The sequence below is a fragment of the Scytonema millei VB511283 genome (genome assembly GCF_000817735.3).
Lineage (GTDB): Bacteria > Cyanobacteriota > Cyanobacteriia > Cyanobacteriales > Chroococcidiopsidaceae > Chroococcidiopsis > Chroococcidiopsis millei_B.
Map to the genome: position 1 here is coordinate 57,672 of NZ_JTJC03000010.1, position 50,948 is coordinate 108,619.

General features: G+C 44.4%; 57 protein-coding genes (1 of these 57 only partly in view). 39 read left to right on the forward strand and 18 right to left on the reverse strand.

Translation table 11 applies throughout. The features are described 5' to 3' along the window. The 4 genes from uvsE to QH73_RS24105 form a co-directional block, all read left to right on the forward strand. A protein-coding gene (uvsE, locus tag QH73_RS24090; protein ID WP_039713060.1) for a UV DNA damage repair endonuclease UvsE crosses the window boundary here: on the forward strand, window positions 1–401 show its 3' end. The gene continues 529 nt to the left of window position 1, outside the view; the window shows 401 of its 930 coding nt (coding positions 530–930); the start codon falls outside the window, past its left edge; the stop codon is at window positions 399–401. Between the two features lie 74 nt (window positions 402–475). Then, on the forward strand, window positions 476–1,894 hold the full coding sequence (locus QH73_RS24095; protein ID WP_052289705.1) for a hypothetical protein: 1,419 nt from the start codon (window positions 476–478) through the stop codon (window positions 1,892–1,894). Window positions 1,895–2,083: 189 nt separating this feature from the next. Beyond that, window positions 2,084–2,740, forward strand: coding sequence for a DUF1295 domain-containing protein (locus QH73_RS24100; protein WP_039714404.1), 657 nt, complete (start codon window positions 2,084–2,086; stop codon window positions 2,738–2,740). A 198-nt stretch (window positions 2,741–2,938) separates the two neighbouring features. After that, the gene (locus QH73_RS24105; RefSeq protein ID WP_039713059.1) at window positions 2,939–3,715 is read left to right on the forward strand and encodes a ZIP family metal transporter; all 777 of its coding nucleotides are present in this window, start codon (window positions 2,939–2,941) and stop codon (window positions 3,713–3,715) included. A 75-nt stretch (window positions 3,716–3,790) separates the two neighbouring features. On the opposite strand, the gene QH73_RS24110 is transcribed toward QH73_RS24105, so the two are convergent. Then, a complete protein-coding gene (locus QH73_RS24110) occupies window positions 3,791–4,090 on the reverse strand; it encodes a hypothetical protein (protein WP_039713058.1) in 300 nt (99 codons plus the stop codon). Window positions 4,091–4,467: 377 nt separating this feature from the next. Here QH73_RS24110 and QH73_RS24115 point away from each other — a divergent pair, with 377 nt between their 5' ends. From QH73_RS24115 to QH73_RS24130, 4 genes are all read left to right on the forward strand, one after another. Further along, window positions 4,468–5,496 carry a CsgG/HfaB family protein gene (locus QH73_RS24115; protein WP_039713057.1) on the forward strand — a complete coding sequence of 343 codons (1,029 nt, stop codon included), beginning with the start codon at window positions 4,468–4,470 and terminating at the stop codon, window positions 5,494–5,496. Window positions 5,497–5,705: 209 nt separating this feature from the next. Next, window positions 5,706–6,113, forward strand: a complete 408-nt coding sequence (locus tag QH73_RS24120; protein ID WP_039713056.1) for an Npun_F0494 family protein — start codon at window positions 5,706–5,708, stop codon at window positions 6,111–6,113. A gap of 121 nt (window positions 6,114–6,234) precedes the next feature. Then, window positions 6,235–7,719, forward strand: coding sequence for a cobyric acid synthase CobQ (cobQ, locus tag QH73_RS24125; protein WP_039713055.1), 1,485 nt, complete (start codon window positions 6,235–6,237; stop codon window positions 7,717–7,719). Between the two features lie 12 nt (window positions 7,720–7,731). Then, entirely contained in the window at window positions 7,732–7,971 is a 240-nt protein-coding gene (locus QH73_RS24130; protein WP_039713054.1) for a 2Fe-2S iron-sulfur cluster-binding protein, read from the forward strand. A 104-nt stretch (window positions 7,972–8,075) separates the two neighbouring features. Here the strand turns inward: QH73_RS24130 and QH73_RS24135 are convergent, their stop codons facing one another. From QH73_RS24135 to QH73_RS24145, 3 genes are all read right to left on the reverse strand, one after another. Continuing rightward, on the reverse strand, window positions 8,076–9,254 hold the full coding sequence (locus tag QH73_RS24135) for an MFS transporter (protein ID WP_039713053.1): 1,179 nt from the start codon (window positions 9,252–9,254) through the stop codon (window positions 8,076–8,078). A gap of 3 nt (window positions 9,255–9,257) precedes the next feature. Then, on the reverse strand, window positions 9,258–9,776 hold the full coding sequence (locus QH73_RS24140; protein ID WP_039713052.1) for a DUF192 domain-containing protein: 519 nt from the start codon (window positions 9,774–9,776) through the stop codon (window positions 9,258–9,260). Window positions 9,777–9,942: 166 nt separating this feature from the next. Next, the gene (locus QH73_RS24145; RefSeq protein WP_052289704.1) at window positions 9,943–10,458 is read right to left on the reverse strand and encodes a DUF192 domain-containing protein; all 516 of its coding nucleotides are present in this window, start codon (window positions 10,456–10,458) and stop codon (window positions 9,943–9,945) included. A 294-nt stretch (window positions 10,459–10,752) separates the two neighbouring features. Between QH73_RS24145 and QH73_RS24150 the strand changes: the two genes are divergently transcribed. After that, entirely contained in the window at window positions 10,753–11,277 is a 525-nt protein-coding gene (locus QH73_RS24150) for a hypothetical protein (RefSeq protein ID WP_039713050.1), read from the forward strand. Window positions 11,278–11,311: 34 nt separating this feature from the next. On the opposite strand, the gene QH73_RS24155 is transcribed toward QH73_RS24150, so the two are convergent. The 5 genes from QH73_RS24155 to QH73_RS24175 form a co-directional block, all read right to left on the reverse strand. Continuing rightward, window positions 11,312–12,154, reverse strand: coding sequence for a pentapeptide repeat-containing protein (locus QH73_RS24155; RefSeq protein WP_052289703.1), 843 nt, complete (start codon window positions 12,152–12,154; stop codon window positions 11,312–11,314). Beyond that, the gene (locus tag QH73_RS24160; protein WP_039713049.1) at window positions 12,135–12,566 is read right to left on the reverse strand and encodes a hypothetical protein; all 432 of its coding nucleotides are present in this window, start codon (window positions 12,564–12,566) and stop codon (window positions 12,135–12,137) included. The genes QH73_RS24155 and QH73_RS24160 overlap by 20 nt, the downstream gene beginning before the upstream one ends. A gap of 47 nt (window positions 12,567–12,613) precedes the next feature. Further along, entirely contained in the window at window positions 12,614–13,666 is a 1,053-nt protein-coding gene (locus QH73_RS24165; protein WP_039713048.1) for a pentapeptide repeat-containing protein, read from the reverse strand. Between the two features lie 121 nt (window positions 13,667–13,787). After that, window positions 13,788–14,969 carry an NACHT domain-containing protein gene (locus tag QH73_RS24170; protein ID WP_052289702.1) on the reverse strand — a complete coding sequence of 394 codons (1,182 nt, stop codon included), beginning with the start codon at window positions 14,967–14,969 and terminating at the stop codon, window positions 13,788–13,790. An 82-nt stretch (window positions 14,970–15,051) separates the two neighbouring features. Then, entirely contained in the window at window positions 15,052–15,837 is a 786-nt protein-coding gene (locus QH73_RS24175) for an RNA polymerase sigma factor SigF (protein ID WP_039713047.1), read from the reverse strand. Between QH73_RS24175 and QH73_RS24180 the strand changes: the two genes are divergently transcribed. The 10 genes from QH73_RS24180 to QH73_RS24225 all read left to right on the forward strand — a co-directional run bounded on the left by QH73_RS24180 (window position 15,823) and on the right by QH73_RS24225 (window position 23,286). Continuing rightward, entirely contained in the window at window positions 15,823–15,960 is a 138-nt protein-coding gene (locus QH73_RS24180) for a hypothetical protein (protein WP_165587773.1), read from the forward strand. The two genes, QH73_RS24175 and QH73_RS24180, sit on opposite strands and share 15 nt — an antisense overlap. A gap of 208 nt (window positions 15,961–16,168) precedes the next feature. Next, window positions 16,169–16,897: a Bax inhibitor-1/YccA family protein gene (locus QH73_RS24185; RefSeq protein WP_039713046.1), complete on the forward strand. Its 729-nt coding sequence runs from the start codon at window positions 16,169–16,171 to the stop codon at window positions 16,895–16,897. Window positions 16,898–17,071: 174 nt separating this feature from the next. Next, a protein-coding gene (gene prfB, locus QH73_RS24190) for a peptide chain release factor 2 (RefSeq protein ID WP_132867515.1) occupies window positions 17,072–18,185 on the forward strand; the annotation gives its coding sequence in 2 pieces (ribosomal slippage) (window positions 17,072–17,143 and window positions 17,145–18,185; 1,113 coding nt in all). 382 nt (window positions 18,186–18,567) lie between these two features. Next, on the forward strand, window positions 18,568–19,497 hold the full coding sequence (locus tag QH73_RS24195; RefSeq protein ID WP_132867516.1) for a hypothetical protein: 930 nt from the start codon (window positions 18,568–18,570) through the stop codon (window positions 19,495–19,497). A 292-nt stretch (window positions 19,498–19,789) separates the two neighbouring features. Further along, complete coding sequence (locus tag QH73_RS24200; protein WP_132867519.1) at window positions 19,790–19,957, forward strand: DUF3285 domain-containing protein; 168 nt, start codon at window positions 19,790–19,792, stop codon at window positions 19,955–19,957. After that, window positions 19,957–20,490, forward strand: a complete 534-nt coding sequence (gene ybeY / locus QH73_RS24205; RefSeq protein ID WP_039713043.1) for an rRNA maturation RNase YbeY — start codon at window positions 19,957–19,959, stop codon at window positions 20,488–20,490. Before QH73_RS24200 ends, ybeY begins: the two co-directional genes overlap by 1 nt. A gap of 184 nt (window positions 20,491–20,674) precedes the next feature. Next, on the forward strand, window positions 20,675–21,130 hold the full coding sequence (locus tag QH73_RS24210) for a diacylglycerol kinase family protein (protein ID WP_039713042.1): 456 nt from the start codon (window positions 20,675–20,677) through the stop codon (window positions 21,128–21,130). Window positions 21,131–21,336: 206 nt separating this feature from the next. Further along, window positions 21,337–21,933 (forward strand): anthranilate synthase component II, encoded by a 597-nt coding sequence (locus tag QH73_RS24215; protein WP_039713041.1) that lies wholly within the window; start codon window positions 21,337–21,339, stop codon window positions 21,931–21,933. 19 nt (window positions 21,934–21,952) lie between these two features. After that, window positions 21,953–22,729, forward strand: a complete 777-nt coding sequence (locus QH73_RS24220; RefSeq protein ID WP_039714400.1) for an MBL fold metallo-hydrolase — start codon at window positions 21,953–21,955, stop codon at window positions 22,727–22,729. 92 nt (window positions 22,730–22,821) lie between these two features. Further along, window positions 22,822–23,286: a hypothetical protein gene (locus QH73_RS24225; RefSeq protein ID WP_039713040.1), complete on the forward strand. Its 465-nt coding sequence runs from the start codon at window positions 22,822–22,824 to the stop codon at window positions 23,284–23,286. Window positions 23,287–23,291: 5 nt separating this feature from the next. Here the strand turns inward: QH73_RS24225 and QH73_RS24230 are convergent, their stop codons facing one another. Both QH73_RS24230 and QH73_RS24235 read right to left on the reverse strand, forming a co-directional pair. After that, window positions 23,292–24,698 (reverse strand): URC4/urg3 family protein, encoded by a 1,407-nt coding sequence (locus QH73_RS24230; RefSeq protein WP_039713039.1) that lies wholly within the window; start codon window positions 24,696–24,698, stop codon window positions 23,292–23,294. A gap of 85 nt (window positions 24,699–24,783) precedes the next feature. Next, window positions 24,784–26,040: a GTP cyclohydrolase II gene (locus QH73_RS24235; protein ID WP_039713038.1), complete on the reverse strand. Its 1,257-nt coding sequence runs from the start codon at window positions 26,038–26,040 to the stop codon at window positions 24,784–24,786. 548 nt (window positions 26,041–26,588) lie between these two features. Here QH73_RS24235 and QH73_RS24240 point away from each other — a divergent pair. The 4 genes from QH73_RS24240 to QH73_RS24255 all read left to right on the forward strand — a co-directional run bounded on the left by QH73_RS24240 (window position 26,589) and on the right by QH73_RS24255 (window position 30,463). Next, entirely contained in the window at window positions 26,589–26,918 is a 330-nt protein-coding gene (locus QH73_RS24240; RefSeq protein ID WP_132867517.1) for an RRXRR domain-containing protein, read from the forward strand. Between the two features lie 266 nt (window positions 26,919–27,184). Continuing rightward, window positions 27,185–28,519, forward strand: coding sequence for an FAD-binding oxidoreductase (locus tag QH73_RS24245; protein ID WP_039713037.1), 1,335 nt, complete (start codon window positions 27,185–27,187; stop codon window positions 28,517–28,519). Between the two features lie 11 nt (window positions 28,520–28,530). After that, window positions 28,531–30,021: a hydroxysqualene dehydroxylase gene (locus QH73_RS24250; RefSeq protein WP_039713036.1), complete on the forward strand. Its 1,491-nt coding sequence runs from the start codon at window positions 28,531–28,533 to the stop codon at window positions 30,019–30,021. Between the two features lies 1 nt (window position 30,022). Then, window positions 30,023–30,463: a hypothetical protein gene (locus tag QH73_RS24255; protein WP_039713035.1), complete on the forward strand. Its 441-nt coding sequence runs from the start codon at window positions 30,023–30,025 to the stop codon at window positions 30,461–30,463. A 28-nt stretch (window positions 30,464–30,491) separates the two neighbouring features. Here the strand turns inward: QH73_RS24255 and QH73_RS24260 are convergent, their stop codons facing one another. The 4 genes from QH73_RS24260 to QH73_RS24275 all read right to left on the reverse strand — a co-directional run bounded on the left by QH73_RS24260 (window position 30,492) and on the right by QH73_RS24275 (window position 31,820). After that, complete coding sequence (locus QH73_RS24260; RefSeq protein WP_039713034.1) at window positions 30,492–30,857, reverse strand: hypothetical protein; 366 nt, start codon at window positions 30,855–30,857, stop codon at window positions 30,492–30,494. Between the two features lie 23 nt (window positions 30,858–30,880). Further along, window positions 30,881–31,102, reverse strand: coding sequence for a YlcI/YnfO family protein (locus QH73_RS24265; RefSeq protein ID WP_039714399.1), 222 nt, complete (start codon window positions 31,100–31,102; stop codon window positions 30,881–30,883). A gap of 104 nt (window positions 31,103–31,206) precedes the next feature. Beyond that, window positions 31,207–31,620 carry a VOC family protein gene (locus QH73_RS24270; RefSeq protein WP_236147159.1) on the reverse strand — a complete coding sequence of 138 codons (414 nt, stop codon included), beginning with the start codon at window positions 31,618–31,620 and terminating at the stop codon, window positions 31,207–31,209. Between the two features lie 32 nt (window positions 31,621–31,652). Continuing rightward, window positions 31,653–31,820: a hypothetical protein gene (locus tag QH73_RS24275; RefSeq protein ID WP_165587772.1), complete on the reverse strand. Its 168-nt coding sequence runs from the start codon at window positions 31,818–31,820 to the stop codon at window positions 31,653–31,655. On the opposite strand from QH73_RS24275, the gene QH73_RS24280 reads away from it, so the two are divergent. From QH73_RS24280 to QH73_RS24305, 6 genes are all read left to right on the forward strand, one after another. Beyond that, window positions 31,779–32,999, forward strand: coding sequence for an aminotransferase class V-fold PLP-dependent enzyme (locus QH73_RS24280; RefSeq protein WP_039713033.1), 1,221 nt, complete (start codon window positions 31,779–31,781; stop codon window positions 32,997–32,999). The two genes, QH73_RS24275 and QH73_RS24280, sit on opposite strands and share 42 nt — an antisense overlap. Window positions 33,000–33,128: 129 nt before the next feature. Next, window positions 33,129–34,217 carry a glycosyl transferase gene (locus QH73_RS24285; protein WP_039713032.1) on the forward strand — a complete coding sequence of 363 codons (1,089 nt, stop codon included), beginning with the start codon at window positions 33,129–33,131 and terminating at the stop codon, window positions 34,215–34,217. 66 nt (window positions 34,218–34,283) lie between these two features. Then, complete coding sequence (locus tag QH73_RS24290; RefSeq protein WP_039713031.1) at window positions 34,284–34,688, forward strand: secondary thiamine-phosphate synthase enzyme YjbQ; 405 nt, start codon at window positions 34,284–34,286, stop codon at window positions 34,686–34,688. Window positions 34,689–34,768: 80 nt separating this feature from the next. Beyond that, window positions 34,769–35,575: a Nif3-like dinuclear metal center hexameric protein gene (locus QH73_RS24295; RefSeq protein ID WP_039713030.1), complete on the forward strand. Its 807-nt coding sequence runs from the start codon at window positions 34,769–34,771 to the stop codon at window positions 35,573–35,575. A 528-nt stretch (window positions 35,576–36,103) separates the two neighbouring features. Beyond that, entirely contained in the window at window positions 36,104–37,309 is a 1,206-nt protein-coding gene (locus tag QH73_RS24300; protein WP_052289700.1) for a glycosyltransferase, read from the forward strand. A gap of 664 nt (window positions 37,310–37,973) precedes the next feature. After that, a complete protein-coding gene (locus QH73_RS24305; RefSeq protein ID WP_015157477.1) occupies window positions 37,974–38,285 on the forward strand; it encodes a DUF6679 family protein in 312 nt (103 codons plus the stop codon). 51 nt (window positions 38,286–38,336) lie between these two features. Here the strand turns inward: QH73_RS24305 and QH73_RS24310 are convergent, their stop codons facing one another. After that, the gene (locus QH73_RS24310) at window positions 38,337–40,022 is read right to left on the reverse strand and encodes an MBL fold metallo-hydrolase (RefSeq protein ID WP_039713029.1); all 1,686 of its coding nucleotides are present in this window, start codon (window positions 40,020–40,022) and stop codon (window positions 38,337–38,339) included. Window positions 40,023–40,273: 251 nt separating this feature from the next. Next, complete coding sequence (locus tag QH73_RS29005) at window positions 40,274–40,396, reverse strand: DUF8629 family protein (RefSeq protein WP_015157479.1); 123 nt, start codon at window positions 40,394–40,396, stop codon at window positions 40,274–40,276. 146 nt (window positions 40,397–40,542) lie between these two features. On the opposite strand from QH73_RS29005, the gene QH73_RS24315 reads away from it, so the two are divergent. The 6 genes from QH73_RS24315 (at window position 40,543) to psbM (ending at window position 44,753) form a co-directional block, all read left to right on the forward strand. Further along, window positions 40,543–41,127, forward strand: a complete 585-nt coding sequence (locus tag QH73_RS24315) for a DNA-3-methyladenine glycosylase (RefSeq protein ID WP_039713028.1) — start codon at window positions 40,543–40,545, stop codon at window positions 41,125–41,127. Window positions 41,128–41,244: 117 nt separating this feature from the next. Continuing rightward, a complete protein-coding gene (gene mscL / locus QH73_RS24320; protein WP_039713027.1) occupies window positions 41,245–41,679 on the forward strand; it encodes a large conductance mechanosensitive channel protein MscL in 435 nt (144 codons plus the stop codon). Between the two features lie 191 nt (window positions 41,680–41,870). Then, window positions 41,871–42,794, forward strand: coding sequence for a class I SAM-dependent methyltransferase (locus QH73_RS24325; protein ID WP_039713026.1), 924 nt, complete (start codon window positions 41,871–41,873; stop codon window positions 42,792–42,794). Between the two features lie 6 nt (window positions 42,795–42,800). Continuing rightward, complete coding sequence (locus QH73_RS24330) at window positions 42,801–43,928, forward strand: PrsW family glutamic-type intramembrane protease (RefSeq protein WP_052289699.1); 1,128 nt, start codon at window positions 42,801–42,803, stop codon at window positions 43,926–43,928. Window positions 43,929–44,058: 130 nt separating this feature from the next. Then, entirely contained in the window at window positions 44,059–44,358 is a 300-nt protein-coding gene (locus tag QH73_RS24335) for a 2Fe-2S iron-sulfur cluster-binding protein (RefSeq protein WP_039714396.1), read from the forward strand. Window positions 44,359–44,639: 281 nt separating this feature from the next. Next, on the forward strand, window positions 44,640–44,753 hold the full coding sequence (psbM, locus tag QH73_RS24340) for a photosystem II reaction center protein PsbM (protein WP_015157485.1): 114 nt from the start codon (window positions 44,640–44,642) through the stop codon (window positions 44,751–44,753). Window positions 44,754–44,892: 139 nt separating this feature from the next. On the opposite strand, the gene QH73_RS24345 is transcribed toward psbM, so the two are convergent. Further along, a complete protein-coding gene (locus QH73_RS24345; RefSeq protein ID WP_039713025.1) occupies window positions 44,893–45,744 on the reverse strand; it encodes a universal stress protein in 852 nt (283 codons plus the stop codon). Window positions 45,745–46,446: 702 nt separating this feature from the next. Between QH73_RS24345 and QH73_RS24350 the strand changes: the two genes are divergently transcribed. The 4 genes from QH73_RS24350 (at window position 46,447) to QH73_RS24365 (ending at window position 50,727) form a co-directional block, all read left to right on the forward strand. After that, window positions 46,447–48,267, forward strand: a complete 1,821-nt coding sequence (locus QH73_RS24350) for an iron uptake porin (RefSeq protein WP_039713024.1) — start codon at window positions 46,447–46,449, stop codon at window positions 48,265–48,267. A gap of 251 nt (window positions 48,268–48,518) precedes the next feature. Next, window positions 48,519–48,956 carry an RrF2 family transcriptional regulator gene (locus tag QH73_RS24355; RefSeq protein ID WP_015157488.1) on the forward strand — a complete coding sequence of 146 codons (438 nt, stop codon included), beginning with the start codon at window positions 48,519–48,521 and terminating at the stop codon, window positions 48,954–48,956. Window positions 48,957–49,035: 79 nt separating this feature from the next. Next, window positions 49,036–49,998, forward strand: coding sequence for a cysteine synthase A (gene cysK / locus QH73_RS24360; RefSeq protein ID WP_039713023.1), 963 nt, complete (start codon window positions 49,036–49,038; stop codon window positions 49,996–49,998). Between the two features lie 15 nt (window positions 49,999–50,013). After that, complete coding sequence (locus tag QH73_RS24365; RefSeq protein WP_039713022.1) at window positions 50,014–50,727, forward strand: J domain-containing protein; 714 nt, start codon at window positions 50,014–50,016, stop codon at window positions 50,725–50,727. Window positions 50,728–50,948 lie beyond the last annotated feature (221 nt).

The following is a 50,948-nucleotide window of genomic DNA, read 5'->3' on the forward strand; positions in this document are numbered from 1 at the left end:
CGCAATTGGTGCAAGTTGTCAATCGTCTTCCAGAAGCAATTAAAAGCCGCCTCACTTTTGAAAATGACGAATATGCCTACAGTGCTGAGGAAATCTTAGCCGTTTGTCAGCAGGCAAAAGTCCCAATGGTCTTTGACGCTCACCATCACATTTGTCACGAGAAACTAGAAAGCTACGATCATCCCTCCGTAGCCGAGATGTTTTATGCTGCTAGATCGACGTGGGAAAATCCAGATTGGCAACTCGTCCACATTTCTAACGGTGAAGCAGCTTTCGGTGACAGACAGCATAGCGAATTTATTACCGTTATGCCTAGTATCTACCGAGAAGCGCCCTGGATTGAAATTGAAGCTAAGGCAAAAGAAGAAGCGATCGCGGCTTTGACCAACAACAATTGGTGATAATATTTGCTGTTATCGCTGCTTAACTGCGAAACCTGCATTCTTGATGCGAGCAGAATTTGGTTGAAATCAATATGTCATCTCTGCAAAAAACTCAAATAGCATTTCGTCCAGTACGGCGCTTTCTCTGGCTAGAACGATTGATTGCTCTTGTGGTTTTACTGAATTTCTTCCTTGTCTTGTTTGATTTATCATATATTCCCTGGCGAGACTTTTATTTTGAGAAAGTTCCTCAAATTGTTCAGCACTACGATCCCATTAAAGGTATCGAACCTCATCGAGAAACAACCCGATATCTGGCTCAATTTCAACAAATCAAACAACAAATCGAGCAGACGGGTATTCAGTCCCCAGAAGTCGAAAATTTATTAGCTCAAATGCGGCAACTTAGCGATGAGTTAATCGAAGATAACCCTTTTGCGATCGCCCAGAAAACCGGACATTTAGAAAAGATCAAAAATCAAGTCCGCGATCGCGTCCATATTAACTCAGCTCATCAAGCTTTTGATACTTTTTGGAGTCAGGCTTATCTCAATCGCGCAGGCTGGGAGCGAGAATTAGATTTCTTCACGACAAATCTTCAACCGCTCATAGAAACTAACTACTATCGTGGCATTAATACCCGAGGTAGATTCATCGATCGCTTTTGGCTCATTGACATACCTTTCATCGCTTTTTTTGGCTTAGAAATTCTGATTCGCACTTTCTTTATCAGCCGTCAAAGACCAGATTTAAATTGGCTAGAGGCACTGCTAAGGCGTTGGTACGATTTATTTCTCCTCTTACCATTTTGGCGCTGGCTGAGGGTAATTCCAGTAACAATACGGCTTTATCAAGCACAATTATTAAATCTCGAACCTGTTCGCAAGCAAATTAAATATGATTTTGTCACTAATTTCGCTGAAGAAATGACAGAAATTGTTGGCGTGCGGTTAATCGATCAAATGCAAGACTCAATCGAACGGGGTGATGCAGCTGAGTGGTTATTAAGGACGGGACGTTACCAACCCTATATCAATATTAATAACACTAATGAAGTGCAAGAAATTGCTAATCGCTTACTGCGCATGACAATTTATCAAGTCATTCCCAAAGTCCAAACTGATATTGAATCATTACTCCACTACAGTATCGAAAATGCCATTAAGAAAACTCAAATGTACCAGCAAATACAGCATTTACCAGGTATGGAAACTCTACCTCGTCAAGTTTCATCAAAATTAGCTAACGATATTTCTCAATCTACCTACACAACTTTAACCAATTTACTTGAAGATCCCGTAGTTATAGAAAAATCAAGTCACTTAATTCAAAATTTTAGTATTGCCCTGGAAACAGAAGTTAAAAAACAGCATAACTTGCAAGCACTCAAGTCATTATTTGTAGACTTACTAGAAGAAGTCAAAATTAATTACGTCAAAGATATTGCCCAAGGTGGAGTTGAAAGAAGTTGGGAAGAAGCAAATCAATTGCGCCGTATCATCCGTCAGTAGAAGTAAATTTTTAGCAATATGTCACGCAAAGACAAGGACACTTGCGTGCGAGTGTATCCCCCGTTGAGCAAAGTGTCCGCGCAAAGGCGCAAAGGGTGCTTAGCGTCTCTGCGTCTTTGCGCGAAACAAATCTTAAGAATCGAATTCCCAGCTACAATTAAGAAATGTTAAGAAAAATTTGTGAGTATGATGCAAAATACAGCTGATGCTGGAACGAGTGCAATAACTCAACTGACAGCAATTAATGCAGCTAAGGTGCTGACGGTTATTTGCCTAACAATTTGTGCAATCGTTTTTGGCATATCCGACTTACGCCAAGTTATCTATCTTTGTTTACACGTTAGCTATTGTCTATGGTGGCTGCTAGAACAGTGGTTCTTTCCTAACCGACGACAGATATTTAACGAACCCATAGGAGTAGGAGGTTTTAGCTTCACTTTGATATTTGTCGGAGTATTCTATACCTTACCTGGATATTTGGCATTTACCAACCCAACACCTATTTCTGCACTTGCAATAGCGATCGCCATACCACTTTACATCTTCGGGACTCTAATTAATACCACTGCTGACGTACAAAAACTAACTGCTAAGCAATACGGGGTAGGTTTAGTGCAGGATGGAGTTTGGAGATTTTCCCGCAATATTAACTACTTCGGTGATTTGATACGCTATCTCAGTTTTAGCGTCGTTGCGGGTTCTTTATGGGCTTATCTCGTACCAGGAACTATTACCCTCCTCTATCTCCAGCGGATTTCTCAGAAAGAACAAACTATGTCTGACAAGTATGGCGAGTATGCAGCGTATCAAGAGTCTAGCAGCCGCTTGATTCCTTTTCTTTGGTGAGTCAGGGCAGCATACCATATCCATTCTGAGAAGGCGTACAATCGTGCGCCCTCAAGCCATGCCAAAATTAATAATTCGTACTCATAACGAGTATGATATACTTGACATTCAGGTAATATCTTTTTACACATGTAAACCCAAGCAACATGTATTTAAATTGCTATTTCACCATTACTATCACTACTGCGATCGCTATTTATGAACGTCGTTCTGGTTGGATTTCTTGCTAGTCTACTCGCTGGACTGGCAACTTTTGTTGGAGCTTTACCAATTTTACTACCAATTAATTTGACCCAGAGAATCCAGGGAATTATGTTGGGGTTTGGTGGGGGAGTCATGTTAGCAGCTACAGCTTTTTCTCTCATCGTTCCAGGCACGGAAGCAGCAGAAAACATTGGTTATTCCAGGGCGATCGCTGCTTTAATTATGGTTATAGGTATTTTGTTGGGCGGATTGTTTTTACAAATTGCCCACCATGCTTTACCGCACGAACATTTTTTCAAAGGGCGAGAAAATTGTCGAGGTAAAAGTATGAAACAAATTTGGTTATTTATCGCCGCAATTACAATTCATAACTTTCCTGAAGGATTAGCTGTGGGAGTCAGTTTTGGAAGTGGAAATATCGAACAAGGGCTACCTGTTGCTGTAGGTATTGGCTTACAAAATATGCCAGAAGGTTTAGTAGTAGCCCTCTCATTAATCTCAGAAAGATATTCTACTAGCTATGCTTTAGGAGTTTCTCTACTTACGGGTTTAGTAGAGCCTTTGGGCGGTTTAGTTGGTGCTGGCGTAGCAAGTATAGCTCAGTTTGTTTTACCCTGGGCAATGGCATTTGCAGCCGGAGCAATGCTATTCGTAATCAGCGACGATATTATCCCCGAATCGCACCGTAAAGGATTAGAAACAGAGGGAACTATTGGTGTCATGTTAGGTTTTGTGGTAATGATGTTTTTAGATATTGCATTAGGTGGATAGTCAGTTGACAGTTATCAGTTATCAGTTGTCAAGAAAGTGGTTTTGAATTTTGACTTTTAACTTTTGACTTTTGACTTAATCTTTCGATTCTAATTGTTTGATTTTCCGCTCTAATTCAAATTCGCGATCGCTCACAATTGTTTCTAAATTGGCGATGCGTTGCTCAAGCTGTTTTGGATCGCTATTTGTTAACGATTTATATTTATTGTCATCGCGCCAGACAAAGTACGTACCTGTAGCAGCTCCGGCGATCGCGGCTAGCGGTAAAATAGGACCACTCCTAGTTACGCTTGAAAGTGGAATGCAAATTGCTAGCATTCCTGTGGCAAAAGCCCAAATTTTTGAAGTTGCAGCAACGCGGATATCTTTACTCATTGCCTGCTTCCTATACGGAGATTACTGACAAACTATTTAATTTTACTGTAGCAACGATTTTCAGTATCTTTTCGTCAGCTTTGCAAAAATTTTACCAGTTCGTCCGAACTACGTAGCACGTGCCTGCATCGATCTGCTTACGCACGATCGTGATTATTATATAAATCTCTTCAGTCAAAATAGAATTTCGCTTGTTTTTGCATGTTATTCATAATTTTAAGCCCTTAAACTTTAAGTAGATATACTACGGTAACAAAAGCGATCTCCTGGATATAATCGCGATTATCCATCTATGAGATATCTGCAAAATAGTAGATTCGACAGTTAACCAGAATATTTTTGCTTTTTGCCACAGTTTTATTGCTAATCAAAAAAATATGCGAACTCATGTGAAATTAGCGACTCGTTCGCTGAATTTGTTATGTGTTTTTGGTTTATTGAGTACGACTAATTTAACTTTGCTGACACCTAAAGTTCATGCTCAAATTCCCGAAAAAACTGAAACTAACCAAATAGCTAACCAAACACAAACAACGCAACGTCAGCGAGTTGCCGTACTAGACTTTGATTTTGCCGATACTGGCAGTGTTAATTTTGCTAATATCTTTGGTGGTGCTAGCCCAGCCCAAGGAGTGAGTAACTTAATTACAAATGCATTAGTGAAAGATGGTTCTTATAGTGTCATCGAACGGAGTAAAATTGACGCTATTTTACAGGAACAAAACTTAGGTGCTTCGGGACGGATAAATCCAGAAACCGCTGCTCAAATTGGTAGAGTTTTGGGAGTTGATGCTGTCATAATTGGTGCGGTGACTCAATTTAATATTGAAGCAAATAATTCTGGTAACGGCTTTTGCGTTTTTGGAGTTTGTTCGGCTAAACAAAAAAGTCGGGCGATCGTGCAAATTGATGCTAGACTCGTCAGCACGACTACCGCAGAAATTCTCGCAGCAACTCAAGGTAAAGGAGAAGTTGATAAAAAAAGTAAAGCTTTAAATGTGGGTGGTATTTATCACGAGTCAAAAAATGCCGATCCTGAAACTTTATTGAGTGCAGCCGCAGAACTCGCTGTCAATGAAATTACCCGAGAAATCGTTGCTTCTGCCTCCAAAGTGACTACAGCAGCTTCGTTTACACCGAATGTTAATGCTGTAGTTGCTGATGTCACCAATAATTTAGTCACAATTAACAAAGGACAGGAAGCAGGCTTAAAAACAGGAATGAAAATCTCGGTCGAGCGAGTAGCTAAAGAAATTAAAGACCCTGAAACTGGCAAAACTCTCCGTGCTTTAACGTCTCCGATTGGTACGATTGAATTAACAGAAGTCGGTCAAGGTTTTGCCACTGGTAAAGTTACAAATGGTACGGGTTTTAAACGAGGAGATATGGCAAAAGCCGGACAATAGAGAGGAATTAGGGATCAAATGTAGGGTGGGCAATGCCCACCTTTTTTATCGTCTATGGCTCGTGACCAATGACTCGCGATCGATGACAAATAACCAATGACAAATGACAAACGATCGCTAACAAACGACCAATACCTGTAATAATTAAGATATTTAGAAGTTTCAAAAATCGCTTTCAGTCAGAGTGACTGTAAGGTAAAAATACCAAAATGACTAATGCGAATACTAGCAACGCCAGACCGTTTTTCTACCCCAACCGCACCTTAGAGCGGGCGCGTCGGGCGCTGATTTGTTCTAGTTTTAACTTACACTTATTCCAGGCAATGATAGCTCAAAGCGTGCCAGTCATGGCGATCGCAGGCAACTCTGGTATGGAAAAAGGCTATAGCCAACGCCCATTAACAGAACTTGCAGTAGACAACGAACTCTTTTGGCTGATTCAAGTCGGCATTTTGCGACGCGAGGTAGACGGACAGGGAATCACAGATAGTTTTCGGCTCACGCCTCTGGGCAGACAGCTAGTAGAGCGATACGCTCAGCATGGTAAGTGGGATACTCCAACGTGGCGCGATCGCCTTTACAATACCCTGAGTCGCTGGCTGCGACTGCCTTTTTAGGTGAATGCCTTAAATTTGTAAGCGTAAAAGTTAAGAATCAGCAAAAAAGGGGAAAAATAAACACAGAAACCCATCTCGGTCTGAAATTTCTGCCTTTACCTGCTCAAGCCGATAGCCGCATATGAAATCAATCATGATCGTGGGAACGACATCCCATGCTGGAAAATCAACGATCGCAGCTGCAATTTGTCGCATTTTAGCCAAACGTGGCTGGCGTGTAGCGCCCTTTAAAGGACAAAATATGGCGCTGAATGCTTACGTTACCGTTAATGGTGGCGAAATTGGTTATGCCCAAGCGGTGCAAGCGTGGGCGGCTGGCGTTGCTCCAATGGTAGAGATGAACCCAATCTTGCTCAAACCCCAAGGGGATATGTGTTCTCAGGTGATCCTCAAAGGTAAGGCTGTGGGAAGAGTCAACGCAGCAGACTACTACGAGCAATTTTTTCAACCAGGATGGCAGGCAATTGAGGAATCTCTGCGCCATCTGTCAGCAGAATTTGACATGATCGTGTGCGAGGGGGCAGGTAGTCCGGCAGAAATTAACCTCAAGCACCGCGATTTAGCAAATATGCGGATCGCCAAGTATTTGAACGCGCCAACGTTACTCGTCGTAGATATCGATCGCGGTGGTGCTTTTGCCCATGTCGTAGGCACGCTAGAATTACTCGAACCAGAGGAACGCAGTTTAGTGCGCGGCATTATCATTAATAAATTTCGCGGACAGCGATCGATCTTAGAACCAGGTATTAAATGGCTGGAAGAACGGACGGGAATCCCCGTCATCGGTGTCATTCCCTGGCTGGAGCATTCATTTCCCGCTGAAGATTCCCTCGATTTGTTTGAACGCAAGCCCTCTCGGGCTAAAGGCGAACTCAATATTGTCGTAATTCGCCTGCCGCGAATTTCTAACTTTACCGACTTCGATCCGTTAGAATCTGAACCCTGTATTGGTTTGAGATATCTCAGCCCCAAACACGAATTAGGACATCCAGATGCGGTTATTCTTCCAGGGACGAAAACCACGATCGCCGATTTACTCGTCCTGCACAAAACTGGGATGGCAAAGTCAATTCAAAACTATGCGGCGGCTGGGGGAACGGTTTTAGGTATCTGCGGCGGCTTCCAAATTTTGGGGCAACAGCTAGCCGACCCAGAAGGGCTAGAGGGCGAAGCTGGTAGGTATCCAGGTTTAGGCTTGCTGCCAATCAAGACGGCAATCACGATGCATAAAATTGCTCGCCAGCGTCAAGTCATATCGAATTTTCCGCAGGCAGGATTGCCCGTGACAGGGTATGAAATTCACCAAGGGCGATCGCGATTAATAGAATTACCCCCCACCCAAGCCAACGACTATCAACCCTTGTTTGACGATACCGGTCTTGGCATGGTAGATAGTAGTCAATCAGTCTGGGGAACATATCTGCACGGAATTTTCGATAATGGACCTTGGCGGAGGGCTTGGTTAAATCGCCTGCGGCAACAAAGGGGACTCAAATCTCTACCGACAGGTATTTCTAATTATCGCGAGCAGCGAGAAGCAATGCTCGACTCCCTAGCAGGTATGGTAGAAACCCATCTAGACTTATCCTCTGTTTTGTCGCCTTAAAGGTTAGAAATTATGACTGTGCGAGTCAATTTTTTACCCGATGATGTCACTGTAGAAGCCACAGTCGGAGAACCATTGTTAGATGTAGCAGACCGAGCGGGGGTTGTCATCCCCACCGGCTGTATGATGGGTTCCTGTCACGCTTGCGAAGTCGAGATCGATGGGGACAATACAGTATGCGCTTGTATTACTGCTGTACCACCTGGACAGAAACAGTTGACGATCGATCTTTATTTCGATCCAGCGTGGTGAGAATCAGTTATCAGTTATCAGTTAACAGGTATTGTAGGGGCGGGTTTGCCAAACAGCTTTGCTTTTCATTGAGATTTCCGATCGACCCGCTTAACTTTTGACTTTTAACTTTTGGCTGCTATTTTAGCCCGCATCAAAAATACTAAGGCAGCTATAGCCATTATCCCCATCACGATTCCAGCAGTTCTGTAAGTTCCAGCTATTCCTACGAAGTTAGTCAAAGGCTGGCTGACAATGGGCGAGAGAAATTGCCCCAAAAAAAAGCTAGTCGTTAATCCACCTAAAACTTTTCCACGGGCTACACCAGGAGCGATTGAAGTGAGGCAAAAGTTCATATTTGGCATGAGTAAACCCAAACCTAAACCCGCGATCGCTAATCCTAAGAGAATCACCGCATAACCTGCGCCAAAACTGAGCAATTCGTATCCCAACGCCATGTTTAAAAAAGCAATGCCATAAATGCTAATAAAGCTGAGGCGGGCTTTAACACGCTGGTACAATAACGAGCTAACCGCAGAACACCCAGTTGCAAGGGCGATCGCTAATCCGCTTTGAGAACTGCTTGCCTGTAGTAATTGCTGTAAGTGAAAGGGGAGTTGGACGGGAATTAGATAAAATACGATTTGCGAGATTAGGGCGATCGCATAAGTCAACACCACTAAACCAGTCGCCAAGCTGGTTGGTTCGTCTGCAACGTTAGCTCCAGCAACCTTTGTACGGTTCGGTTCCGGTAGCAACAATACGACGCACGGTACTAAAACTAGGGCAATTAAGTAGATAAAAAAGGGCATCCGCCAATTAATATCGGCAAGAAAGCCGCCTAAAGTTAGGAAAACGACCCCTCCTAATGCCATAAAAGCAGCTTGGATACCCAAAAACTGCCCTCTCGCCTTACCCGTGTAGTAATCTGCAATCAACGCTGTCGCCGTTACCATTACCCCAGCCACACTCAAACCCAATAATGCCCGTCCGAACAGGATAAAGCCGATTGCATTCAACCACAGCCCCGAACTACCTGCCAACCCGTATACGAGTAAGGCAATGATTAACACGGGTTTGCGTCCCAATTTATCGATTGTCACGCCAACAAGCGGCGCAGCCACGGCAATAAATAGGGCTGGAGCTGTCAAGACTAACCTTACCCAGTAGTCTGCATTCGGCACGGTGCTAAAGTGCTGCTTCATCGCTGGTAGCGAAGGTGCAATTGTTGCACCCGCCATGACAGTCAGCGTACTGACAACTAGCAAGGTGATTTTGACAGGGGACGAGTTAGTTTGCTGCATAGGCTAAGTTCTGGGGATTTCACCATCTAAGAACTGAATTGGCACGCGATCGCCTACTTCTAGTCCTAATTCTGCCGTCGCGCCACTTCGTAGCTGAATCATTTGGTCTACCGTTGCCTTTGAACTATACGTATGGCAAGCAATTGCATCGCAAGGCTGTGCCTCTACTTGAATGGCTGCGATCTGTCCGTTTTGTAAATAGACGACATCCACGGGGAAGCGCATATTTTGCATTGAGACCTTAACTGGGCGAGGCGGATCGATAGTATACAGCATTCCTCTTGTCTGTGAAAGTTCGCCACGGTACATCAGTCCCATAGATTGTTGCTGCGCTGTTTGAGCAACTTCCAAGTCAATTTCTTGTCCAGAAATTTGCGCTTTCGCACTTACAGGTAGAGATTGTGGTTGTTTTTCAATTTGAGCTTGAATTATTAGTAAAAGCAGACCGCTCACCAATGTAACTATGCAAAAAGCATTATTAGCTGAAATCTTCCGGTGCTTCTTCTGGGTTGCAGTTAACATAAAGCCCTCGCTTTAACGATTTCTTAACCGAAGCTGTCCGACTTTTTAACCATGAACTGACTAATTTCTTAACCAAAAATCGTTCTTGTCAATAGTTTAAATTAACTCTTGCTTAAATCTTTTATTTAAAACAAAAAAATAAATATTGAGTTTTATTAAGTTAAAATCAGCGAAAAGTTTTAGTATCTAAGTCGAGAAACTCAATTGGTAGGCGATCGCCAGTTTTTAAACCTAGCTCTAAAGTTCTTCGAGCCTGTAACTGCACCATTTGGTCTACTTTTACCTTGGAGCTATACGTAGGACAATTGACTTGGTTACAGGTAGGAACAGCTATTTCAATGTGCTGAATTTCCCTATTTCTCAGAAAAATTGTATCGACTGGTACAAGAATGTTCTGCATGGAAAATTCGATTGTTTGAGGCGGATTGAATTCAAACAAAATTCCCCTATTTCTGGGAATTATAGTACGATGCATTAAGCCTTGTGCTTCTTGTGCTGGGGTTTGAGGGACTTCCAAGTAAATTCTCTGCTTGGCAGCTTCAATTCTGGCTAAAATTGGTATAACTTGCGGTTTTTGTGGCGAACTAAGTTGTAAAGATAGCCAAGAAAAGCCTAAATAAAGAGTAGTAAAGATAATAAATATTGAGATTCCAACCAGCCAAAGAGAAATTTTAGAGAACATAATTTTGTTAATTTATACATATCAATAAACTCGTAGATCGATGCTAGGTAATTAGCAATTATTAGCTACGATGGCTGTAGATAGTTCTAGCTCTATAAAGTTAAGAGCAAAGGCGATAATTTATTAAGAATCAATGAACAGAGATAGAAAGTATGGAAAATGCAGAAGCGTGCTTTTGACTTGTCGCTGCTAACTTCTTTCTCGATCGCTTAAACATTGTCAATCCCAGAGAGCAAATTCGCTGTACCATATAACAAATCAGTTGCGTCTGAGTGCTTTGAGGGATGAGGAGTTATGAAAACAGCTATCTTACCAATCTTAGCGATCGCCTTAGTCGTCTTTTCCAACCGAGAAACGCCAGCTCAACAAGTGGAAACTAGCTCCGACCGTTCTTTCTTGGCACTGGTGGAGGGAGATGATGGCGCTCGCTGTAGCTTTATATCTGCTGATGTCTTGGAACGCTCGGCAGACATCGCTCAGGGATTGCTATTCGTGCGATCGGGAGACTCTCCTGACCAAGTAAAATACAAAATGCGCTTCGTTCCCGATGGAGCGTATGCCAACGATACATTACAATGGACGGCGATCGCCGGAAAAAACTACACGCGGGCTGACGTGAATTTCGACAAGAACCGCGCCGCGACTCGCTCGTTTACAATGGCGGTTAACTATCAGCAGCCAGAACAAAAACAATGTCGTTGGGAAGTACGCGAACCACAACCAGCAGCAGCACAGACAACGGAACAGGATCTAGCGCCTACGCCTGGTAGTAATCCAACGGAACAAGATTTAACCCCTACACCTGATAGTAATCCATAGATTAGATATGATGAGGAGCGATCGCTATTTAAATCTAAGTTGAGATTGGCTTGCGATCGCCCGCAGAATCTTCAAACACTGCACCTCTTTGCTGCAAGTCACGCTTTAAGTCTTCGGTGAGTCCTATATTCCAACCAAATCTGCTACCTTCTACCTTTGCGCCATCAAGCTTAGCAAAGCTCAAATTAGCGCCGTATACTATAGTACTACTCAAGTTAGCATTACTCAGGTTAGCATTACTGAGGTCAGTATGAAATAAAACTGTGTTGCTCAAGTTAGCGTTTCTCAGATTAGCACCACTAAGGTTAGCCTTACCTAAGTATGCAGCACTCAGGTTGATTCCCGTTAAGTTAGCATTACTCAGATCCACATTTCTTAAATCGGCTTTAACAAAGTCTTTTAAAGGGTCTAAACCAGCAACTTTCGCTAGCTCAATAAAGTCATCTGTTTGCGCCTCCATAATTTGTTTGCTCAGATAGAGAAATTCTTGAGGTTTTAGTGACTTTGGTGTATTTCCATAGCATTTATCTTCGACTGCTAGCTTGTTTGGGCTAAACTTTAGTCGTACTCGGATCTCAGGATTTGTCAAATCTATGTTACGCTGTTTTCCCTCAACTGTTAAGCTGTGAGAGATTGCTGTGGGTGGCTTTAAATCAGCTTCTTCTGACTCTATAAGCCGCCTCTTCTCCGTCCAAGATACAAAACCAACACCGACCAAGACCAATAATCCCATAATAGAGGCTGGTGGACTACCGCTTGTGACTATTAATAAGACCAGCAAACCCAAAAAGACTGTAGCTGTTTGCTTGACCAACGAACTAAGTCCAGCTTTGGCTTCATTATACAAACTCATCTTTCTACGGTTGACCTGAGCCATGACTGCCACCTCCTTTATTTTTCCTCAAATCGCTCAAGTCTACCCAAAAGCGACCGATTATTCTTCCAGCTAGAACGATCCAAAGAGCAAAATCAGATGCAACGATGATAAAACAAGCATAGCGCGACGCACCCAAAGCATTTTCTTGAAGGCAAAGATCGAAGCTGGAGAAATCTTTCCCAATAATCCAATGTCCGATCGCGCCAGGAATGCGTAGAAGAATACTCAAAGCGATCGCATCCTGAATACTCAAATAAACGGTTCGCCACAGATCCCCCATCAAAGCTGAACCTAGCAAATCTAAAGTTTCCCAGACATTCATCAAAATTCTTTTTGTGCGTCTACCTAATGCTGTCTGCTGCTGTGAAGTAGATTGTTGCTGAGTAGGTGGAGGATTTTGCTGTTGGGTCATTTGTCACAGTCTAGACGCAGCTGAATGATACCATTGGAAGAATCTTGCTAAGCCGAGTCAAAAATTGCTCCTTGTTGCTGAAACTCAAGTTGCATCTGTGCTGAAATTCCGACGACATCAACAAACCGTGTTTTTTCTACTTTGACTGCATTCAGTTCCGCACGGGTGAGATTGGCTGCATTCAAACTAGCATGGCTCAAATCAACACCATTCAAGTCTGCTTGTTGTAGTAGCGTCTCATTCAAATTTGCCCCCTGTAAGTTGGCATTCTGAAGATAGGCACTCGATAGATTTGTCCGGCTGAGATTTGCGTCACTTAAATTCACGCGGGGTAGAATTGCTCGTAAGTCTGCATCGCTCAAATCGGCATGACTGAGATTCGCATCGCGAAGATTGGCATTACTGAGTTTGGCACGCGATAGACAAGCACCACTCAAATTAGCGCGACTCAGATCGGCTAATGTCAAGTCAGCACCACTCAAATTTGCCCCCTCCAAATTAGCGCGACTCAAGCTAGAATTACGAAGATCTAATTGACTGAGATCGGCTCCGACTAAATCTTGTGTGGGATCTAAACCGATCGCTTCTAGACTAGAAACAAAGTCTGTCGCGATCGCCGAGTTGAGTAATTCCCGCGCGATCGCCAACTGTTGCTGTTGATATTTTTTCGCCTGGGTCAATTCTCCTAAACTGGTGTATGCTTGCCGCAGGCTATTTAAGATCTGTCCTTCCTGTAGGCGATCGCCTTGTGCTGGTACGATCGCCAAAAGTTTTTGCCAGTACTCGATTGCACGAACGTACTCTGCTGATGCCAAATAAGCATTACCGATATTGGCAAGAGCATTCATTTCGCCAGTTGCATCCTGAATTTTCTGGGCGATCTCCAAGTGTTGTTGAAAGCAGGCGATCGCCTGGGTTATGTTTCCTAAAGCTTGATAAGCTGCGCCTAAATTCCCTAAAGCCGCGCCTTCGCGCTTGAAATTTTGGCTGCTCCGATAAAGATTTAATGCTTGTTGCCAAGACTGCAATGCAAGCTCGAATTCACCTGTTTGGTATTGAGAAATACCTTGTTTTAGCAGCAAGTCTGCTTCACTAGTCATCTAGCGATTTTTGCCGTGCGATCTTCAGCTTTAACATTACCATAAACCTGCTAGATCGTGACAACGTTGTAGGGGCGTACAGATGTGCGTCCCTACAAGAAATTTATCTTAGGTATTTAGATTAAGCGATCGCAGTTTCGATCGGACAGCTTAAATATGAAGGAACTAAAAGTGTCTCTTCAATTTCTGTACGTAAGCTCCGTGTCATGTATTGTGCTTGGCGCAGGCAATCAAGTATGAGTTGATTGACATCGTAATATTGTTTGAGAATAGCTTTTTGCTGGGAAGTAAAAGGAAAATTTATCAGATCGTAACTCGAAGCATCAATATCAGATAGATGAATATGGCGATCGGTACTATCGTCTTCGAGAGAATCTGGTTTGAGGTCGAGGATAAATTCTAAATAAAAGGCACGGAAAGCAGCTGGTTTAAACTGAGGTTTGCTCAGATGATGTGACTTGCGCTCCAACCAGAAAAGAAAGCGCGATAATTCTGGATCGACTCCGGCGATCGCGTCAGCTTGTTGCTTCATTAAGCTGAGAAAATAGTCAGCATTTCGCAACATACTGACAACGAAAACAAAAACTTCGTGCCAGCGTGGTTCTGAAATTCGAGTAGCTAAATTTCTTAAAGCTTGTTCTGCTCTTTGAGGATGAGAAGGATCGGCTATTTCTCGCGCTACAAAGTACTCGTGAAATCTGATATCGGAAAAAGAATAAACCTCTGGAGCAGATTCGACAAATAATTGGTGTTGGTACTGAATAGACTTCAGTAGTGCCTCAGTCGTAAGTTGCAATAGTTCTGGGCTAGTAGGTGCTTTCGGTAGGTTACATATATATTCAGTAATAGATTTTTCAATATCCTGTTTGCTAAACTTACCTCCAGTTTCAAATGTAGCCAAAGCAATTTTACTTAACAAGTCTTGTTTGTGCTGTACGGACAAATTTTTGTAGAAGCGATCGCCTTGAATATGATAAGCTTCGTCCCACTGACTCAATAGAATTTCTAATCCTTCGCGGTAGAGCTGACAGCGATCGTTGGGAATTTCTCGACCTGCCTCAACTAATAGACAGAGCAAATTTAATAATGGGTCGTTAGAGAGTTCATTGGCGATTTCTTTCTCTTCTTGCTTTAAGGAAAAATTTACGACGCGATCGCTCTTCTTTGATTCGCTCTTCTTTAATTCCTCAATTTGTACCCATTTACCACTAAACTTAACAACTCTTCGGTCATCCAACTTGACACTTTCAGTTTTCATCTGGTGAAGAAAACTATCTACCAACACTGAATCGGTGGAATTCATAAGCTTTATGGTTTTGGTGTTACAGTTTGATTTACTGAGTCGTCAAGTAACCTCACAATTCGGAATTTGGAATTCCGATTTCTTACGCTCTAGTTTGAGCAATCTGAGGTTGAAGTAAAGAAAATAATTGTTCTTTGCCCTTCTGAAGATATCGAGTTACAGTCATGGGACTAATACCAATTCGTTTGGCAGCTTCTTTACGAGAAAACTCTTTTAAGAAAACAAATTCTACAGCTTTACGAGTTTTTTCTTCCAGCTGATTCATTGCACCCTGCAATTGTTGGCGATCTTCTTCTTGTTGTTGCAAGCTAGTAGAGCGCTGATCGGGTAAAGCATCAGCTAATTTAATTTGGCAATCGAGATGTTGAATAACTGTACTATCTAAACTTAAGACAATTCGATTTTGGAAGGCGAGCTTACTATCTAACCATTCTTGAATTGCAACGTTCAATTCTTCTGCAATTTCTATATCTGTAGGAGTGCGACCGAGAGTTAATGTTAGATCTTTACGAGCCTTCTGTCCTTGATTGTGAAGTTCTTGCCAACGGCGGGGAATTTTGACAACTCCCGTGCGATCGCGTAAGAAATGTAAAATTTCACCTCGAATATAAGGAATTGCAAAAGAACTAAAAGCATAACCTTGATAAGGGTTGAAGCGCTCAATAGCACGAATTAAACCAAAGTAACCGATTTGTTCTAAATCTTCATATGGCTCGGTACATTGGCGGCTAAACTGATGCGCCATCTTTCGCACCAAACCAGTATGCATACTCACAAGTTTATTGCGTAATGCAATCGAAGGATTTTGATAATAAGCAATTAATAGCTCTATCCCATTAGAGCAGGCTCTAGTATGAGTTATCGACATAAAAATCCTCAACAGCGATCTAAGCTTCCCGAATGGGAATTAACAGGTGGTGCGAAATCTTTAATCAAAGCTGAAGATTATTGTCGGTGGAGAAGGCTTCTCAAACCATGTCGTTCTTACTGAATTTATGAGGGGATTAGCAGATTTTGGTAAATTTTCTCCGTAGATCTGCTGAGTGGACTGGCTGAGAACGCCAAATATTTTAAGATTAGATTTAGATTTGTGCTGCTAGTCTCACCCTGGTTAACTGTTAGAGGTTTAAGCCAAAATAGGCATATGTCACCATATCGTTGCTCTCACACAACCCGTTAAAAAATTAAGAAAAAATTCCATGAGTAGCACTAGCAATTTTCGCGAAGCAATTCGTCAAGCTAAGACTAGCGCCATAGTAGGTCCAAACGTTATTGCTAATGCCCTGCCTTATCTAGGTGGCGGGCTGGTACTAACAGCACTGGGAACCTACGGTGGTCTAAGTGTCATCCGCACCAATCCAGGGTTATTCTTCCCTACGTTTATTGGTGCCGTGATTGTAGAAGTCATTCTGTTCTTCGTGGCGATGAACGTTGCTGAGAAAGGTAATAATCGCGTTGCCCTGCCTCTACTAGCAACATATAGCTTGCTAACTGGCTATACTCTCAGTGGCATCGTCTTTATGGCACTAAGAACCCAAGGCGTAGGTATTGCCGGTGTGGGGTTTGCTGCCCTCGGCTGCGGTGTCACCTTTATTGCAGCCCGTCAAATCGGTTCTAATTTGTCAGAACAGGACGGCATGGCATTGACGAAAACAGTCAGCCTGGGAGTCATTGCCCTAGTGGTTGTCTGTTTGGCACAATTTCTGTTTGCTCTGTTTGGCATCTATACGCCGACTTGGTTAGAAATTGCGATTTCAGGCATTGGCGTGTTTCTATTCGTCGGTGCAGCAGTCGTAGATTTCTACGTTCTGCCTCGTACCTACCGCAACGACCAATATCTCCCTGCGGCGCTGTCGATGTATCTGACATACATCAATCTGTTTATTTTCATCTTGCGGTTATTAATTGCCTTGAATAGCCGTGACTAGTGGAGACGTTACGTGTAAAGTCTCTACAAACGATCTGCCGTGGCTTCAAAATAGCCACGGTTTTTTTGGTTGTTGCCCCAAAGGTTTTCAACTCTGGTTAAAATCATCAGTACAAGTAGGGTGCGTTGTTAATGTACCCTGTCATTCAGTGAGCGATCGCTACTCGAAACCTATATGGAAGCACTAAAAATCAAACGCGAAGTTGAAAAGTTGTCCGATCGCCTGGGTAAAACCCAGGACTATCTTTGACATCCCCGCACTGACGGCAAAAATTCAAGATTTAGAACAAATTGCTGCCCAACCGGAGTTTTGGAACGACCAAACCAAAGCACAGCAAACACTTCAGGAACTCAACGACCTAAAAACTCATATCCAGCAATACGATCGCTGGCAAGGTAGCCTAGAAGATACCAAAGCTGTGCTAGAGCTACTGGAACTCGAAACGGACGAATCTCTACTGCAAGAAGCTGAGACAAACGTTACCAGCCTCAACCGCGAACTCGACCAGTGGGAGTTGCAACAGTTGTTATCCGGTCCCTACGATGACAAAGGCGCAATTTTGACGATTAACGCTGGGGCGGGCGGAACTGATGCCCAAGACTGGGCGGAAATGTTACTGCGGATGTATACTCGTTGGGCGGAAGATCGTGGCTATAAAGTCCAACTCGATGAGATTTCGGAAGGAGATGAAGCGGGGATTAAATCCGCTACCTTAGAAATTTCCGGTCGCTATGCTTACGGCTATTTACAAGGCGAAAAAGGAACTCATCGTTTGGTGCGAATTTCTCCATTTAACGCCAACGGTAAACGACAGACTAGCTTTGCTGGTGTGGAAGTGATGCCCCAAATCGATACTTCCGTACAGTTGGAAATTCCCGATAAAGATTTGGAAATTACCACCACTCGTTCTGGTGGTAAGGGAGGACAAAACGTCAACAAAGTAGAAACAGCCGTGCGCATCCTCCACATTCCTACGGGAATTGCCGTTCGCTGTACGCAAGAGCGATCGCAGTTACAAAATAAAGAGAAAGCCCTGGCGATCCTCAAAGCCAAGTTATTAATTATTGCCCAAGAACAACGCGCTCAAGAAATCGCTGAAATTCGCGGTGATATGGTAGAAGCAGCCTGGGGAACTCAGATCCGCAACTACGTTTTCCATCCATATCAGATGGTGAAGGATTTGCGGACAAACGTAGAAACAACAGCAATTACCGACGTAATGAATGGCGAACTCGATACCTTTATTGAGTCCTACCTTCGCCAGGAGAAGCAACTAGTGGCTAGTTAAGAAACAAGCAAGACGAGAGCAGAAAAGAAGAAAGCTGAGGAAACTGGGGCGGAAAAACCAAAATGGTTTTGCTGTTTACAGTCCTTAGCTCTTTTTTTGTTTTGCCAACCATTGACCCTGATAGCAATTTACTTTTTGACTACGGCAGCAAAGATCCCCCCAACCCCCCTTCAAAAGGGGGGCTATAGAAAATTGTCTGTAACATAGCTTGAGTGAGATGGCATGAATTGGTTTGCTGAACTTTTCCATATTGCTTTGCTTAAATTCAATCTTCATAATTAATACAATAAATAGCTAATCAGCAAAAAAACGTTTTATTATATGCTGCTAATGTTGTTTGCTGCGCGTCGAGAAACAAAAAAATTATCTTAGGACAAAAACAGTGCTAATTCAAAGTTTATCCGATCTACCTGTTGAAACTGAAAGAGCAGTTATTATTAATTTCAATACAAAACTAGTTACAACCTTAGCTTTACTATCTGTTATTCGTCATGCAAAAATGCCCGTACTGTTGATCGACTGTGAATCAACAGATGGTAGTTTGACACATTTTTCAGCTTTGATGAAGCGGTATGATTTTGATATTTTATCTGCTCCCTTACGCCCTCACGGTCAAACTTTAGACTGGCTTTTTAATAATATTGCCGCAGAAAAAGTTTTATTAGTTGACTCGGATCTGGAAATTCAAGATTCTGCTATAATTAGCTTTTTCAGAGAGTATATTGACGAACCACAGGTTTTTGGTTGTGGCTTTACCAACGGACCAAGTTGGCTTGAAGAACCAGCATTTCAGGGAACCGCTTTAGAGAATGCTCTCTATCACGAGCGTCCTTGGATACCGTTAACTCTGCTCAAGGTAGCTTCTATTCGAGAAGCACTTAGACAAGGAAAGTCATTTGTGGACTTTTACCTAGACAATGAATACTCGTTGCTGTCACCTTTGAACAAGCTTCGATCGCGCTTCAAGCTACTCCACAGCATACTCAAGCAGGGACCAAGTGAGTTGCGGCGCTCTTGCCATGCTTTGAAACCCGCTGCGATATTTTACGATACCGGAGCCAGAATATTTGAATACCTGCGGTACGAAAGGCTGATGTTTTTTGTAGGACTACCAGAACCAGTGCATCACCGTTTTGCCACTCACTTTTTCGGGGTTACCCGAAATACGCTTAAACCATCAGATACTCATGGAGGCGGCGGGTTAGCTAAAATTTCCGATCGGGTTCGCTGTCGTTTATTGGAAGTTTATGGTGAGGAGGTTCGCACTGAGGAAGCGATCGATCGCCAGAAGATACTTGTCGGACGCAAGTAACAATATTAGTTACAACATCAATAACAACATTGCTTATTTAATCTCGAAGGCGATCGAACGCGCTGTAGTTAAAGTAAAATCAGCGCTCTATAGAAATTTGGCAAAGATTGGGAACGAGCGCAAAGCGATTTGCGCTTGTTTCTCAGCTATTAACCCTGGTACGGACTACATGATTGGTGCAACAAACTGTTACATTTGAGAAAGAACCTAGCAAAATCTTAGGGTCAATCTCATGGAGAATTCACCTGACACGCCGAAAACCGCCGAGGTGCAACCAACAGAAGCGACGACCATGCCACCTCATGGGGAGAATGAAGTCACCAACGAGCCTCAACCGAGTTATGTAAAACTCGCTATGCGCAACATGGTGAAAAAAAGGGGGACTTCTCTAAAACATTTTGCCCTCACAACGATAGGGCTATTGTCTTTACTGGTGGGTTTAGCTTATATAACTAGATAATGACAACCAGGAATACAGAAAATTCCGGCGTACAAGTCGAAGTCTGCGTGCAGGACTGTTTTACTGAAGCTTCTGGAATGGAACCAGCAGTTGATGCCCAAACTTGGCAAAAATGGTTTGAGTGCTGGTTAGAGAGTTTATCTTCTCAGCTTCCCCCGGCTGACAGTTACGAACTAAGTTTACGTCTAACGGATGATGCGGAAATTCAAGCACTTAACTCGCAGTATCGGCAGCAAGATAAGCCTACAGATGTTTTAGCCTTTGCTGCACTGGAAACGGACGTACCGCAGTTAGAGGAGTTGCGATCGCTTTTACCTCTATACTTAGGCGATATTGCGATCTCAATTGATACCGCTAGCAAGCAGGCACTACAACAAACACATTCGCTATCGACAGAGCTGGCTTGGTTAGCAGCTCACGGTCTTTTACATCTTTTAGGCTGGGATCATCCAGATGAGGAAAGCTTATCAGAGATGCTGAAACAGCAAACTTTGCTACTAAGGATAGTTGGTCTTGATGTCAATCTTGTCTAAACTGTGCAAGATTGTCATTGCAAAGATCGTCACAGGGCGATCGCGACAATTTGTTACTAATTTAATTTCCCTAGATGAGATATGTCTAAATTAGACTGTTCGTGAAAATCGACAACTTAAGCAAGTAATAGGCTGTAACTCGGCTAATTATAAAAAACTAAAGATTATCTGCTGTTTGCCATCTATGACCCAAAAAGTTTCGACCTCAACGCCTAGTAGAACAGAAAAAGTGGTTCCCATTCAGCGAGACTTCTCTTGGCAAGTCGCCTCCAACTTATTAGTGAGCTTCAAATATGCTTGGAGTGGCATTGCTTATGCGTTTAAAACTCAACGCAACTTCCGCATCCATATTTGTATAGGGACTTTTGCTGTCTTTCTGGGCTTAATGCTACGTTTGCCTTTGGTCGAAATAGCTGTGATTACGCTGACTAGCGGCTTAGTGCTAGTCATGGAATTACTAAACACCGCGATCGAGTCTGTTGTAGACTTGACGGTAAAGCAGACATATCACGAACTCGCTAAAATTGCTAAAGACTGCGCCGCCGGAGCAGTATTAATCTCGGCTATAGCTGCCGTTCTAGTTGCCGCCGCTCTTTTGTTACCACCCCTTGTGAGACTAATTGTTTCATATTTAAATTGACAATAGGAATAAGGACAAGGGAGACAAGGAGGACAAGGGGAGGACACTTGCGTGCGGGGGTTCCCCCCGTTGAGCAAAGTGTCCGTGGACAAGGGAGATTGACAGAAAACTCACTTCTTGACCCTCACTCCTCCCCACACACCACTCACTACTCACTACACCCTGCACCCTACACCCAGATCGATCGCACCACGCACCACTCAAAAATGATTATAGTTATTGATAATTACGACAGTTTTACTTATAACCTAGTGCAGTACTTGGGTGAATTGGGGGCAGAGTTCCCAGTTGCAGCAGAGGTTCGGGTTTATCGGAACGACCAAATTACAATCGAGCAGATCCGCGAGTTGCAGCCAGATGGGGTTGTGATTTCTCCAGGTCCAGGTCGCCCAGAAGATGCAGGAATTTCTCTGGAGGCGATCGCGCACTTAGGCAAGAATACACCCATATTGGGCGTATGTTTGGGGCATCAAAGCATCGGACAAGTCTTCGGTGGTAAAGTAGTCTCTGCACCTGAATTGATGCATGGTAAAACTTCATCAGTTTCCCATACGGGAGTAGGCGTATTTAAAGATTTAGAAAATCCGTTGACCGCAACCCGCTATCATAGTTTAGCGATCGAACGGCAGACCTGCCCAGACGTGTTAGAAATTACCGCCTGGGTTGAGGACGGGACAATTATGGGAGTGCGACATCGGCAATATCCTCACATTGAAGGAGTCCAGTTTCACCCAGAAAGCGTCCTCACAACTTCAGGAAAGCAATTACTGCGCAACTTCCTGAAACAACTGCCGTCCCACTAGTGGAGTGAACGGAGAAGCAATGAAACGACGACAGTTGATTGGCTATGCTGGAGCAGGACTACTTTCTACCTTAGCAGTGACGCTTGCAGCAAAATCTCAGCCTGCTGTAGCTCAAACAGGCAGTGGATTAACGGTACGATGGTTGGGTCATACTTGTTTTCTATTTACTGGTGGCGGGGCGCGAATTCTGATCAATCCTTTTCGGCAGCTAGGCTGTACGGCGGGATACAGACCACCGAAAGTAGACACAGATTTGGTTTTAATTAGCAGTCAATTATTGGATGAAGGGGCAGTAGAAGAAGTTCCTGGCAATCCCCAGCTGATCTTTGAACCTGGAGTCTACCAATTTAAAGGAACGCAGATCCAAGGAATTGCGATCGACCACGATCGCGAAAAGGGGAGAAGATTTGGTACTAACGTGGCATGGCTGTGGACGCAAGGTGGAATTAGGGTTTTGCACTTAGGGGCAGCTGCTGCACCAATCACAATCGAACAAAAAATCCTCATCGGTCGTCCCGACGTGTTACTGGTGCCAGTGGGGGGCGGTGCTAAAGCTTATAATCCTCAAGAGGCACAAGCAGCTGTCAAAACTATCAACCCCAGGTTAGTCATTCCGACTCACTATCGTACCCAAGCCGCCGATCCTGCTGCCTGCGACATCGTGCCGCTAGATGAATTTTTGTCATTGATGGAAGGAACTCCCATCCGTCGCAGTCAAAGCGATAGCTTAACGATTAAACCTGCCGATTTACCCAAGGACGAAACTGCAATTCAGGTATTGAGTTATAAGTTTTAACTGGTAGTTGGTAGTTGGTTATTTGTAAGTTCTTTCCTACTCCCTACTCCCTAATAACTGCTAACTTGGAAAGATGTAGTTTCCTGACAGCGATGATGCAGTTGAACTCTAACAGCATTTATCCCTGCCCAGCCTGTCGTTTGGGCAAGGTTCAAGCTATGCCTTTAATGGAAGCGATGGCTTGCGACTGCTGCCAGCAGATTTTTGAAACTGATGTAGAAAGACAGCAGTTAAAAATGCTCTCCTGTCAACCACCGCTAGTCTGGCGTTGGAATGGCAGAAGGTGGATAGAAGCTTATTATGACGGCGTAGAATTTGGCTGGGGTTATACTTTAGCCGCGATCGCTCTCGTAGCACTACCAACGGCTATAGTTGGGCTGACTGTCTACATCTTTCCGCCACTCCCAGATACTCCTTTATATTGGCTCCCGTATGCTTGGATTTGGCTCACGTTTTTGTCACACTTATTAACAATTTGTTGGTTAGCGATCGAATTTTATCAATTTCAGCTCGGCATATTTTTGAAAACTTTGTTGCAGCGCTTAGTATTCCGTTAAAACACCTAAAACACCGTACCGTCACTCTGTAACTGAATGGGGGAAACTCCATTCGGTCTGAGTTCGGCAGCAATCCGCCGTCCGGCGCTCCAAGTTCCGCCTTGCAAAATTTTGACTAAAGGCAGCTGCTTAGCATCCATTTCCAATTGCTGGCGGATCGTTGCAGCAATCTTGTCCAACAGAATCACAGTTAATGCTCGCCACTCGACAACGACTTCAGAGTCTACTGAGTGGGTTTGTTGGAAAATATCTGAGTGTTTGGCTTGTAGCAGTCCTAAATCGAGGCATAAACCACCATTGCGATATTCGGGCAGTCCGGTCAGGTCGTCAAGTCCCGTAATTTCCAAACCGAGTTCTTGTAGCGGCTCCAAAAGAGAATAAGTCAACCATTGCGAGAGTTTGTGAAATGGAACGAGGGAGTCGGTAATTGGTAGTTGGTAGTTGGTAGTTGGTAGTTGGTTGACGGTAAACGCTGGCGCTACACTGCGTGAAGACAGTTGACAGTTGTTTTCAGCTCCCTCAGCTCCCATTCTTCGAGAAGGGCTTCGCCCTACAGCTCCCTCAGCTCTCTTCTCCCCCCTGCTCCCTTCCAAAGCAGGATGATACCAAACGTCGCCGAGGTTAACTCCGGCTATTTCAATTCTGCCAGACCAAATACTGCCGAGTCCGTCTAAAACAGCACGCAAAACTGTTGCAGCTGGTAGTTGTTTGTGGTGCGATCGCTGTAACAGATAATGTACGAGATGACCCGGACGGGCATTATCGTCACCAAACATTTGCGGGTAGGCAAGGAGCGATCGCCCCAATTTTTGTAATAGTTCTACTCGTCCTGCCAACCCTACCAATGGATTATCGGCACTCACCTGAAATCCTTGAGCTAGGGTTGCTTCACTCAGAGACTGCAATCCTTGGGCATCGACTTGTAAAAGCTGATGGGGATGGCTGGAGAAAGCACCTTGACAGAACATCCGAAAACTTGCCACTGCTAGCCCCTCCGATCGCTGAAAGATCGAATCGGTTTCTCGTTCGCAATACACCCAACGATCGCCCGCACCCGCATCTAACAGCACGCTGACGATCGCCAGATCGAATTTAGTCACGGCTCGCTCGACTGGCGATCGTCCTGCCAACATCCGCTCTAACTGAGCTAAACGCGGTACTCCACCAACTTCAAAATGCTGCCAGCGGCTATGAAAGGGAATTTGTCCATCGGGATATTGCTCTTGCATGACAGTGATAACATAGTCTGCCACCCGTCCCAACTGCGTCAAATCGCAACGGAAGTGACTCAACTTATCTTGCTGTGCTAGCTCAAACAACTGCCCGCAGCGATCGCGAATTGCCTGCGGAGAACGCAAATAAGCGATCGCCTCTTCCCAAGACTGACGGCTATCGGAAGTTAGAATGCTCATTCTCAGTTATCAGTTATCAGTTATCAGTTATCAGGGAGCAGCTTATTCCGCCTTACGACTTACGACTTACGACTTACGACTTACATCATTCCATTTCTCTACCTTTAATTTCTGTCAATCCTAACGTATCTAGTACCACGCCAGGAGTGTAGTAGCCAGCGGCTTTTTTCGCCTCGATTTCTACTTGTGCGTCTTGGGGAATCAAATCCTCGGGAATTGGCACTCGTTCGACAACTTCAATACCTGAGTTGGTGATGGCTTCATATTTCATGTTGCTCATCGATACCAAACGCTCGATTCGAGTTATGCCCAACCAATGCAATACGTCTGGCATTAACTCTTGGAAGCGCATATCTTGCACCCCAGCAACGCATTCCGTGCGGGCAAAGTAAGCATCAGCGCGATCGCCTCCTTCTTGCCGCTTGCGGGCATTGTAAACTAGAAACTTCGTCACTTCTCCCAATGCCCGACCTTCTTTCCGACAGTAGACAATGACTCCCGCACCCCCTTCCTGTGCTGTTTGAATGCAGACTTCAATTCCATGCACTAGGTAAGGACGACAGGTACAAATATCGCTGCCAAAGACATCGGAACCATTGCATTCATCGTGAACCCGCACTGCCAAGGGTCGATTGGGGTCAGTAATTGCTGCCAAATCGCCAAATATATATACAGTGACTCCGCCAATTGGCGGCAGGAATACTTCTAAATCCGATCGCGTCACTAATTCTGGGAACATCCCCCCGGTTTGCTCAAACAAGGCACGGCGCAAGTCTGCTTCAGGAATTTGAAATCGTTTGGCAATGCCTGGTAAATACCATACAGGCTCGATCGCTGCTTTAGTAACGACGACATCGCCTTTAGATTTGAGCAGCTTGCCATCGATCGCCAACCGCCCTTTTTCCACTGCTGCTTGTAATTCTGGAAGATAAACGTGCGCCTTGGTAATAGCGATCGTCGGTCTGATATCGTATCCTTCCTGGTAGTAAGACGCAAACGCTTCTCCTACCATTGCCCCAAACGGATCGAGTGAAACTATTTTCTCCGGGTCGTACCAACTCGGATAAGGACCAATATGTTCGACCGGCGAAGTATTCGTTAAATCGGCACGGTGATCTGCTTGCAATACCCCGCTTGCTACAGCCAGAGCGCGATAGACAGCATAACCTCCTGAATGTGTCCCGATCGCATTTCTGTGACTCGGGTTAGCGAGGGTAGCCACAACCGGACCCCGTTGCATCGGGTCTTTGTCTCCCCAGCGAATCGGAATAGGTTGCGAACCAAAATTGCTCGGGTGAGAAGTCAGGATAATATGCCTGGGACTACTTTTTCGCTCTTGCATCGTTGTATATGCTCTACCTGCTAATGGGGTTAAGAGGGCTGTGACGCAACCAGACAAAGTGAGATGCTACGAATAGCAAACCTTAAAGGGGAAACCTCAATTATAGCGATCGAATTTTGGTTTCAATAGTAACCCATAGCACGAAATTGGCTGCTATCGGGTTAAATCTGAGGTTCAGGGTGCTAGCCTTTCGGATTAATGTATAAAAAAATACAAAAATTTGGCAAGACTTGCTTAATTCTAAAATTTAAGGAAACGGTTAAAGCCCTTAGTCATACCGCGATCGCCTTTAACATCCGATTTAACTAATAACTGAGCTGTCAACTACCCGCCGCTAAGTCGGAGTACCGACTATAGCGGGGGCTTGAAAGAGGTAGATTTGCCACCTACTTAATTCAAGACTAAGCAGTTGTCTAGCCTGTGCGGAAAACGTAACCTAAGCTAACTGAGCGTGGCAGCTCAAATCACATACAGGATGCTTCCCAAGTCTTGTATCTCTGAGTTAGCTCTCTTGCGATGGGAAGTACACACCAATAGGGCTTATCGCCATGCAATTTGTACCAGTTGTAGACAGTAATCAGCGCCCCCTAATGCCAACAACGCCGAAGCGATCGCGACGTTGGATAGAGTCGGGCAAAGCTACGGGATTTTGGAAACGCGGGATATTCTGCGTTCGTCTAAATGTCGAGCCATCAAACCGCAACACTCAGCCAATCGCAGTAGGTGTTGACTCAGGCAGTAAACGCGAGGGATTTAGCGTCAAGTCTCAATCACATACATACCTAAATATTTTGGCTCATGCCGTGGATTGGGTAAAGGATGCTGTCGAGACTCGCCGTAAGCGGTGGTTTAGCCTTAATTGGTGCAGTAGTCGCTGAATTTGTCGCGGGAACAGGAGGCACGCGATCGAGAATTGCCTATAGTATTCTGAATCTCTAGCTACAACTTACAAATCCCTCGGATATTCGCGGCGCTATTTTTGACTACAGGTTTAGGCGTTATTATCTTTGTGGGCTTAAGTGCCTTATCTGACTGGCTACTCCGTCACTGACACGAAAGCGCAATAAAAGAAGATGGGTAATGGGTTAATTGATAACTGATAACTGATAACTGATAACTGATAACTGATAACTGATAACTGACTATGATGGATTGGGATGCACTGACGGCTGAGTTACAGGGAATTGAAGTTATTAGCGACCCTAACCAAGTTGCTAAGTTGTCTCAGGATTACCATACTTTTAGCCCCATATTGCAAGTTCAATTAGACGGGAAAAAAGGAGATTTGGTTGTCCGTCCCACGACGGAAGCAGAGGTAATGCAAGTCGCTGCAACCTGCGTTAAATACCGCGTTTCCGTAACGATACGGGGGGCTGGAACGGGGAATTACGGGCAGTGCGTACCCCTCCACGGGGGCGTGGTTTTAGATATGTCACGGATGCAGGCAATTCGCTGGATTAAATCGGGAGTAGCGCGGGTAGAAGCAGGGATAAAATTAGCGGCTTTGGACAAAAAAGCGCGAGAAACGGGGTGGGAGATCCGAATGGCTCCTTCTACTTATCGGACAGCGACGATTGGCGGGTTTATTGCTGGCGGGAGTGGGGGAATTGGTTCGATTATGTACGGACAGTTGCGCGATCGCGGTAATATTAATGCAATTCGCGTGGTGACGATGGAAGACGAACCCCGTGCGATTGAACTGCGGGGAGACGAGATCCACAAAGTCAATCATGCTTGGGGAATTAATGGCATTATCACGGAATTAGAAATACCCCTCGGTGCAGCTTATCCTTGGGTTGAAGTTATTGTCACTTTTGAAAGTTTTATGGCGGCTGCCCATTTCGGTCAGGCTTTGGGCGATGCTGACGGTACGATCAAAAAGCTGATTTCTATTTTTGCTTGGTCAATTCCTACTTATTTCGGGGCGATTCGTCAGTACATTCCTGATGGAACTCATGCAGCACTCTTAATGGTGGCTGAGTCGAGTATGGAAACATTACCAGGATTGGTACAAGAATATGGCGGCTGTATTACCTATGAGCGATCGCCACAGGATGCAGGTAAGGGATGTAACTTGGCAGAATTTACCTGGAATCATACCACTTTACACGCCCGCAGCGCCGACCCTAATATTACCTACCTGCAAAGTCTCTTCCCCGCCGATAAAAATCTCCAAATGGTAGACCATATGTATCGTTACTTTGACGATGAGGTGATGATGCATTTAGAATTTATCCGTGCTGGTGGTAGAACTGTTCCTGCTGCTTTGCAGTTGGTACGATACACTACCGAGGAACGCCTGAACGAAATTATCCGCTATCACGAAGAACACGGGGTTTTTATTGCCAATCCGCATACATACATTATTGAAGACGGTGGCAGAAAAGTTATCGACCCAGAACAGATGAAGTTTAAACAAATGGTCGATCCCTATGGGTTGCTCAATCCAGGTAAGATTAAGGCGTTGATGCGATCGTAGAGTGACTCTACATGGAATCTCAAAATCCCAAAGTTGTTGTTGTCGGTGCTGGTTGGGCTGGATTAGGAGCTACATATCGCCTAGCAAAGCAAGGCTACAATGTGACGCTGTTAGAAGCAGGTGCTTATCCTGGGGGTTTGGTTGCAGGTTGGAAAACTCCAGGGGGGCAATCGGTAGAAGCAGGAATTCACGGTTTCTGGTATCCTTACAGCAATATCTTTTCCCTCGTACGGGAATTAGGGATTAATCCTTTTACGCCTTTTACCCGTTCTTCCCAGTATTCCCCTGCGGGTTTAGAGGTAGAGTCGCCAATTTTTCAAGATTTACCACGCCTTCCTACACCACTGGGAACTTTTCTCTACACCCAGTTCAAACGATTACCTTTAAGCGATCGCCTCAGTGCATTACCATTACTCTATGCTGTAGTAGATTTTGATAACAGCGATGCAGCTTGGCTGCGTTACGATAAAGTTACAGCCCGCGAACTATTCAAAGATTTTGGCGTATCGGCTAGACTCTACCGCGATTCATTTGAGCCGATGTTGCTGGTAGGATTATTTGCACCAGGCGAACAATGTTCTGCGGCTGCGGCTTTGGGCATGTTGTATTATTTCATCTTGGCGCACCAACCAGATTTTGACGTGGTTTGGTGTCGGGGTACGGTAGGGGAAAAGATTTTTCGTCCTTGGGTGGAACAAATCGAACAGGTGGGAGGAAAAATTCTGCCTAACCGTCGCGTGAGTGACATTCTGCTTGATAGTGAAGGTTTAGCAAAAGCTGTGGTTTGCGGGGATGAAGTGTTTGAGGCGGATGCTGTCATCTTTGCTGTCGGAGTCAGCGGAATGCAGAAAATTGTTAGTAGTAGTTCTAGCTTGCAAAGTCGCAAAGAATTTCGCAATTTAATGAATTTAGGTGCGGTTGACGTATTAGCAACTCGGCTATGGTGCGATCGCAAAATTCACATTCCCCGTCCTTCCAATGCTTGTTTTGGTTTTGATGTTACCACGGGTTGGACGTTTTTCGATCTCAATGCTTTACACGATGAATACCGCGATGTATCAGAAACAGTAATTGAAGCAGATTTTTATCATGCCAACCAACTGTTACCAATGAGCGATGAGGAAATTGTTCAGATGGTGCAAGATTATTTAGCCACTTGCGTACCAGAATTTCAAGCCGCTAAAATTCGCGATCGCAGTGTGATTCGATTATCTAGAGCAGTGACTCATTTTGCGCCTGGTAGCTATCAGAATATGTTGCCAGCCAAGACGAGTATAGATAATCTATTTATGAGTGGTGATTGGATTATTACTCGACACGGTTCTTGGTCGCAAGAAAAAGCCTACGTCACTGGTTTAGAAGCAGCAAATTTAGTTATAGAAAGATTGCGTAAGGGGACAAAAGCCGAAATTATCCCCGTCGAAGCAGACGAACCGCATATACAGATAATGCGATCGCTTAATGGAAAGTTACGTAATTTGAGCAATATTTTTAATGTCTAGTATGTATCAAACACTGGCACCAAGATCGGACTGGCAATCTTTCCTGCAAGTTTTGGAGAAGTTAGATAACGGAGAAGTCGGCACCAGTAACGAGCAAATCCTGTTAAGCTTCAAGCAGTTTGCAGCTACCATCGCTACGAATTGCGACTGTGTTGCTCAAGTATACTTTGGTGCGATCGCTCCAATTTGTAAGCAACGACCAGAATTGGAAAGTGAGCTAATCAAAAAAGCTTTGTTACCTCTGATATACTTAGAGTTGACAAACTTAGAAGATGTACTGAAATGGGTCAGTTGGTACTCGCAACAGACTAAACCCTATTTTGGCAGAACTAGTAATGAGGGAATATTCTGGCTTCGCTATGATTTACCTCTAAAGTGGGAGTTGATTCAGGAACTAATCAATGAAATCCTGGAGGAAGAGAAAGAAGATAATTTGGAATAAAAGTTAGCTTAATACTGTATCTTCGTTTTTATTTACTGGCTCTACCAACCAAATAGCTCAGTAAGCTTGTAACCGTAGAAGTAAGAGTAGCGATCGCAAATCTTATTTCTCCCTCAGTTGCATTATCTTTTTGTAAAAGTGTGAAAGCATAAAAGTCTATTAGTAAAACTACAATTAGAGCTACGATAAAAACCGCAATATCTTTTATCCAAAAGGATATGTATTTCTGATATCGTTCGAGTTCTTTATCTTTGTCACGATTTCTGCGTTCAAATTCTGCTTCTTGAGGAGAAGATAGATTTAGGGAACCTGTGGTGACTAGTTTCTCAGTTGCAGATGATAAATTGAGAGAACCTTCAGAAATTAATTCTTGTGGTTCTTGTGGCTCTTGCATATAAACGTGAGGGCTTGTTTATATCAAGGTATATTAATTTCAGTAGCTAGAGGTTGATTTGATTCAGCAATTCCAAACTTTTTACCCTGCTCTTTAGCAGCGATCGCAATTTGCATCAAAGCGATCGCTTGTCGCAAAACATCGCTTTTAGTACCACCGATTTTTTGAGCAATTTCTTCCAGTTTTTCATTAAGCTCTGGAGATAAGTCGAGATTCAAATGAACTATTTCTTGAGTTTTGGTCATAATTTCATCCTCATCCCTCATCTATAAATGATTTTATACAATAAATCATAACTCTTAAAGCGCAAGTAATTTTTATCTTGACGCTGAATCAAAAGCGACCGCCCCTACTCAGGTAAATTAGGCATATGCACTAACTGCAACTTCAGCCCATCAGGATCGGCAAAGAACACGGCGTAGTAACCAGGTGAATACTGATATTCTGCCGGAGGATCGAGGACTGTTGCGCCAATTTCTTGAACTAATTTGTATAAACTATCTACTCGTTCTCGACTATCGGCATTAAATGCAAGATGATGGAAACCTGGGGAGTAGCGATCGTGAAATTTGTTGGGAGAATCTGGATCGGCAACAGTAATTTTAATTGCTCCAGCATCCTGCAACCACCACATAATGTACAGATCGTTTTTTCTACTTGCTGGTAGCCCATGAATCCTAAAATCGTATCGTAAAAAGGTTCGGATTGTTCTAAACTTTTGACTATGAGGCAGAGGTGGTTCAACGTCCCAAGAGTCATGCAAGCCTCCTTCACCTATAGAACAAATGTATTATATTACGATCGCCCCAACACTTTGATGTACTTAACCATTTCTTCCTGATATCCCATGCGATCGCTTCTTCGCAAGCATAAAGATAATGCTAGAGTGAGCGAATGGCGTTTTTCCCCGCTTGCTACACCATGACGAGCATCTCTGCGGCACAAACCCGAACTCAACAACATCGCCAGCAATTCCCCGCCCTGGCAAATAAATCTTACTTCAACTATGGGGGGCAAGGACCAATGCCCCAAGCAGCCATAGACGCAATTATCGCTTCCCACGAATACATTCAACTTAACGGTCCCTTCTCCTCCCAAGTCAACGCTTGGATTACTCAAGAAACAGAGAAAACCAGACAGGCAATTGCTACTGAACTAAAAGCCACACCCGAAACCATTACCCTCACTGAAGATGTCACTGTAGGCTGTAACATTGCCTTGTGGGGAATTGACTGGCAAGCAAAAGACCATATCTTACTCTCAGACTGCGAACACCCAGGCGTTATCGCCACCACCCAAGAAATTGCCCGACGCTTCGGCGTAGAAGTTTCCACCTGTCCCCTCATGGCGACTTTAAACGAAGGAGATCCAGCCGCAGTTGTCGCCCAACACCTCACACCCCGCACCCGCTTAGTCATTCTCAGTCACATCCTCTGGAATACAGGTCAAGTCTTGCCAATTGACAAGATCGTAGAAATATGCAGTCAGCATCAAGGCGATCGCCCCGTGCAAATTCTGGTTGATGCAGCGCAATCAGTCGGCTTATTACCCTTAAATTTGACTCAATTAGGGGCAGATTTCTACGCCTTCACGGGTCATAAATGGATGTGCGGACCCGCCGGAGTCGGCGGCTTATACGTCCGTCCAGCAGCACTTCTTGGCACGGATAAGCGTCCTCCCTTACAGCCTACCTTCATCGGCTGGCGGAGTATAGTTATGGATAGTAAGGGACAGCCCCAGGCGTGGCAACCAGACGGCAGACGTTATGAAGTCGCCACATCAGCCTTTCCACAGTATGCAGGATTGAAAGCCGCGATCGCCACCCACCAGCAATGGGGAACCGCCGAGGAACGCTATCAACAAATTTGCCAACTCAGCCAATATCTCTGGCAACGCCTAAACGAATTATCAGATATTATTTGCCTGCGTCACGCCCCACCCCAAGCCGGACTCGTTTCCTTCCAACTCAAAGATCGATCTTCCCTTCATGCAAAACTAGTCCAATTTCTCGAATCAAATCGCTTAATGACACGCACCCTTGTCGATCCAAGCTGCGTCAGGGCTTGCGTCCACTATTTTACTCTCCCCTCCGAGATCGATCGCTTAATTGAAGGCATCGAAAGATTTTGCCAGCAAAGCTAAAATGTCACGCAAAGACAAGGACACTTGCGTGCGGGGGTATCCCCCGTTGAGCAAAGTGTCCGCGCGAAGGCGCAAAGGGTGCTTAGCGTCTTTGCGTCTTTGCATGACAATAAATATTTCTAACTTCGTATGCAAACTAGACCTACCATATACATAGCCATCACCAACCACGGATTCGGACATGCTACCCGCACCGCCTCACTTGCAGCGAAGATCCAGCAGTTGTGTCCCGATATCTTACTCATCATGGTGACAACCGCACCCCGATGGTTGCTGGAATCTTACATAGAAGGAGATTTTATTTATCGTCCCCGCGCCTTCGATTTGGGTGTAATACAGTCGGATAGCTTAACGATGGACAAAGCCGCCACGTTAGAAAAGCTACAGCAAATCCGCAAACAAGAACGCTCGATAATTGCCTCAGAAGTTAACTTTATCCGTCAAAATCGCGTCAATCTGATCCTTGCCGATATCCCTCCTTTGGCAGTAGCGATCGCCCATGCCGCAGGTATTCCCTGTTATATGAGTAGTAACTTTGGATGGGACTTCATTTATCGCGATTGGGGAGGTGAATTTGTCGAAATTGCCGATTGGATGGGCAAGCATTACGCGCAATGCGATCGCCTATTCCGGTTGCCTTTCCACGAACCGATGAGTGCTTTTTCCAATATTACCGATGTCGGTTTAACTGGTGGTTCGCCCCGCCATGCGATCGACACGCTACGATCTAATTGGGGTATCAGTACCCTAATAGAGAAAACTATTTTACTCACCTTTGGCGGTTTAGGTCTGCAACAAATTCCGTTTAAAAATCTCCAACTTTTCCCCGATTGGCAATTCCTCACTTTTGATGCTACAGCTCCAAACTTACCAAATTTAATCAAAATTACCGACCAAAAGTTACGCCCAGTTGATTTTATGCCCCTCTGTGGCAGAGTTATTTCTAAACCAGGTTACGGCACTTTTGCTGAAGCAGTCGGTGTGGGAATTCCTATAGTTACCCTGACTCGTGCAAACTTCGCCGAAGCTAAATTTTTAGTTGATGGAATTGCGAATTACTCTTACCATCAAATTCTCAACTCGGATGAATTTTTTCAAAGCCACTGGGAATTTCTCCACCAACCGCCACAACCACCCCAACAATCTCAACCTATAGCAAAAGACGGCAACAAAGCGATCGCCCAAGCCGTGCTTGAAGTCGTAACTTGTAACTCGTAAGTCGGAATTAACTGTTCACTGATAACTGCTCCCTGCTCCCTGCTCCCTGCTCCCTTATAACTGACCATGCATCAACATATTCTTAGACTTTCTACCGCAGGTAAATCTTTTACTAACATCACTGCTAAGGTTGAAGCAATTGTTGCTCAATCCGGTGTAGAAACTGGACTGTGTAGTTTATTTTTACGCCATACTTCTGCCAGCTTAGTGATTCAAGAAAACGCCGATCCTGATGTACTGCAAGATTTAGCAAACTTCATGGCAAAACTCGTACCAGAATCAGCAAACTACATCCACAATGCTGAAGGTGCAGATGATATGCCTGCCCACATTCGCACAGCCCTTACTCACACTTCCGAACAAATTCCCATTTCTAGAGGACAATTATTATTAGGAACCTGGCAGGGAATTTACATTTGGGAACACCGTCAGCGCAGCCATATTAGAGAACTCGTCGTTCATATTGCTTAATAAGTCGTAAGTCAGAAATAAACAGTTTATCTCTCACCACTTACTAATTGCCAACTACCAACTACCAACTACCAATCGCAATGAAAATCTCAGATTTAATAAATTGGTTTGAAAATTGGGCTAATCCTGCTTGGCAAGAAAGTTGGGATAATTCTGGTTGGCAGATTGAACCAGGAATATTAGAGCAACCTGCAAGGGTACTGGTATGCTTGACACCAACTCTAGCAGTGATGCAAGAGGCGATCGCGCTACAAAACTCGGGGATTCCAGTTAATCTAATTTTCGCCCACCATCCGCTGATTTTTAGTCCGCTGAAATCTTTGTGTAGTGGAAATGCGATCGCAGATATGACGCGCCTAGCTTTTCGTCACCAAATCGGCGTTTATACAGCTCATACTAACTTTGACCAAGTAGCAGACGGTACTGCTGACGTGCTAGCGCAATTATTACAACTTAAGCAAGTCACGCCGATCGTACCAACGCAGCCGGAACTCGGTTACGGTCGCGTCGGAGAGATTAACCCATCCTGTACTTTGCAAGAATTGTTACAACAAATTCAAACAGCACTGAACCCTCCCGATCTGCTTTTCTCTCCTACGGCAGATTTACAAAAACCAATCGAGCGAGTGGCTGTTTTAGGTGGATCTGGTGCTAGTTTTATTTCGGCTGTGGTAAAAACAGGGGCGCAAGCTTATTTAACTTCCGATTGTAAGTTTCACCAATTTCAAGAAAGTCGCGATCGCGGTTTAATTCTAATTGATGCCGGACACTACGCTACCGAACGTCCAGCTTGCGATCGATTGGTGACAAAGCTTCAAACTGCCGGAGTCGAATGGGCGCAACTTAGTCAGCAAGACGAAGATTTTCGGCTTTTTTATAAGTGCTAGCAGCTTCTTAACGCAAAAACCTCCGCGATTTTACGTAAATTATAGCAAAAACCGTTATATATTTTTACATTTTCCCAGAAAGTTTGTAGCATATTTTACAATTTGCTTTAAATTGAGCAAGTACCCTAAAAAGTATAAAACAATACGTTTATTCAGGCAGTAAGAGTTTAAGCAACTTCCGCAAACAATTCTTACTAATTTTCGTCAGCAGCATCTTAACATACATACACTGTTTCTACTAACTTTACCGCTTTAAGTAAGTTTAAGTACTCATAGCAATATTTGATTTTAAAAATCAAATCACCGCATTGATTGTCAACAAATTGTTACACAATATCAAAAAAATTTGTCATGACTAATTTGCGGAAGTTTGGTAGGAGCTGTTGTAGTATTCTGGCAGACTCAATCGGATAAATTCACTAGTTGCATAAATGCGATCGCTTGCATAGACAAGCGAAGAACTTTGCTGTGACATAGCTATTGCTATGTCAAAACTACAAGTTTAATATTCGAGTAGGTGTGAACTATATGTCAGTAGTCTTCAATCTCGATGCTAAGAAAAACGCTCGAATCTTATTACTATCTTTGCGAAAGATAAAATTTCATGTCGCTCGCTGTTATTTGTACGAGCTAGAAGATTTGATTTGTCAATTCGACTCAGCCGATATACTGACACCAATTTTTAATCCCGACTTGTTCAAAGTTACAAATAGAATTGCTAATACTGTAGCTCAAGCTGTTGGGAGTAGCAAGCTAATTAATCCATTATTCAAACAAGTCAATCTAGATAAAGAGTATGAATTATTTTTTGTTATCTGTCAGTCTCCTCTAGACATTCTTACAATAAATTCAATTAAGAATTGGCGAAACAAATGCCGTAAAGTAGTAGTTTGGCTCGATGAAATTTGGGCAAAAGACATTGAGAAATGGAAAGTTCAGTTGAGTTTTCTTCAAGAATTTGACTATATTTTCATGAACTTCAGCCAAAGTATTGAGGAAGTCACTAAAACAATTCAGCGTCCTTGTGAATACATTCCATTTGGGATTGATGCAATTAAGTTCTGTCCTTATCCGCTCAACAGAGAGCGTAGCGTCGATCTATATAGTGTTGGTCGCCGATCGCAAGTCACGCATCAAGCTTTATTAGATTTGTCTGAAAGAGTTAATTTCTTTTATATCTATGAAACTATCAAAGATTTATACACGACCGATCATAGATACCACCGAAGTTTATATAAGAATATTTTAAAAAAGAGTCGTTATTTTATTGCCAATCGCGCCAAAATTGACGATACAAATGCAACTGGCGATCAACAAGAAGTAGGCGCACGCTTTTTTGAAGGTGCAGCAGCAGGAACAGTCATGCTAGGAGTTCCTCCTGAATGCGAATCTTTCACTCAAAGTTTTGACTGGGAGGATGCAGTCATTAAAGTTGCTTACGATGCTCCTAATATAGCTGAAATTCTTGCCGACCTCGACTCCCAGCCCGATCGCTTGCAAAAAATACGTACTAACAATGTTATCAACTCACTCTTAAAACACGATTGGGTTTACCGTTGGGAAACAATTTTGGCTACAGTCGGACTCAATAGTACGCCAGCAATGATGGCTCGGAAAGCTAATTTACAGAACTTAGCCGAGAGAATACTGACTCGAAAAAATAGCGAGGAGCGATCGACTCATCACTCAGACCAGATTCACAAGCAAGAAAGAACGCAGATGCCAGTTGCATGAATCAGTTATCAGTTGTCAGTTATCAGTAACCAGTGAAGCAAGGGAGCGCACGAGCAGCGACAAATGACAAATGACGTAGGGCGAAGCCCTTCCCGTAGAGTATGACAAATGACAAATGACCAGTCAAATGGCGTAAAAGAGCGAGAAAGATTTATAGACAACCCTGATTTTTCTCTATTCAAGCTGATGAGCTGCTAAAGAATGAGTTAAAATTGATTAAAATAGATTGAGCTGAAAAGTCGAGTTTTCTCGATCTGAAGCTTAGAGCGATGCCACTCAAAGCGAAAAGGCAGAGGGGAGGGCATAATTCATTCAAGTAAACGTCTAGCGCAAAGGTGGTACACAAATTTTTAAGTTGCTGAATGCATGTAGCGCGGTCGATAGCCACTGTAAATGGTTGAAGTGCAAGGATGAGCAAAAACGCTGCTAATGACCGCCATAACCTCTAACAAGCTTCTTTGTGTCCAGTAGACGCAGTAGTAGTTTCAATCAATAGCTGGCGACCGAAATATAAAATGAAACCGACATACAAGCAAAAATTGAAACACAAACACATAATTGCCAAATTGGAGTAAAGTTAAGTAGCTCAAACTGGGTATTATATAGTAGGGTTTAGCCCAACAGTCCACAGGTATAACGACGTTGAGAAAGGTAGAAGCAATAAATGCTACACCGCAAGATTTATCAACTGTGTTGCGATGGGCGTGAAGTATGTATCTTCTTGCGGGATCAGCAACGCTGGATCGAGAAAGCCCGCATCATCGATATCGAAGGCGATTTAGTCACCCTCAGATATGAAACTGAAGAAGAGGACGAAATCTGTTCTTGGGAGGAGATGGTTCGCCTAGAAAGCATTGGTGCAGTGACTCAGAAGCTAGCTTCTGTACCGCGAGGCAATGCCGAACCCTTAGTTTCTGACGACTGCCCCGAAGCAGAGCGCATTCGCAATCGCTTTACTGATTCTAATCCTGAATAAGTTCTAATTTGTAGAGGCGTTTAATAAAACGCCTTTACTTATTTTATTCTTTTATTCGTCTTGGCGTTCGTAGGCAGGGCAGTAGCCATCAGGTGTAACCTTGAAGCCAAACAAGGGAGACTCTGGGTTCCAACAGCGCTGTCCGCGCTGGAACTTGCAGGTAGCGCAGCAGTTCAAATCCGTCCAGGCTAAGCGATCGCCATTTTGGTTCATCAACTCGCGGGGCGACAAGCCCCGCAAAACTAAGTCTTCACCTTGCCAGCGAGCTTCCACTAAGCCTGTATCGGCAAAATTGCGCCAGCGAGGATCGGCGGTAATGGCATCAGGCAGGGTAATAGTTACGACAGTACCTAATTCGTTAAGTTCTCCTTCATAATTCGTTTCTGGAGCCGCTGGTTGAACGAAAACATCGCCGATGGGTAAATCGACGAGCGTGCCAACGGCTGGAGAATGTAAGTGGTAGCGGTTGCGTAATTCTTCCAGGCTAGCTAAGTCAGCTAGATAAGTTGGTGCGCCATGAACGAAAATTACGTGCTTCGGTCGCAGGTTGTGTATGAGCTGAGTCGTGCCAGGACCATCGCTGTGCTGTGCTAGCAAGTAGGTTTCTACCTCTACCAGGGGTGAGGAGTGAGGAGTGAGGAGTGAGGGTTGAAACTCGTTAGGATGACCAGGATTTTCAGGTAGAAGAACTAACCAGGGTCCCGTGTTGGGTTGGCAGTATTGACTTAAATCGGTAACATTATCTGCGATCGCGATACAGGGCGATTGACCGACAATTCCTCGCTGTTCGGGTGGTAGACGGCGGACTCGCGGGCGTACCTTTTCATCCCAAAATAAAGATTGATGTTTGGCAAAGTTTTGTACTGCCGTGGGGAAATGGGGTAGTAAGTCTAAATAAGCATCGCAGCCCTGAGCTACACTGCCATCAACCCAAATATCGAGATTGCGTCCAGTAAAGTTATGATGGCTGCGCAACAGCATGAGAATTTCCTGACCTAAACCTAGAGTCGATGTAGGCAAAAGGACAGAATACGAACTGGCGATCGCCCGATTAATTCTTTCAGCCAGTTGATTTTCTTGGTTGCGACGATGCGGATGACGTGCCGTGCCGTAGGTTCCTTCGATAATTAATACATCTGGTTCTAAACCGCGTAACTCCTCTAAAGGTAAACCTTCCACCAGGCGAGAGTTAGATAAGAAAAAGTCCCCCGTGTAAAACACTGTATAAGTGCGCCGTCCAGTCGCGTAGGTAAGGAGAATGGCTGCTGCCCCTGGTAAGTGTCCAGCAGGGTATAATTCAGCCGTCAATCCATCCTGAAATTCCACAGGCGATCGCCAAGGTAGCGCTTGACAAAATTGCGGCATCTTTCCATCATCATCTAACCAATTCAGCGGTAGCAGACGAGTTGTTGCTTCACTGGCATAAATTGGCAGTTGCGGAAAGGTGCGGTGCAGGGATAGTAGACCTTTAGCATGATCGGGATGAGCATGACTGCACAGAACTAGGTCTACTGGCAAATTGGTAGCAACAGGTAAACCATTAGACTTAGACTGTTCTAGGTCCGATTGTAAAACTGAAATGTCCGTCAATCCGCAATCGAGCAGAATGCGGTACGGTCCCATCTTGACCATTAAACAGACACCTTCATCGCCATGCTTCACACCATAGGGAAAGCATTCTAGTTCTGAATTTGCTTCCCCTACAGGCATAGACGATGCTGACATGCGATCGCTCATCTTCCCCTCCACTCAAACCTAATGCCGCTATTGGAGCGCAGCGATAAATATAAAACGATGAATTGTAAGATAATTAGGTCATGAATGAGGCGATCGGCGAATAGAAACTAGGGGTTAGGGAGTCGGGAGTCGGGAGTCGGGAGTCGGGGAAGAAAGAGTCGCCCAGCTGAGGGATCGATTCAAAATTCAAAATTCAAAATTGACCTACACCCTACACCCTACACCCTTTCTTCACTGGTCACTGGTCACTGTTAATGGGCAGAGCCGTTACCGTGGTAGTTGTCTGAATCGTAAAATCCGTTTTTCGTGCCAAAAAATAGGCAACAAACAGTAAATACAACCGTTAATCCTACTAAGACAAGTTTGATATCCATTTCTTGACTATTCCTCTCTTTAAGTCTCGATAAACATAATGAGCTGCAGTCGAGAGACTTCTACTCTGGGGATATTAGCAGAGCGCGATCGGGCGATCGCTAACAGCCTTCATCCGTTTAATTGTAAATAAATAATTGCTGGTAAATTGACTCTCTTCCATCAGATTTTAGAACCTTCTACCCTCAGCCGTCCATCTACTGAAGTTGCACCAGCATTAATTGGCTGCACTCTAGTCAGGCGATTGCCTTCTGGACAAATTCTCAGGGGAGCGATCGTCGAAACAGAAGCTTATGCCCCTGGAGATCCAGCTTTTCATGCATATCGGCGTGTCACCCCACGCAATCAAGTTGTATTTGGCATGGCAGGGAGAGCATACGTGTATCAAATCTATGGTATGTACCACTGTCTGAATGTCGTCACGGACTGCGAAGGAATTCCTAGTGCTGTACTCATTCGCGCTTTACAACTGGAGTGCTTGCCTAGTGGCTGGGAAATCGGCAGTAAAGAAAACTTGCACCGTCTAGCGGCTGGACCCGGTAAGCTGTGCCGGGTTTTGCAGATCGATCGCAGCTTAAACGGAACTATATTACAACCAGGACAACCGCTATGGCTCGAACAACGCCAGCAAGAATTTGCGATCGTCCAGACAACACGGATCGGACTATCTCAAGGTGTAGATTTACCTTGGCGGTGGTACGTGCAGGATTGTCCGGCTGTTTCTAAAGTTTAGCTATGACATGTAGCATTTGTAACAAATAGCGCGCTCGCATTTGAGCAAAAACCCAAAAAACCTGTATAATCCTCATCTAAACATCAAATCTCTACATAAAAGGGGATTGACAAAACTATGGCACGTAGTAACGGCGGCGGTTTTTGGGCAGATTTTCGCAAGTTTATCATGCGCGGCAACGTCATTGACTTGGCAGTTGCAGTTGTTATCGGTGGCGCATTTGGCAAGATCGTTACCTCTTTCGTAGAAGATATTGTTACGCCCATAATTCTCAATCCGGCATTGCAGGCTGCTAACGTTCAAGATTTACAAAATTTATCGGTCAACGGCATCAAATACGGTGTATTTCTGGCAGCTATTCTCAACTTTTTAGTCATTGCTTTTTGCCTTTTCTTAATTATCCGTGCCTTTGAAAAAGCCCAGCGCCGATTTTCCCGCAGTCCAGAAGCTGCTGAAGCTGCACCAGCCGATCCCGCTGTGATTGCCCAAGAAAGATTAACAGGAGCATTAGATCGCCTCACGACCACAATTGAGACTCGGAACTTGGGTTAATCCCAAGTTGAGCAAGATAAACATAGGTGCGATCGCACCCCTATCTCATAAGATCCAAAGCTTGTAAAATTGCAGTATTGCTTGGCTTTTAGCCAACCAGAAATGTCTGTTGACTAAAAGTCAACGCAAAACGTCAGTTGGCTTTTAGCCGACCAGAAATGCTTATAAACAAATTGTTTTAACTCTTACTCATGACCGTTGCTGCAAATACTGCTACGGGACTAGGTTCCCGCTTGGTAAACACCGTGCTGGCAATTAAGCCTCTGGCTAACTTAGCTAAGCATCAAGCACGGCAAATGATGGTGAAACGAGCAGAGAAAATCGGCGTACCCTGGACAAAAATAGTCCGAGAATTGCGCTCTCAAGAATGGGAAAGTCACTGGCAACAGATATACAATCCTCAATTGCAATATCCCGAGTATTATTGCTGCTCTTTCCACGCTTACGAACAAGGCAATCTCAGTTGGGATGCAGCTTTTGAGGTAGAAGTCGCTGCGCGTGCCGTTCATGCAGGAATTTGGTCTGATGCAGGCGCGGCTGGCGATGCTAAACTTCGTCAGAGCTATCATGAAATCGTCAAAAGTCAACTTCCTAAAAGCCCGCAAGCAATTCTTGATGTAGGCTGTAGCGTGGGTATGAGTACGTTTGCCTTGAAAGCACTCTATCCCCAAGCAAAAATTACTGGTTTAGACTTATCACCCTATTTTCTTGCCGTTGCCCATCAGCGATCGCAGCAGCAAAACCTGACTGAAATCGAATGGGTACACGCTGCCGCAGAAGCAACAGGACTACCAGAAGCAAATTACGATCTCGTTTCGATTTTTCTCGTCTGTCACGAATTGCCCCAGTCAGCCACGCGGCAGATCTTGCAGGAGATGCAGCGCTTATTGCGTCCGGGCGGATATTTGGCAATTATGGACATGAATCCCCAGTCAGCAATCTATGCCCAGATGCCACCATACATCTTGACGCTACTCAAAAGCACCGAGCCATATCTAGACGAGTATTTCACGTTGGATATTGCTCAAGCCATCGTAGCGGTAGGTTTCCATCCACCTACTATCACCTGCAACAGCCCCCGCCACCGAACGATTGTGGCTCAGGTGAAGCACTAGTGGTGCGTGGTGCGTGGTGCGCGGGCAGAGTGGAACGTATTTAATTCCGAATTCCAAATTCCGAATTCCGAATTCATTTGGGCAGTCATTCCACCACTACTGCTACTGATTTATTACTATCGTCGAGCAACTGCGTCACCTCCCCTTTTTCCATTACTGCTGTGCTTCGGTTGGGGCGCAATTTTTGGTGGTATTGCTTTGGGTCTAGAGTGGATATTCGAGCATACTATCAGCCAGTGGGAGGATTGGCAAAGATTTACTCGTACTCTTGCTGGTGTAGCTGTACGCCAGTTGGTGTTTATCGCCCCAATAGAAGAGGGATGTAAGTTAGCGGGAGTAGTTACATTTCGCTGGTTAGTAGGTCGTAGTGGTAACAGGCGATCGCCTGCTCTCTCTATCTTTATAGAGACGATCGCGATCGCTTTAGGATTCACTGCTCAAGAAAGCTGGGTTTATTTATCTAATGGCGTAGCAACTGTATTCGAGCGCGCGATCGGTACTCCAATTCATTCCCTGTTCTCAGCAGCTTTTGGCTATGCCTTAGCAAGGGAGCGCTTCGGTGCAGGGAGCGCTTCGGTGCAGGGAGCGCTTCGGTGCAGGGAGCGCTTCGGTGCAGGGAGCAGGGGAGCAACTACCAACTACCAATTACCAACTACCAATTACCAATTACCAATTACCAATTACCTACGCACCACGCACCACTTCTTAATAAACGCAATTGTTTGTCATGCTCTCGTCAATATATTTTCTAGTGCTTGGCGCTACAACCCACCATTAAATTTTTTGAGCTACTTACTATTTCCATTTTTGCTCTGGCTCTTTTGGCGCATGGAAGGATGGTGGCGACAGGTGCAGCATCAGCCATCAATTATCCTGATTTCTGGCATGACATCCATCCATCGCTACTGGCAAAGAGGGTTGGTTGTGTTTGCTCTGATGCTTGGTGGTAATGCAATTTTTGGCTTTTTTCTGCTTGTCAGAACTCTTAGCCCTTTACATCCCGTCCAGCTACTCGAACCAGAAAATATCTGGTTCATCGCGAGTCGCTCGGCACTCAATTCGATTCCTGGAGCGATCGCCTGGGGAATTTATCGATACTTGAGGTTTGCTGCTAGTCGGCGCAATTCGTCATGATACTCTTTAGAAAAATTATTTATAAAACTTCGCAATCATTTAACATAATTAACAAGACATATGATTTTTGTTTCAGCAAAGTATTATGATGCAGGGCGGAGAGACAGAAACCCAGGTAAAGAGAGCAGCTATGGCTAACATCAAATTTGTGCAAGAAAATCGGGAGGCGATCGCCGCTGATGGGGCAAACCTCCGCATCAAAGCTCTAGAAAATGGTATCGATCTCTATACGACTTGGGGTAAAATGATGAACTGCGGCGGCTATGGTCAATGCGGTACTTGTATCGTAGAGATTGTTGAAGGTATAGAAAATCTCTCACCCCGTACTCCAGTTGAAAACAAAAAACTGAAGAAAAAGCCAGCTAACTATCGTCTTGCTTGTCAAACTTTAGTCAACGGACCAGTTAGCGTTGTTACTAAACCGAAATGAGGGAGCAGGGAGTAGGGAGACAAGGGGGATAATGGAGAGCTGAGGGAGCTGGGGAAGCTGAGGGAGCGATCGGGAGCGATCGGGAGCGATCGGGAGCAAAACAATTCACGCATTCACGCATTCACGCATTCAAAATTCTTACACCCCACACTTCCCACACCCCACACCCTATTCCTCACTGATAACTGAATAACTGGTCGCTGACTCGCCCCTCCCTGTGTGTCACGCATTGATGATATCCTGAAAGAGTCAAACCCCCGTATAAAAGAGGCTTTCTGGCGATGCAAGTAAACGATTTAGGCTTTGTGGCAAGCATCTTATTTGTGCTAGTTCCATCTGTGTTTTTAATCATTCTTTACATCCAAACCGCTAGCCGCGAAGGAAAAAAAGATTAATCATCACTGTTTTGTCAATTACTTTAAATCAAAAACAAAACCTCTGTAGAAATAACTACAGAGGTTTTTAGTTATTAGTTCACGGGGTGTAGGATTGAATTGTGACTTGTCTTGCTTGGCGACTTTCTCTTCTCGCTCTTCAACCAACCGTCCGCGCTAACAGCACGGGACATGTAGCATTGACACGAACGTAATCTGATAGCGATGAACCGATTAAGCGATCGATGTCAACAAAACTTTTAGCCACGGATGGACGGCGATCGGGTGAACCCAGCATTAGTAAGTCTACAGACATATCTTCAGCTAAGCGGCAAATTTCTTCGCCTGGCTTGCCCATACTAGTGATGCAGCGGGTTTGCACTCCTTGCTTTTTCGCTTCAGCGATCGCCCCAGCCAAAACTGGATCTTTTTCTGCTGCTGCTAGGGTGACTTCTCCTTGTTTCCCGCTCAAATCCTTATTGACATATGCTAAGACTAGCTGACTGCCTTTAATATCTCTCAGCAAAAATAGTGCTAACTGCAAGCATTGTTTTGCCGCATCGGAACCGTCATAAGCTACCATGATGCGGTTGATTTTTTTTACGTAAATGTCATCCTTCACCAGCAACATAGGACGCGAGGATAATTGAAATACGTATTGACTGACAGAGTTAGATAAAATTGCTTGCAACCGCTTGAGTCCTCGCGAACCCATAATAATTAAGTCAGCGTCAATCTCATCTGCTACTTGACATACTACGTCTTTGGGTTCTCCCTGTCGCAGCATAGTGATAGTTCGACTAGGATCTAACCCTAAGTACTCCACAGCATTTGCGATAATTTTATTACCTTCCTCTAGCTTGGTTGTCATTCCAGCAGAAGTTGCTTGGGAAGGAACTACATGTAAAACAGTTACTTTTGCCTGTGCGATCGATGGAATCTCTTTCAAATTCTTGAGCATTTCTTCTGCGTGTCCCAGTCCTGAAACAGCAAGCAAAATTTTTTCAATCATTGATTTAACCCGGTAGTGAATTGCGTCTATTTTTTATACTTTTTAATGGATGAGTGGGTTAGAATTTGCTTTTTTCAGTTAGCTCAAGCAGCTTAGCAAGCCATCATCTCTTACTTATTATTCTTAAGCATAATGGTCATACTGCTGCAATAAGTTTGACAATTTGTTATCTTCTTTAAAGATAGATAAACTATGATTTAAGTTAGCTTATATAATAAATAGAAAAAAAGTATTTTAAAATTTGTTAAGGTCGAGGGTGAGAAGATCGCAAAATCCGATCGCTTCAATTGTTGTTTCTCCCCAAGCAGCAAGAGCGTGAAGATTGCTTCAAATTTGTGCTTGGACTGACACCAATAACAATACTTTCAGCAGTTCGCACAACATCATCACGCTGGCTAGGATTAGTTCAAAGCAAGTGGAAAGTAAACTTTTGAGTGACACTATTTCAACTGTCACTCATATGAACTGTAGAGCTGTGTAGCAAATTTTGCTGAAGCTTGGATGGAGATTGGATTGAGATGATATTGTTTGGATTTTATTAATCTTTTTTTAGATTGAGTATTGCACTATTCGAGAACGGAGTTAAACTAAATATGAAGTATCTTATATACAGATACTAGTAAGCTAGCTGTACCGCGATCGCAAGACGAAGGTAACAGTTGAGTATATAGATTGATTAAAGGTGTGAGGGAAAAAAGGAATATGTCTAGGTTATTGTGGAAAGCCGTTATTCTCAGCCCAGCGTGGCTGACTGCCGCACTCGCAGTTTCAACATCTGCGATCGCTACTACACCAAACAGCGCCCCAGCAGTTTCAGAACTTAATGCTGCTATTGAAGCCAAAGAGACAACTATTGTCAATAGTGGCGTTACAAAACCACAGGGAACGCTAATCGCACAACAAGTGCCAACTGCTCCTGCTCCCCCTGAAACTGACAATACAATTTCCGAAATCAACCGTTATGGGAATGAAGGTCGCGGCGATCGCAACAATATCGCACAAGTCACCTCAGTTTCTCAACTATCAGACGTGCAGCCTACAGATTGGGCGTTCCAAGCCTTGCAATCTTTGGTAGAACGCTATGGCGTGATTGCAGGTTATCCTGATGGCACGTTTCGAGGTAACCGTGCCATGACTCGTTATGAGTTTGCCGCAGGTTTGAACGCTGCCCTCGATCGCGTTAACGAATTGATTGCTGCTGGAACAGCCGATCAAGTCCGCAAGGAAGACTTAGCTACCCTGCAAAGATTGCAAGAAGAATTCTCTGCGGAACTGGCAACTCTGCGCGGACGGGTAGACAGTCTAGAAGCTAACGTCGCAGAACTAGAGGCAAATCAGTTCTCGACTACCACAAAACTCGTGGGCGAAGTGGTTGCTGCTGTCAGCGATGCTTTCGGCGGAGATACCGATGCAAATACCGTTTTCCAGGATCGGGTGCGGTTGGACTTCCAAACCAGTTTCACTGGTAGCGATATCCTTCACACTCGTTTATCAGCTGGTAATGCGACCCGCTTAGATGTGGGTGAAGATACTTACCAAAACACTCTTACTTTCAACCCAGCAGACAACGGTAACGATGTTGTTGTAGATTGGGCAGCTTACGACTTTAAACTCCCAATTGGCGAAAACTCCAGAGCCTATCTAGCCGCAGCAGGAGGCGTTCACGCTGACTACGCTCCTACCAACAACCCCTTCTTTGAAGATTTTGATGGTGGTCGTGGGGCAATATCAACCTTCGCTTCCGAAAACCCGATCTATCGGATTGGTGGTGGGGCAGGTTTGGGTATCAACATCGCTCCTTTTGGTGAAGCTAGTGGTTTTAAGCCTAGTATCACAGCTGGATATTTTGCTAGAAATGCTCAAGATCCAAGTCAAGGGGCTGGCTTGTTTAACGGTGATTATGCCGCACTAGGACAGTTAAACTTCAACTTTGGCGATCGCATTGCCCTAGCAGCAACTTACGTCAACGCTTACAATACTGGAGCTTCCCTGGGTAATCTCAATCCAGATGACGATGAAAACTCGGATATCTTCAACTATGCCGGTAGTACTGGTGTTGTTGGTACGCTGGAAGCAAACAACCCATCCAGGCTTCTAGGTGCCGCTGTGGGCGCTGATACTGTCCCAATCTCCTCTAACTCCTACGGTCTTTCTGGTTCTTTCAGATTAAGCGACACCATCTCGATCAGCGGCTTCGGGTCTTACACCAACGCTACTCTCATTGGTCGTGGTAATGGTGATATCTGGTCATTTGGTGGCGGTGTAGCTTTCTCTGACCTGGGCAAAGAAGGTAACCTGTTAGGTATTTTTGCTGGCGTGCAACCAACATTAACATCTCTAGATGCTCCTGGTGTCAGAGATTTCAGTAATGAATATGGACTCCACGTTGAAGGCTTCTACCGCTACCAACTTACCGATAATATTTCCGTCACTCCTGGTGTGATTTGGCTCAACCGAGTTGGTCAAACTGGCAGCGATGAAGATGCAATCATCGGTACGCTTCGCACAACATTCAACTTCTAAAGTTTTGGTTACCGACTAATTTGAGTGACTCTTAAGTTCTGGAATCAGTCGTTTTCTCAATCATCATACCCCGCGATCGCAGCGGGGTTTTTTGTTGGTCATTCGTCATCTGTCTTTTATCATTTGATAAACCCCTTGACAAATCACAAGTGACAAATCACAAATCTATCAAACCCCAGTGGAGAACCGGGGTATAATAGAGGAGTTAAGACCAAAAATTAAAATATCCTTCAACTTTTTGGAACTAGCTTGTGGAACTGTCGTGTAAATCAGAATATGCTCTGCTTGCCCTCTCGGAGCTAGCAGCTCGCTACCAAAGCGGTGAACCCTTGCAAATTCGGCAAATAGCAGCTCAACAAAACATTCCAGACCGCTACTTAGAGCAACTACTAGCAACCTTAAGACGCGGTGGTATAGTCAAAAGCCAACGGGGAGCCAAGGGAGGCTACATCCTAGCGCGAGAACCTTGGAAAATTACTTTACTAGAGGTTTTGGTCTGCCTAGAAGGTATAGAAGCAAGAGCTACTGAAGAAGAAAGTAAGCCTAGAACGTTAGAAACTGCTGTCGTGCATGAGATTTGGCATGAAGCTCGACAAGCAGCAAATATGGTCTTGCAGCAGCATACCTTACAAAATCTTTGCGAACAGATAGCTGCCAGACGACAACTCGATATTATGTACTATATCTGATCGGTCATCGGTCATTGGTCATTGGTGACAACAAATGACAACTGACCAATGACAACTAACAAATGATAAAGGACAAACCATGCGTATTGCCCACGATATTACAGAATTAATCGGTCGTACTCCTCTAGTAAAGTTGAATCGGATTCCGCAAGGTGAAGGTTGTGTTGCCCAAATTGTCGTAAAATTGGAAAGCATGAACCCTGCCGCTTCGGTCAAAGACCGGATTGGCATCAGCATGATTAATGCTGCCGAACAGGAGAGATTGATCGCCCCTGGCAAAACGATTTTAGTCGAACCAACTTCTGGCAACACGGGTATTGCTCTGGCAATGGCAGCAGCAGCAAAGGGATATCAGTTAATTTTGACGATGCCGGAAACTATGAGTGCCGAACGTCGAGCTATGCTGCGGGCTTATGGGGCAGAGTTAGAACTGACAGCAGGCATCGAAGGGATGAGTGGTGCAATTCGGCGGGCACAAGAAATTGTGGAATCAATGCCGAATGCTTACATGTTGCAGCAATTCCGCAACCCTGCTAACCCCAAAATTCACAAAGAGACAACGGCTGAAGAAATTTGGCAAGATACAGATGGTCAGGTGGATATTTTAGTTGCTGGTGTTGGCACTGGTGGGACAATTACTGGAGTCGCGGAAGTTATTAAAGCCAGAAAACCCAGTTTTAAAGCGATCGCAGTCGAACCAGCTAACAGTCCCGTACTATCGGGAGGTCGCCCAGGACCTCATAAAATTCAAGGTATTGGAGCGGGGTTCGTACCGCAAGTGCTAAAAGTAGACTTGATTGATGAAGTCATTACCGTAACCGATGAGGAGTCGATCGCCTACGGTAGGCGTTTGGCAAAGGAAGAAGGGTTGCTATCGGGGATTTCTTCTGGATCGGCTTTGGCTGCGGCAGTTCGGGTAGCTCAGCGTCCAGAAAATAAAGACAAGCTAATTGTGATGATTCAGCCCAGCTTTGGCGAACGCTACTTGAGTACGCCATTGTTTCAAGATCTTGAGCCGAGACTACCCGCCACGGTTAGTTAACGCTAAAGTGATTGAATGGTTCACTCAAATCACTACGAAATCCTTCGAATTCAACCTAATGCCAGCCAAGCGGAGATCAAATCTGCCTATCGCCACTTGGTGAAGCAATTTCATCCCGACACGAATCCTAAGACAGGCGATCGCGATCGGATTATTCAGATTAACGCTGCTTATGAAGTGTTGAGCGACGTTCAAAGCCGTCGGCAGTACGATCGCCAATTAGGAGTAGGTGCGCCCAAGCGATCGCCTTATTCAACTACCACACAACAGCGATCGTCCCAGCGCCCAAATGCTCGCTCTTCCTACCAAAATCGTCCTAGTGGTAGAGATGCTGACGAACAGATAGAACAATGGATGCAGCAAGTATATCAACCTGTTAATCGATCGCTATGTCGAATCTTAAACTCTTTAGAACAACAAATCGAAGAATTATCTGCCGATCCGTTTGATGACGAACTTTTGGACAAGTTTCAGGCTTACATTGTCGATTGTAAGGACTGGCTGAAACAAGCTCAAAAGACATTTCGTTCAAGGCCAAACCCACCCAGCATGGGCAAAGCAGCAGCGCATCTTTATTACTGTATTAATCAAGTAGCGGATGGATTAGATGAATTAGCCTACTTTCCGCTTAACTATGATGAACGTTATTTGCACGTTGGGCAAGAGATGTTTCGGATTGCTCACGGATTGCACTGTGAGGCACAAAAATCAGTAGAGGCAATCGCTTAAGAAGTCAAGTCATATTGAAGTTTTCCTCAAGTTGACACATAATAGATAGACTTAGAATTTGACGAAAAAGACTAAAAAAATAAAGCCCTCTTTATCTATATGAAAAGAGGGCTTTGTATAATAAAAAAATCGACCTGGCGCGGAGCTATTGTGCCGTGGGGCAACCCCCAGAGTATCGTCGCCGCAGTCGCGTTTCACACCTGAGTTCGGGATGGATTCAG

Coding starts and splice junctions, on each gene's coding strand:
- QH73_RS24325 (WP_039713026.1), top strand. CDS start 41,871: ATGACCGTTGCTGCAAATACTGCTACGGGACTAGGTTCCCGCTTGGTA.
- QH73_RS24175 (WP_039713047.1), bottom strand. CDS start 15,837: ATGTCGATAACTCATACTAGAGCCTGCTCTAATGGGATAGAGCTATTA.
- QH73_RS24155 (WP_052289703.1), bottom strand. CDS start 12,154: ATGGCTCAGGTCAACCGTAGAAAGATGAGTTTGTATAATGAAGCCAAA.
- QH73_RS24285 (WP_039713032.1), top strand. CDS start 33,129: ATGCAAACTAGACCTACCATATACATAGCCATCACCAACCACGGATTC.
- QH73_RS24100 (WP_039714404.1), top strand. CDS start 2,084: ATGCAAAATACAGCTGATGCTGGAACGAGTGCAATAACTCAACTGACA.
- QH73_RS24280 (WP_039713033.1), top strand. CDS start 31,779: ATGACGAGCATCTCTGCGGCACAAACCCGAACTCAACAACATCGCCAG.
- QH73_RS24240 (WP_132867517.1), top strand. CDS start 26,589: ATGCAATTTGTACCAGTTGTAGACAGTAATCAGCGCCCCCTAATGCCA.
- QH73_RS24300 (WP_052289700.1), top strand. CDS start 36,104: ATGTCAGTAGTCTTCAATCTCGATGCTAAGAAAAACGCTCGAATCTTA.
- QH73_RS24335 (WP_039714396.1), top strand. CDS start 44,059: ATGGCTAACATCAAATTTGTGCAAGAAAATCGGGAGGCGATCGCCGCT.
- QH73_RS24365 (WP_039713022.1), top strand. CDS start 50,014: ATGGTTCACTCAAATCACTACGAAATCCTTCGAATTCAACCTAATGCC.
- QH73_RS24130 (WP_039713054.1), top strand. CDS start 7,732: ATGACTGTGCGAGTCAATTTTTTACCCGATGATGTCACTGTAGAAGCC.
- psbM (WP_015157485.1), top strand. CDS start 44,640: ATGCAAGTAAACGATTTAGGCTTTGTGGCAAGCATCTTATTTGTGCTA.
- QH73_RS24135 (WP_039713053.1), bottom strand. CDS start 9,254: ATGCAGCAAACTAACTCGTCCCCTGTCAAAATCACCTTGCTAGTTGTC.
- QH73_RS24235 (WP_039713038.1), bottom strand. CDS start 26,040: ATGCAAGAGCGAAAAAGTAGTCCCAGGCATATTATCCTGACTTCTCAC.
- QH73_RS24350 (WP_039713024.1), top strand. CDS start 46,447: ATGTCTAGGTTATTGTGGAAAGCCGTTATTCTCAGCCCAGCGTGGCTG.
- QH73_RS24265 (WP_039714399.1), bottom strand. CDS start 31,102: ATGACCAAAACTCAAGAAATAGTTCATTTGAATCTCGACTTATCTCCA.
- QH73_RS24180 (WP_165587773.1), top strand. CDS start 15,823: ATGAGTTATCGACATAAAAATCCTCAACAGCGATCTAAGCTTCCCGAA.
- QH73_RS24145 (WP_052289704.1), bottom strand. CDS start 10,458: ATGTTCTCTAAAATTTCTCTTTGGCTGGTTGGAATCTCAATATTTATT.
- QH73_RS24150 (WP_039713050.1), top strand. CDS start 10,753: ATGAAAACAGCTATCTTACCAATCTTAGCGATCGCCTTAGTCGTCTTT.
- QH73_RS24165 (WP_039713048.1), bottom strand. CDS start 13,666: ATGACTAGTGAAGCAGACTTGCTGCTAAAACAAGGTATTTCTCAATAC.
- QH73_RS24255 (WP_039713035.1), top strand. CDS start 30,023: ATGTATCAAACACTGGCACCAAGATCGGACTGGCAATCTTTCCTGCAA.
- QH73_RS24275 (WP_165587772.1), bottom strand. CDS start 31,820: ATGTTGTTGAGTTCGGGTTTGTGCCGCAGAGATGCTCGTCATGGTGTA.
- QH73_RS24140 (WP_039713052.1), bottom strand. CDS start 9,776: ATGTTAACTGCAACCCAGAAGAAGCACCGGAAGATTTCAGCTAATAAT.
- ybeY (WP_039713043.1), top strand. CDS start 19,957: ATGACAACCAGGAATACAGAAAATTCCGGCGTACAAGTCGAAGTCTGC.
- cobQ (WP_039713055.1), top strand. CDS start 6,235: ATGAAATCAATCATGATCGTGGGAACGACATCCCATGCTGGAAAATCA.
- QH73_RS24345 (WP_039713025.1), bottom strand. CDS start 45,744: ATGATTGAAAAAATTTTGCTTGCTGTTTCAGGACTGGGACACGCAGAA.
- QH73_RS24250 (WP_039713036.1), top strand. CDS start 28,531: ATGGAATCTCAAAATCCCAAAGTTGTTGTTGTCGGTGCTGGTTGGGCT.
- QH73_RS24095 (WP_052289705.1), top strand. CDS start 476: ATGTCATCTCTGCAAAAAACTCAAATAGCATTTCGTCCAGTACGGCGC.
- QH73_RS24115 (WP_039713057.1), top strand. CDS start 4,468: ATGCGAACTCATGTGAAATTAGCGACTCGTTCGCTGAATTTGTTATGT.
- QH73_RS24295 (WP_039713030.1), top strand. CDS start 34,769: ATGAAAATCTCAGATTTAATAAATTGGTTTGAAAATTGGGCTAATCCT.
- QH73_RS24245 (WP_039713037.1), top strand. CDS start 27,185: ATGATGGATTGGGATGCACTGACGGCTGAGTTACAGGGAATTGAAGTT.
- QH73_RS24220 (WP_039714400.1), top strand. CDS start 21,953: ATGAAACGACGACAGTTGATTGGCTATGCTGGAGCAGGACTACTTTCT.
- QH73_RS24105 (WP_039713059.1), top strand. CDS start 2,939: ATGAACGTCGTTCTGGTTGGATTTCTTGCTAGTCTACTCGCTGGACTG.
- QH73_RS24290 (WP_039713031.1), top strand. CDS start 34,284: ATGCATCAACATATTCTTAGACTTTCTACCGCAGGTAAATCTTTTACT.
- QH73_RS24230 (WP_039713039.1), bottom strand. CDS start 24,698: ATGAGCATTCTAACTTCCGATAGCCGTCAGTCTTGGGAAGAGGCGATC.
- QH73_RS24120 (WP_039713056.1), top strand. CDS start 5,706: ATGACTAATGCGAATACTAGCAACGCCAGACCGTTTTTCTACCCCAAC.
- QH73_RS24310 (WP_039713029.1), bottom strand. CDS start 40,022: ATGAGCGATCGCATGTCAGCATCGTCTATGCCTGTAGGGGAAGCAAAT.
- QH73_RS24110 (WP_039713058.1), bottom strand. CDS start 4,090: ATGAGTAAAGATATCCGCGTTGCTGCAACTTCAAAAATTTGGGCTTTT.
- QH73_RS24305 (WP_015157477.1), top strand. CDS start 37,974: ATGCTACACCGCAAGATTTATCAACTGTGTTGCGATGGGCGTGAAGTA.
- QH73_RS24210 (WP_039713042.1), top strand. CDS start 20,675: ATGACCCAAAAAGTTTCGACCTCAACGCCTAGTAGAACAGAAAAAGTG.
- QH73_RS24215 (WP_039713041.1), top strand. CDS start 21,337: ATGATTATAGTTATTGATAATTACGACAGTTTTACTTATAACCTAGTG.
- mscL (WP_039713027.1), top strand. CDS start 41,245: ATGGCACGTAGTAACGGCGGCGGTTTTTGGGCAGATTTTCGCAAGTTT.
- QH73_RS24225 (WP_039713040.1), top strand. CDS start 22,822: ATGATGCAGTTGAACTCTAACAGCATTTATCCCTGCCCAGCCTGTCGT.
- QH73_RS24160 (WP_039713049.1), bottom strand. CDS start 12,566: ATGACCCAACAGCAAAATCCTCCACCTACTCAGCAACAATCTACTTCA.
- QH73_RS24185 (WP_039713046.1), top strand. CDS start 16,169: ATGAGTAGCACTAGCAATTTTCGCGAAGCAATTCGTCAAGCTAAGACT.
- QH73_RS24200 (WP_132867519.1), top strand. CDS start 19,790: ATGCCACCTCATGGGGAGAATGAAGTCACCAACGAGCCTCAACCGAGT.
- QH73_RS29005 (WP_015157479.1), bottom strand. CDS start 40,396: ATGGATATCAAACTTGTCTTAGTAGGATTAACGGTTGTATTTACTGTT.
- QH73_RS24260 (WP_039713034.1), bottom strand. CDS start 30,857: ATGCAAGAGCCACAAGAACCACAAGAATTAATTTCTGAAGGTTCTCTC.
- cysK (WP_039713023.1), top strand. CDS start 49,036: ATGCGTATTGCCCACGATATTACAGAATTAATCGGTCGTACTCCTCTA.
- QH73_RS24170 (WP_052289702.1), bottom strand. CDS start 14,969: ATGAATTCCACCGATTCAGTGTTGGTAGATAGTTTTCTTCACCAGATG.